Below are 56,137 nucleotides of genomic sequence, written 5' to 3'. Positions count from 1 at the left end.
CGGCGCTCGTCTCGGCGGCCTCGACGATCGCGCGCACCTGCTCGGACGCCGCGATGGCGAGCGACGCCGGGCTGCTGCGCGGGGTCGGGGCGGCGCCGGCCGTGGCGGGGGCGGCCCCGCCACCGGCGGCGAGCTCGGACCGGAGGCTCTCGACCTCGGCCGCGACGCGCTCCAGGTGGGCGTCGACGGCTTCCGGGTCATAGCCCCGGCGGGCGATCGGGAAGTCCTTCTTCTCGATGGATTGGCGATCCAGGGCCACGTGTTTGCTCCTCGTCAGATACCGGGCGGGCTACGACGGCGCCGCGCCTCCCGGGTCAGATCAGCTCGCGGCAACCCTACCGAACGACTGCGCCGGGCTCGCCGTCCGCCAGCGCCACCGTGCTGCCCTCCCGCCGGAGCAACCCGTCCCGCACGAGGCCGTCGACCGCGGTCGCCAGTCGCTCCGGATCGATGTCCTTCGGCAGGTCCTCCCCGGCCGTGAGGGCCGCGACGACGCGCCCCCGGACCCAGCGGTTCGTGTCCTCGAACCGGACGCCGGCGCCGCGGGCGCCGCGCGCCGTCACGACGACCTGCCCGGCCGACCCGCACCACGGCGCCGCCGGGCACGCGTCGCAGGCGGCCCGGCGCGCGCCGCACACGAGCGCCCCGAGCTCCATCGTCGCCTGGTTCCAGGTCGCCGCGTCACCGGCCGGGACGAGCTCGTCGGGCGTCCCGAGCCCGATCCGCCCGGCGACGCGCCGCACGTTCGTGTCGACCGCCGCCACCTGCTCGCCGAAGGCGAAGGACGCGACGGCCGCCGCCGTGTAGGGGCCCACGCCCGGGAGCGCACGCAGCCCCGCCGCCGTCCGGGGCCACCCGTCCCGCGCGACCACCGCGCACGCGTCGCGCAGCCGCAGCGCCCGCGAGTTGTAGCCGAGGCCGACCCACGCGCCGAGGACGTCCGCCACCGACGCCTGCGCCAGCGCGTCCTCCGTCGGCCAGCGCTCGAGCCACGCCTCGTAGCGCGGGACGATCCGCGCCACCTGGGTCTGCTGCGACATGACCTCGCTGACCAGGATCGCGTAGGGGTCCGTCGTCCGGCGCCACGGCAGGTCGCGCCCGGCCTCCGCGTACCAGGCGAGGACGGCGCCCTGCAGCTCCCGCATCAGTCCGAGGTGACGCCCGCGTTCTGCAGGCCCTTGAGCTCTCGGTTGAGGTCGCGGATCTCGTCGCGGAGCCGCGCCGCGTACTCGAAGCGCAGCTCCTCGGCCGCCGCGAGCATCTCCTCCTCGAGCTCGACGATCGCCTTCTCGAGGTCCTGCGGGGCGCCGCTGCCGACGTCCTTGCGCTTGCGCTCGGAGCGTTTGCGGCCCTTCGGCGTCTTGCCCTCCGCCTGGAGGAACTCGGCGATGTCGCTGACGCCCTTGGAGATCGTCGTCGCGGTGATGCCGTGCTCCTCGTTGTAGGCGAGCTGGATCGCGCGGCGGCGGTCGGTCTCCTCGAGGGCCGCCTTCATCGCCGCCGTCTCCTTGTCGGCGTACATGATCACCGCGCCCTCGGAGTTGCGGGCGGCGCGGCCGATCGTCTGGATAAGCGACGTCTCGCCGCGGAGGAAGCCCTCCTTGTCGGCGTCGAGGATCGCGACGAGCGACACCTCGGGCATGTCGAGCCCCTCGCGCAGGAGGTTGACCCCGACGAGCACGTCGTACTCCCCCAGCCGCAGGTCGCGGATGATCTGGATGCGCTCGAGCGTGTCGATCTCCGAGTGCAGGTAGCGCACGCGGAACCCCATCTCGAGGAGGTAGTCCGTGAGGTCCTCGGACATCTTCTTCGTGATCGTCGTGACGAGGACCCGCTCCGAGCGGTCGGTCCGCAGCCGGATCTCGTTCATGAGGTCGTCGATCTGGTTCTTCGTCCGGCGCACCTCGACGGACGGATCCACGATGCCGGTCGGGCGGACGATCTGCTCGACGACCTCGCCGGAGTGCACCCGCTCGTACTTGCCGGGGGTGGCCGACACGAACACGATCTGCGGCGTGATCGAGAGGAACTCGTCGAAGGTCTGCGGCCGGTTGTCCATCGCCGACGGCAGGCGGAAGCCGAAGTCGACGAGGGTGCGCTTGCGCGCCTGGTCCCCCTCGAACATCGCGCCGATCTGCGGCACCGTCTGGTGGGACTCGTCGAGGAAGCAGACGAAGTCGTCGGGGAAGTAGTCGATGAGGCAGTACGGGCGGTCGCCACGGGCGCGGCCGTCGAGGATCGCCGAGTAGTTCTCGATCCCGTTGCAGAAGCCCATCTCCTTGAGCATCTCCATGTCGTACTGCGTGCGCTGGCGCAGGCGGTGGGACTCCAGGAGCTTGCCCTCGGCCTCGAGCTCGGCGCAGCGGTCGTTCAGCTCGCGGCCGATCGCGGCGACGGCGGCGTCGATCGTGCCGTCGCGCACGTTGTAGTGGGACGCCGGCCAGATCGCGACGTGCTCGAGGTCGTCCTGCACGAGCTCGCCGGTGAGCGGGTCGAACTCCTGCAGCCGCTCGATCTCGTCGCCGAACAGCGTCGCGCGGTAGGCGGTCGAGTCGCTGTAGGCGGGGAAGATCTCGAGCGCCTCGCCCCGCACCCGGAACGAGCCGCGGCCGAGCGCGACGTCGTTGCGCGTGTACTGGATCGTCACGAGCTTGCGCAGCAGCTCGTCGCGGTCGATCTCCGCGCCCTTGACGAGGTTCTGCAGGTTGTCGTCGTAGGTCTCCGGCGACCCGAGGCCGTAGATCGCGGACACCGAGGCGACGATGATCACGTCGCGGCGGGCGAAGAGGGCGGCCGTGGCGGCGTGGCGCAGGCGGTCGACCTCCGCGTTGATCGCCGAGTCCTTCTCGATGTACAGGTCCTTCGACGGGACGTACGCCTCGGGCTGGTAGTAGTCGTAGTAGCTGACGAAGTACTCGACGGCGTTGTCCGGGAAGAACGTCCGGAACTCGTTGCAGAGCTGTGCCGCGAGCGTCTTGTTGTGCGCCATGACGAGCGTCGGTTTCTGCAGCCGCTCGATCGACGCCGCCATCGTCATCGTCTTGCCGGTGCCCGTGGCGCCGAGGAGCGTCGTGTAGCGGTCGCCCGCCTCGACGTGCTTGACGATCGCGTCGATCGCCTTCGGCTGGTCGGCGGCGGGGCTGTAGACGCTGTCGAGACGGAACGGAGGCACGGTCCAGGCAGCGTAGCGGTGGGTCGGGACCGTGCCGCCCGGCAGGCCGCGCCTGCGGTCAGGTCGGGTCCGCGATCACCGCGGCAGCGACGCGGGCGGCGCGAGGCCCCCCGGCCCGGCCCGGCCCGGCCCGTGCTCAGCGCAGGCCCAGCTCGGAGGCGTAGTTGGCGCGGTAGTCGTTGCGTGCCTGCAGGACCTTCTCGACGTAGGCCTTCGTCTCCGGGAACGGGATGTCGCTCACCGTGAACGTCCGGTCCTCCGCCTGGGCCTGCCGGAGCCACTTGTCGACGTTGCCCTGGCCCGCGTTGTAGGCGGCGAGCACGAGCGTGTCGTTGCCGCCGTAGCTGCGCTCGAGCCCGCGGAGGTAGTAGGCGCCGTAGCTGATGTTCACCTGCGGGGTGGCGAGATCCTTGACGTCGAAGGCCGACCCGCCGGAGCGGCGCGCGATGTCCTTCGCCGTCTCGGGGGTGAGCTGCATGAGGCCGAGCGCGCCGGCGCTCGACGTCTGCCCGTCGCGGAAGTGGGACTCGGCGTAGATGACGCCCGCGATGAGCGCCGGGTCCAGGCCCTTGTCCTTCGCCTGCTGGCGGATGATGTCCTCGTGGCGCAGCGGGAGGGTGATCTCCTTGAGCTTGTCGCCGAAGTGCGGCAGGACGATCGCGGCGAGGCCGGCGCTCGCGACGATCGTGAGGAGGACGACGAACAGCCGCCGGCGCCGCTGGGGGGCCCGGGACCGTACGCCGGCGCGGCGACGGTCCTCCGCGGAGGGGCGCGGCTTGGCGGGGCGCCGCTGGGCGGCGCGCTGGGAGGCGGATCGGGTGGTCACGGTCGGCGGCGGCGTCGGCGTCGACTCACAGTCTGCCGAGCACGGAGGACAGTGCCTCCTCGAGTTCCTCGACAGTTCCGGAGTTTGCGACGACATACGTCGCCCGGTCGGCTTTCTCCTGCTGGGTGAGCTGCGCCGCGGCCCGTTCGTCGACAGCATGGTGACCACGCGCGGAGGCGCGCTCCGCGCGTACGGCCTCGTCCGCGACGATCGCGATCGTCGCGTCGTAGGCCTGCTCCATCCCGGCCTCGAAGAGCAGCGGCGTCTCGACGACGGCGGCGGGGACGTCGGCGCCGCCCGCCCGCGCGGCGTTCGCGGCGGCCCGGAAGTCGACGACCTTCTGCGCGACACGTGGCCAGATCTGCTGCTCGAGCCACTTGCGCTCGCCGGGGTCGGCGAAGGCGTGCTTGGCGACCTCGCCGCGGTCGATGACGCCGCCGGGCGCGACGCCGTCCCCCCAGCGCTCGACGACGAGCGCGCGGAGCTCCGCGTCGTCCGTGTAGAGCTCGTGGACGACCGCGTCGGTCGAGAGGGTCATCGCGCCGAGGCGCCCGAGGGCGGCGAGCGCGGTGGACTTGCCGGACCCGAGCCCGCCGGTCAGGCCGATGAACGGGACGGTGAGGTCGGCGGGCATGAGGGGTGTCCGGCCCGGCCCCCGTCGCGATGATGCGTCGCGACGGGGTCGGGCGGTGCGGGACGTCCGTCCCGCTTCAGGACTACTCGGCGGCGGGCGCCTCGTCCTCGGTGGACTCGGCGGGCGCCTCGAGGGTCTCCTCGGCGGGGACCTCGTCGGCCGTCTCGGCCGCGGGGGCCTCCTCGGCGGGGGGGGCAGCCTCCTCGGCGGGAGCCTCCTCGACCTCGGTCGCGGCGGCCTCCTCGGCGGGAGCCTCCTCAACCTCGGTCGCGGCGGCCTCCTCGGCGGGAGCCTCCTCAACCTCGGTCGCGGCGGCCTCCTCGGCGGGGGCCTCCAGCGTCTCACCCAGCTCGTCGACCGGCTGCAGCGTCGGGACGTTCGGCGGCGAGGAGAAGACCTCCTCGCTCAGACCGAGGTCCGAGACGTCGTCCAGGTCGGAGTCGAGCAGACCCTCGATCGGGCGCAGCGGCAGCACCTGGCCGTCGACGCGCTTGACCGACAGCGAGAGCCGGCGGCGCTCGGAGTCGATCTCGAGGATGCGGACGCGGACCTCGTCACCGGGCTGCACGACCTCACGCGGGTTCTCCACGTGGTGGTTGGCGAGCTCGGAGATGTGGACCAGGCCCTCGACGCCGTCGAGGATCTCGACGAAGGCGCCGAACGTGACGACCTTCGTGACCTTGCCGGCGAGCTCGTCGTTCACGTTGTACGTGTCGACGACGCGCTGCCACGGATCCTCCTGCGTCTGCTTGAGACCCAGGGAGATGCGCTGGCGGTCCCGGTCGATGTCGAGGACCTTCACGGCGACGGTGTCACCGATGTTGAGGATCTCCGACGGGTGGTTGACGTGCGACCACGACAGCTCGCTGATGTGGATGAGGCCGTCGATGCCGTTGAGGTCCACGAACGCGCCGAAGTCGACGATGTTCGAGATCTGGCCCTCGACGACGAGGCCGGGCTGCAGGCGGTCCAGGATCTCCTGGCGCTGCTCCTTGCGCTCCTCCTCGAGCACCGCACGGCGGCTGAGGACGACGTTGTTGCGCGAGCGGTTGAGCTCGATGACCTTGCACTCGATGGTCTGCGACATGAACTCGTCGAGGTTCGCCACGCGGCGGATGTCGACGAGCGACGCCGGCAGGAAGCCGCGGACGCCGAGGTCGATGATGAGGCCGCCCTTGACGACCTCGATGACGAGGCCCTCGACGGGCTCGCCGCTCTCCGCGGCTGCCTCGATGCGGCGCCAGGCCTTCTCGAAGCGCGCGCGCTTCTTGGAGACGATCAGACGCCCGTCCTGATCCTCCTTGGTGAGCACGAGGACGTCGACTTCCTCGCCCATCGTCACTTCTTCGTTCGGATCCACGTTCTTGCGGATCGAAAGCTCGTTGGAGGGGATGACCCCCTCGCTCTTGTAGCCGATGTCGACGAGGACCTCGTCCTTGTCGATGCGGACGACCTTGCCGCTCACCACTTCACCCTCTTCGAAGAGCGTGAACGTTGCGTCGTAGTTGGGGACGATCTGCCCGTCGATTTCGAGGAGCAGGCCGTCGGAGCCGGGGACGATCTTGGCTTCCGACGGAGTCGTAGGTGTGATGGTCTGGGTCATGAACGTTTCAGGGTAACGGTTTGCGCCACGACGAAGCCGTGCGGTGAGCACCCCGGATAAGGTCCCTGGCGATGCCGGTCAGAGCGACGAAACGAGGCGAGGAGCGCACGCCCCTCGAAGGCGACTACGACGTGCTCGTCTGCGGGGCGAGCTTCGCGGGGCTGACGGTCGCGCGGGAGCTCTCCGGCAGCGGTGCGAAGGTCCTCCTCATCGACCGCTACGACATCGGCGAACGGCAGACCTCGGCCTGCGCCGCGCCCACCGAGTGGCTCGAGAACATGGGCCTCTCCGCGTCCATCGTCCAGACCTTCTCGGACCTCGTCATCCACCGCGGCCAGGAGAAGGGCGGCCGCCGCGCGACGAAGACCTACCGCTGGGCGCTCCCGTGGACGTTCTCGACCTTCGACTACAAGAAGATCTGCGCCCTCCTGAAGGAGCAGTCGCCGGACGTCCCCTTCGAGCACGCGAAGGTCGACGGCATCACCCGCGGCGGCGCGATCCACACCGTCCACACCGACCGCGGCGACCTGCGCGCGCCGCTCGTCGTCGACGCGCTCGGCTGGCGCCGGGTCCTGTCGTCCTCGCCCGACGCGATCCAGCCGCCGAACGCCCGCCTCTCCCGCGGCCTCGAGGTCCACCCCAAGGTCGCCGACGCGCAGGCGCGCGACATGGAGCTGTGGCTCGACTGCGATTACATCCGTCCCGGCTACTCGTGGGCCTTCCCCGCGGGCGACGAGGTCCGCGTCGGCGTCGGCTCCTTCGACCCGGACGTGAAGGTCAAGCGGCCGACCGTCGACCTCGCGAACGACATCGGCGTCCCGCTCGACGGCTACCAGGGCAACTGGATCCCCCACGTCCTGCGCGAGGCGACCGACGACGGCGTCTTCATGGTCGGCGACTCCGCCGGCCACTGCCTGCCGACGACCGCCGAGGGCATCCGCACCGCCCTCTACTTCGGCCTCGCGGCCGGCCGCGAGCTGCGCGCCGTCGTCGACGGCCGGCAGTCCCGCGGGCAGGCCCTGGAGCGGTACTCCTCCTTCTCCGCCGACCACTCCTTCTCGTTCAAGTGGCTGTGGCGCGTGCAGGGCCTCTTCAGCTGGCTGAACAAGTACCCGGTGATGGACACCGCGCTGGACATCATGGACCGCCCGTCCTTCGTGCGCTGGTCGTTCAACCACTACCTCGCGATCGCCCCGCCGTCCTTCGCCCTCGAGTCCTCCTGGCCCGAGTCGCGCCCGCCGGCGAACGCGGAGGCGGAGCCGGTCGCCGCGCCCCGCACGCTCGCGGCGGCCTGACGCACTCCCGTCGCACTTTCGGCGCAACCATGCGGTTGTGCTGTTGCAGGATCAGGCCGCACGATGGGAGTCGTGCCGCACGAAGACCCGGTCATACGCGCACTTTGTGCGGGTCACCCACCCTGGGGCCAGGTCGCTGTCGTCGCGGCCCGGCAGGAGAATGTCGTGCACGTCCGCCAGCTCAGCGACTGCGGACTCACGCGACACGCGATCGACGTCGCGACCGACCGGCGGCTCCTGCGGGTCGTCCACCGCGGCGTGCGGGCCGTCGGACCGGCCGCCCTCTCGCCGCGCGGCCGACACTGGGCCGCCCACCTCGCGGTCGGGCGCGAAAGTGCCTTCACCGACCTCAGCGGGGCTGGTCTCCTCGGGATCCGCCCGTGGAACGGCGAGATCCACCTGGCGGCGCCGACACACCGCCGCGGCCACGACGGGGTCACCGTCCACCACGTCGCGGTGACGCCGTCGATGATCTGCCGGCGGCATGGCCTCCCGGTCCTGCGTGCGGAGCACGTCCTGTTGGATCTCGCTGCTCGCCTCGCGCCCGATCCGCTCGCGATCGCGCTCAACGAGGCGCTCAGCCTCCGGCTCACGACCGTCGAGCGCGTCGCCGGCGCGATCGACCTCCGTTCGGGGCACCGCGGCCGAGGTGCCCTGTCCGCGGCCGTCGACGCCGCCGTCGACGACCCGGGGAGCGGCCGCACCCACGGTGAGTTCGAGGCGCTCGTGCTGCCACTCCTGCGCGCGCTGCCGCTCCCGCCGTACCGGCGCAACGAGCTCGTGGAACTCGCCGACGGACGTCTCGCGAAGGCCGACCTCTTCTTCGCCGAGCTCGGGGTGCTCGTGGAACTCGACTCCCGGACGTGGCACCAGCAGCGCCTGGCCATGGACAGCGACCGCCGACGGGATCAGCAGGCGCTCGCCGTGGGCCTCGTCACCTTCCGCGTCACCTGGCGGCATGCGACGAGGGAGTGGGACCGGGTCAGCGCGGACCTCCTGGCGCTCCTCCGCGCCCGCGGCCACGCACGAACTGCAGGTATGTCGGGGCCTTCGTGAGCCTCCGCCCTACTTCGCGTCCATCCACGACACCCCGTACCCCACGTCGACCGCCAGCGGCGGCTCGTAGGGCCAGGGCTTCGTCATCGTCTCGACGGCGAGGGCGGCGACGGCGTCGGCCTCGGACTCGGGGGCCTCGAAGACGAGCTCGTCGTGGACGGTGAGGATCATGCGGGCGGCGAGACCGGAGGCCGCGAGGGCGCGGAAGGCCTCGATCATCGCGAGCTTCATGACGTCCGCCGCCGTCCCCTGGATGACGGTGTTGACGGCGAGGCGCTCGCCGAGGGTGCGCACCTGGTAGTTGCGGGCCCGGAGCTCCGGGATCTGGCGGCGGCGGCCGTAGAGCGTCGTGACGTGGCCGTCCTCCTTCGCCTGCGCGATCGTGTCCGCCATGAACTGCGCGACCTTCGGGAAGCGCTCGAGGTACGTGTCGATGAAGGCCTTCGCCTCCTCGCGCGGGATGTTCAGGCGGTCGGCGAGGCCGAAGTCCGAGAGGCCGTAGACGATGCCGTAGTTGATCATCTTCGCCTTCGAGCGGTCCATCGGCGTGAGCTGGTCGGCCGGCTTCTGGAACACCGTCGACGCGGTGGCGGTGTGGACGTCGTCGCCCCGGATGAAGATCTCCTTGAGGACCGGCTCGTCGGCGACGTGCGCGAGGATCCGGAGCTCGACCTGGGAGTAGTCGGCGCTCACGAGGACGTGGCCGTCGGCGGCGCGGAAGCAGCCGCGGATCTCGCGGCCCAGCTCGGTCCGCACCGGCACGTTCTGCATGTTCGGGTTCGTCGAGGACAGGCGCCCCGTCTGCGCGACGGCCTGCAGGAACGTCGTGTGGATGCGGTCCTCGGCGTCGGTGAGGTGCGGGAGGACGTCGAGGTAGGTCTTGGAGAGCTGGTTCAGCTCGCGCCAGCGCTCGATCTTCGGGATGACCGGGTGCTCCTCGCGGATCGCCTGCAGGACGCGGGCGTCGGTGGAGAAGCCGGTCTTGCCGCGCCGCTTGCGCGACAGGCCGAGCTTCTCGAAGAGGACGTGGCCGAGCTGCTGCGGCGACCCGAGGACGAACTCCTCCCCCGCGAGCTCCCACACGTCCCGCTCGAGCTGCCCGATCTCCTCGTCGACGCGGCCCTTGATGAGCGCGAGGCGCGCTTTGTCCAGGCGCATGCCCGCCGCCTCCATCGAGGCGAGGACCCCGACGAGCGGCAGCTCGACGTCGTGCAGGAGGGACTCGAGGCCGCGCTCGGTGAGCTGCTCCCGCTGCCAGGCGGCGAGCGCGCTCGTCAGCAGCGACGTGGCCGCCGCGGGGTCCTCGATCTTCGTCGCCAGGCCGCGCTCCTCGCAGAGCTCGGCGAACGGGTACCCGCGCCGGGCCGGCTCCAGCAGGTAGGCGCCGAGGAGCGTGTCGTGGGCGAGGTTCGGCGGGACCGGGCCGACCGCCTTCGCGTCGTGGACGACGACCGGGCGGTCCCCGAGCGCCGCGATGACCTCGGCCGCGTCGGCGCACGGCCCGGTCAGGACCCCGCCGTCCCCGACCGAGACACCGAACCGCGCCTCGGCGTCGATCGCGAAGAGCTCGCCCTCCGGCGCCTCGGGCACCGTGACCGCGAGCGCGACCTCCTGGCCGGGCGGGAGCACCCGCAGATCGGCGATCGTCGCCTCGCGCACCCGCGCGGTGAGCTGCACGTCCCCGGTGAGCGTCCCGCCGGGGATTCCCTCGCCGATGCCGTCGCCGGGGTGGGCGGGGTCGGGTACACCGAGGGCCTCCTCCAGCCGCGACAGCGGCGCCCGCAGCTCGAAGCGGCGGAAGACCTCGCGCAGCTTCGAGCGGTCCGGCTCGCGGGCGGCCTCGTGCGTCGGGTCGATGTCGACCGGGACGTCGCGCTGGATCGTCGCGAGCTGCTTGGAGAGCCGCGCGTCGTCGGCGTGGTTCGTGAGGTTCTCCTTGCGCTTGGCGCCGGAGATGTTCTCGACGTTGGCGAGGACGCCCTCGAGGTCGCCGAACTGCTGCAGGAGCGTCGCGCCGGTCTTGTCGCCGATGCCGGGGACCCCGGGGATGTTGTCGCTCGTGTCGCCCTTGAGCCCGTAGAAGTCGGGGATGAGCTCGGGCGCGAGGCCGTAGCGGTCGATGACCGCCTGCCGGTCGTAGAGCTTCGTGTCCGTGATGCCGCGACCGGTCGCCATGATCGCGACCATCCCGTCGTCGTCGATGATCTGGAAGGCGTCGCGGTCACCGGTGACGACGACCGAGCGGACGGGCGGGTCGGCCTCGCGAGCGCGCTGCGCGATCGACGCGATGACGTCGTCCGCCTCGTAGCCGTCGACGTGGGTGTTGCGGTAGCCGAACGCCTCGACGATCTCGAGCAGGTGGGGCCACTGCTCCTTCAGCAGGTCCGGGCGGGACGTGCGCTGCGCCTTGTAGTCGGCCGAGAGCTCCTTGCGCCCGGACGAGCCGGCGTCCCACACGACGATCGTCGGCTTCACCCCGTACTCGGTGAGGAGCTTCACGAGCATCGACGCGAACCCGAAGATCGCGTTCGTCGGCTGGCCGGTCGACGTCGCGATCGACTCCGGCAGCGCGAAGAACGCCCGGTAGGCGAGCGAGTTGCCGTCGATGAGGAAGAGCTCGTCAGGTCGGTCGGCCATGGCTCCGCCGACCCTAGCGAGGACCGTGGCCGTCCGGCCCGCGGCGCCCGCCCCGCCCCTCCCCTACAGGAACAGGCGCACGAGCGAGAAGAGCAGGATGAGGAAGCACGTCGCGGTCGCCGTCGCCAGCACGCGCAGCGCCCACACGTCGAAGACGCCGAGCGAGCGCTTGTCCTCGCGGCGCCGCAGCCCGGCCGCGCGGGCGGCGGGGACGCTCCGGATCCCGATCGGGCTGTCGTCGTCCTCGTCGCGCACCGCAGGCGTCACGGCCGTGGGCTGCCGCGGCCTCACGGGCGCCGGGCGGGTCGGCGCGGCCTCGTCGCCGACGGCGTCACCGCCGGGGACGGGGCGGAACGCGTCCCGCGCGAGCAGCGCGTCGTCGCGCTGGCCCTGGGCGGCGGCCCGCGCCCTGACGGCCTCGTCGCGCTCGTGCTCGAGCGCGGCGATGCGCTCGTCGCGGTCACGCTCCAGCCGGGCGATGCGCTCGTCGCGCTCGCGCTCGGCGGCGGCGACACGCTCGTCGCGCTCACGGCGCGCGGCCGCGATGCCCTCCTCGCGCTCGCGCTCGGCGCGGGCGCGGGCGGCCTCGACCTCCTCGAGCTGGGTGCTTATCCGGTCGCGGGTGCGGACCGCGGCCTCGCGGTCGCGGACCGCCTCGTCGACGCGCGCCAGCGCGCGGTCGCGCTCCGCGATCGCGCTGCGGGCGGCGCGGGCCTGCTCGTCGCGCTCGCGCTCGGCGTCGCGCAGCGCCCGGCGGGCGGTCTGCACCGCCGGGTCAGGGGTCTCGGCGGGGTCGTACTCGGGCAGGCGGGCGCCGGGCAGCCCCGCGTCGCCGGCGGCGACGGCCGGCGCCTCCACGGCCGGCCGGCCTTCAGCCTTCGCCTGACGCTCCGGCGCGGCGGGCGCCACCGCGGCCGCGGGCGCCACCGTCCGCACCGGCGCCACCGAGGACGTCCGGGACCGCTTCGCCCGCGCCGGGGCACCGGCCGCCGCGGCGATCGCGTCCGGGCCGAGCGGGACGACGACGCTCGGCGCGACCTCCATCGTCGCGGTCGCCAGGGCGTCCTCCCCGTCGGTCCACGGGAACGCGGCCGTCCAGCGGGTCCCCTCGGCGGGGGCCCACGGCTTGTGCTCGAGCGTCGCGAGGACCTGACGGCCCTCGACGACGAGCGTCGGACGGAGGAACCGCATCCCCCGCACCCCGGACCAGCGGCCTTCGACGATCAGGGTCCCCTGGCGCGCGGCGAGGCGATCCACCGCGAAGGCGGCGCCCGCCTCGGGCGCGGGGTCGGGGGTGTTGCGCAGCGCAGAAGGCATACGCGGGCCATACCCCGCACGCGCCACCATCGAACGCCTCGGGGTGCGGGCGAACGACCCCTCGTCAGGCGGGCACGGGCGCTGCGAGGCCGAAGGAGACGCCTGTCAGCTCCTCCGACAGCGCCCACAGCCGGGCGGCGACGGCCTCGTCCCGGGCCTCCGCCGCGGTGCGGACGAGCGTCGGGGGCCCCTGCGACTCCAGCCGCCGGCTCGGGCCCGCGTAGCTGCCCGGCGGCACGTCCGCGGTCGCGGCGAAGAGGGTCGGGAGCGCCCCCGTGGCGGCGCTCTGCGCGAACACGCGGTTGGCGATCTGCATGAGCCCGTCCCGGAAGGACTCGCTGTGGGACTGCAGGTGCGTCGCGGAGTAGCCGGGGTGCGCCGCGGTCGCGATGACGGGCGACCCGCCGGCCGTCAGACGCCGCTGCAGCTCGAAGGTGAAGAGGAGGTTCGCGAGCTTGGACTGCGCGTACGCGGCCCAGCGCCGGTAGCCCCGGTCGAACTGCTGCCGGGCAGCTGCGCCCGTGCCGCCTCCCCCTTGGCCGGGTCGCGCACCGCGAGGATGACGTGCGCCCCCGCCCGCGCGAGCTCGCGGGCGGCCTCCAGGCCGATCCCGCTGTTCGCGCCCGTGACGATCGCGGTGCGTCCCGCCTGGGAGGGGATGTCGGCCGCCGTCCAGCTGCTCATGCGGCCAGCTTACGGTCTGCCTGGCTGACCGGAAGGAGCACAGGTCGGACAGCACGTCCGAGATATGTTTCCGTCACCGTGCCGACCACTCCCTCCGCCCAGTACTCGCTGACGATCCGCGTCGAGATCGACCACAAGCCCGGCATGCTCGGGCAGGTCGCCTCCGCGATCGGCAAGGCCGGCGGCGTCATCGGCGCCGTCGATCTCGTCGAGGTCGGCGACGACACCCTGCTGCGCGACATCACGGTCGACGCGACCGATCAGGGCCACTGGGACGCCATCACCGGCGCGATCGACGCGCTCGAGGGCGCCCGCGTCGTCGACACGACCGACCGCACCTTCCTGCTCCACGTCGGCGGCAAGATCGAGCAGCACAACAAGTCCTCGCTGCGCACGCGCGACGACCTCTCGATGGCCTACACGCCCGGCGTCGCCCGCGTCTGCATGGCGATCCACGAGGACCGCGACAAGGCCTTCCAGTACACGATCAAGCGCAACACGGTCGCGGTCGTCTCCGACGGCACCGCGGTGCTCGGCCTCGGCGACATCGGCCCCGAGGCCTCGATGCCGGTCATGGAGGGCAAGTGCATGCTCTTCAAGGAGTTCGCCGGGGTGGACGCCTTCCCGATCGTCCTGAGCACGAAGGACCCGGACGAGATCGTCGAGACCGTCCGCCGCATCGCCCCCGGCTTCGGCGGCATCAACCTCGAGGACATCAGCGCGCCGCGCTGCTTCGAGATCGAGGACCGGCTGAAGGCCGAGCTCGACATCCCCGTCTTCCACGACGACCAGCATGGCACCGCGATCGTCGTGCTCGCCGCCCTCCTCAACGCCTGCAAGCTCACCGGCCGCGACCTCATGGATCTGAAGGTCCTCGTCACCGGGCTCGGCGCCGCGGGCGTCGCCGTCACGAAGATCCTCCAGGCCGCGGGCGTTCGCGACATCATCGGCGCGGACTCCAAGGGCCTGGTCTCCACCGATCGCTCCGACTACGCCGACGGCTCGATGAACGCCATCAAGCGCTGGTACGCCGAGACGAGCAACCCGCAGAAGATCAGCGGCCCGCCCGTGAACGCCCTCGACGGCTGCGACCTCTTCATCGGCCTGAGCGGCGCGAGGATCTTCCCCGCCGAGGCGCTGCAGGCGATGAACAAGGACGCGATGGTCTTCGCGATGGCGAACCCGAACCCGGAGGTCGCGCCCGAGGAGGCCGCCCCCTACGCGCGCATCATCGCGACCGGCCGCTCGGACTACCCGAACCAGATCAACAACGTCCTCGCCTTCCCCGGCGTCTTCCGCGGCGCGCTCGACGTCCGCGCGCGGCAGATCACCGAGGAGATGAAGATGGCCGCGGCCCGCGCGATCGCCCAGATCGTCAACGACGCCGAGGTGCGCGAGGACTACATCATCCCCTCGGTGTTCAACCGGGACGTCGCGCCCGCCGTCGCGGCGGCCGTCGCCGACGAGGCTCGGGCCTCCGGCGCCGCCGCCGTCATCGACAACACGATCGGCTTCGCCGCCGGCGACCGCGCGACCCTCGCCTGACGGCTCGGGTCGCGGGCGAGTTCTCGCCCGGGGGGCTCGAACGTCGTGGCCGGGGTGCGTCCGGCGAGGCCGTCTGTCAGAAATAACGCCGCCGCGCCTTGATCCCCGAGGCGCCCGCTGGTCGTATCCCCGGCATGAAGATCACCGTGACCGGCGCGACCGGACTCATCGGAGCGCGCCTCGTGGCCGCCCTCAAGGACCGGGGCGACGACGTGACCGTCCTCTCCCGCAACCCGGAGAAGGCCGGTCAGGCCCTCGGCGTGCAGGCGCTCGCCTGGGACGCGCTGAACGAGCCGGCGCCCGTCGCCGCCCTCGCGGGCCGGGACGCGATCGTCCACCTCGCCGGCGAGCCCGTCGCCCAGCGCTGGAACGCCGCCCGCAAGCAGGCCATCAACGACTCGCGCGAGATCGGGAGCCGCAACCTCGTCGCCGGCATCGCGGCCGCCGACCCCCGCCCCGCCGCGCTCATCTCGTCCTCCGCCGTCGGCTACTACGGCAAGCACGGCGACGAGAAGGTCCCCGAGGACACCCCCGCGGGCAGCGACTTCCTCGCGAAGGTCTGCGTCGTGTGGGAGGCCGAGGCCGACAAGGCGCTCACCCTCGGCGTCCGCGTCGCCCACATCCGCACCGGCGTCGTCCTCGACCGCTCCGGCGGCGCCCTGAAGACGATGCTCCCGCCGTTCAGGATGGGCGTCGGCGGCCCGGTCGCCGGCGGCGGCCAGTACATGCCCTGGATCCACCTCGACGACATCGTCGGGCTCTACCTCAAGGCGATCGACGACGGCTCCTGGTCCGGCGCCTACAACGGCTCCGCCCCCGAGCCCGTGACGAACAAGGTGTTCTCGAAGGCCCTCGGCAAGGCCCTTCACCGCCCCGCGTTCGCGCCCGTCCCGGCCTTCGCCATCAAGCTGCTCTACGGCGAGATGAGCGAGATCGTCACCGAAGGCCAGCGCGCCGTGCCGTCACGCGCCCTGGCCGGCGGGTACGCGTTCCGGCACCCGGACCTCGACGAGGCCCTCGCGAGCGCGCTGAGCTGACCGCGGGCCCCGCGCCGCGGCCGCGGCCGCGGCCATCCGGGCCGGCCCCGCGGGGGACCGCGCGCCCGGGACCGCGCGCCCAGGACCCCGCGCCCGCCCGCCCGCCGGCGCTCAGACCTCGGCCGGCTCGCCGAGCGGCGCGGACGGCTTCTGCCCGCTCGTCGGCTGCGAGGAGGCGTTCTCCTCGCGCGGCTCGCGCAGGACGCCCGCCGCGAGGTACGCGTCGGTCTCGTCGAGCGTCTCGACCTTCAGCAGCTCCTGGGTGAGCTGCTCGAGCTGCTCGCGGTGCTCGGTGAGCAGCAGCGTGACGTCGTGGTGCGCCTCGTCGACGATGCGGCGCACCTCCTGGTCGATGAGCTGCTGCGTCGCCTGCGAGACGCCGTCGGTCCCCGGGAGCAGCATGCCGTTCGGGTTCGACGCCTCGACGGCGATCGGCCCGACGACCTCGCTCATGCCCCAGCGCGTCACCATGCCCCGGGCGATGTTCGTCAGCTGCTGGATGTCCGACTCGGCGCCGGTGGTGATCGTCCCGTAGACGACCTCCTCCGCGACGCGTCCGCCGAGCGCGACGAGGATCTTCCCGCGCAGGTACGCCTGGTCGTAGTTGAAGCGGTCGGCCTCCGGGGCCGAGAGCGTCACGCCGAGCGCCTGACCTCGCGGGATGATCGAGATCTTCCGCACGGGGTCGGCGCCCTCGGTGAGCATCCCGACGAGCGCGTGCCCGGCCTCGTGGTAGGCGGTCCGCTCGCGCTCGGAGTCGCTCATCACGACGCGCCGCTCGGCGCCGAGGATGACCTTCTCGAGCCCGTCGGTGAAGTCGGCGAGCTGGACGCGGGTGTGCCCGCGCTTGGCGGCGAGGAGCGCCGCCTCGTTGACGAGGTTCGCGAGGTCGGCGCCGACCATGCCAGGCGTCGACGCGGCGATCGCCGCCAGATCGATGCCCTCCTCGAGCGGCACCGAGCGCGTGTGGACGGCGAGGATCTGCGCGCGGCCGACCTTGTCCGGGGACTGGACGACGACGCGGCGGTCGAACCGGCCCGGGCGCAGCAGCGCGCTGTCGAGGATCTCGGGGCGGTTCGTCGCGGCGAGGACGATGACGCCGAGCGACGGGTCGAAGCCGTCCATCTCGGTGAGCACCTGGTTCAGCGTCTGCTCGCGCTCGTCGTGGCCGCCGAGGCCCCCGCCCCCGCCGCGGGCCCGGCCGATGGCGTCGAGCTCGTCGATGAAGATGATCGCGGGGGCGGCCTTCTTGGCCTCGTCGAAGAGGTCCCGGACGCGCGAGGCGCCGACGCCGACGATCATCTCGATGAACTCGGAGGCGGAGGCGCTGAAGAACGGCACCTCGGCCTCGCCCGCCATGGCGCGGGCCAGGAGCGTCTTGCCCGTGCCGGGCTGGCCGGAGAGCAGCACGCCGCGCGGGATCTTCGCGCCGAGCTTCTTGTACTTGTCGGGGTTGCGGAGGAAGTCGACGACCTCCATCAGCTCCTCCTTCGCCTCCTCGATCCCCGCGACGTCGTTGAACGTCGTCCGGGTGGAGCCGATCTCGACGCGCTTGGCCTTGCTGCGGCCGAACTGCGCGCCGAGGCCGCCGGCGCCCGCGCCGGCTGCGCGGCGCGCAATCCAGACGAACACGCCGATGAGCAGCAGCGTCGGGAGGAGCGAGATGAGCAGCGTCGCCAGCAGCCCGCGGCCCTGGTTCGGCGACTCGGCGTTGACGATGACGTTGTTGTCCTGCAGGAGCTTCGCCAGGCTGCTGCCGTTGACGGCGAAGGTCGGGAACTCGGTCGTGAACTTCGTCGTCGGACCGTGCTTGCCGGGCGGGTCGAACTTCTGGTTGAAGACGCCGGAGACGGTCTCCCCGCGCGAGGAGATCTCCTTGACGTTGCCGGCCTTGACCTGGTTGAGGAAGACCGGCGAGTAGGAGATCCGGGCCGGGCGCTCGCCGCCCGGCAGCAGCGACGTGAGGAAGAAGTTGAGCGTGAAGAGCGCGAGGAGCAGGAGGCCGAACCGCTGCCAGCTCATGCCGGTCGGCGACTTGCCCTTCTTCCCCTTGCCGCCCTGCCTGTCCGGGGCCCCCCGACCGTCGGGCGCCGGCTCGACCCGCCACGGGGTGCGCGAGGGATCGGGCGGGGGCGCCTGACCGGGGCGAGAACCCTGGCTCGTGTCGTCCGCCGACTTTCTCGGCTGGTCCTCGCTCACTGGTCGACCTTCCGGATCGCATCCGGCGTCAACCGAACACGAGCCCCCTGGCCCAGGTTTTCGGCGCTCATGGGCTCAGGGTAGAGGGTGCGACTGACCGCAGGCGAAACGGGGCGGCCCGGCGCGCGGGCCCGCCGGGTCCTCAGGCCTTGCGGCGCTTCGGGATGGGCCCCTCGGTCTTCCACCGGGAGTCGGGCTTGGCGGGGATGAGCAGCCATAGGACCGGGCCGACCGCCGTGAGCAGCAGGCCGGCGCCGAGCCCGGGACGCTCGCCGTAGCCCTTGCGGTCCGAGAGCCAGGATGCGGCGATCGCCGAGGCGAGCCACACCATCAGCAGGACCAGGGCCTTGGAGCCGATCAGTGCGAGGGTCATGTGCCGAGGTACGCCTTCTGGACGTCGGGGTTGGTGCGGAGCTTGGAGGACTCGTCGGTGAGCACGACGGCGCCCGTCTCCAGGACGTAGCCCCGGTTGGAGACGCCGAGGGCGTAGTTCGCGTTCTGCTCGACGAGGAGGATCGTCGTCCCCTGCTTGTTGATCTCGACGACGGTCTCGTAAATCTTCTCGACGAGGATCGGGGCGATGCCCATCGAGGGCTCGTCCAGGAGCAGCAGCCGCGGCCTCGCCATCATCGCGCGGCCGATCGCGAGCATCTGCTGCTCGCCGCCGGACATCGTGCCCGCCTTCTGCTTCTCCCGCTCCTTCAGGCGCGGGAAGAGGTCGAAGATCTGGTCCATGTCGCCGCTGATGTCGGCCTTGCTGTCCTTGCGCAGGTAGGCGCCGAGGTCGAGGTTCTCCCGGACCGTCATGCGCGCGAAGCAGTGCCGGCCCTCCGGCGACTGGGAGATCCCGAGCGTCACGATCTCCTGCGCGGGCCGGGTCGTGATGTCCTTGCCCTCGAAGACGATCTGGCCCTTGCGCGGCGGGTTCAGGCCGCTGATCGACCGCAGCGTCGTCGACTTGCCCGCCCCGTTGGAGCCGATGAGGGTGACGATCTCCCCCTCGTCGACCGTGAGCGAGATGCCCTTCAGCGCCTTGATGTTGCCGTAGTACGTCTCGATCCCGTCGACCGTGAGCATCGGCATCAGCCACCAGCCTCCTCGAGGCCCTGCTTGCCGAGGTAGGCCTCGACCACGCGGGGGTTGTTGCGGACGGACACGGGGTCGCCCTCGGCGATCTTCTCGCCGTGGTCGAGGACGGTGACGTACTCGGAGACGCCCATGACGACCTTCATGTCGTGCTCGATGAGCAGGATCGCGAGGTTAAGCTCGTCACGCAGCTTGCGCATGAACGTGGTGAGGTTCTCGGACTCCTGCGGGTTCATGCCGGCCGTGGGCTCGTCGAGCAGCAGGAGCTTCGGGTCCGACGCGAGCGCGCGGGCGATCTCGACCCGGCGCTGGTCGCCGTAGGAGAGGTTGATCGCGAGGTCGTCGAAGCGCCCCCTGATCCCGACGAAGGAGAGCATCTCGCGACCCTTCTCGCGGACGAGCTGCTCCTCCTTGCGCGTGCGGGGCGTCCGGAAGATCGAGCCGCCGATGCCCGACTTCATCCGGGCGTGCTGGCCGACGAGGACGTTCTCGAGCGCGCTCATCGTCCCGAAGAGGCGGATGTTCTGGAACGTGCGCGCCATCCCGAGCGCCGTGATCTGGTCCGGGCGCGACTGGGTCGTCTCCTTGCCGTCGAAGCTCACCCGCCCGGTCGACGGGGTGTAGAGCCCGGTCAGCATGTTGAAGAACGTCGTCTTGCCGGCGCCGTTCGGCCCGATGATCGAGACGATCGATCGCTGCGGGACCGCGAACGAGACGTCGTTGACCGCGACGAGCCCGCCGAAGCGCTTCGTGACGCGACTGGCCTCCAGCAGCTTCGGGCGCTCGGTGACCGGCAGGGCCGCGACGGCCTCGGGGGTCGTGCTCATGTGGACACCTCGAAGGACGTCTCGGCCGCGCCGATGCCCTCGGTGAGCTCGATCTTCCGCCGTCGCTCGGGCAACAGCCCCTCCGGCCGGATGAGCATGACGAACAGCAGCAGCACCCCGAAGATGCCGATGCTCACGTCCGCGAGGTTGAAGTCGAGCCCGATCTTGTGCGGGACGCTGTTCAGCTGGTCGGGGATGAGCGTGTAGTTGATGTAGCTCAGGAGGATCGACCCGAGCACGACGCCCCAGACCGAGCCGAGGCCGCCGAGGATGATCGTCGCGATGACGAAGATCGAGAACGAGAACGCGAACGAGTCCGCGTTGACGATCTGCAGGTACGGGCCGAGGAACGCACCGGAGACGCCGCCGAGCGCGGCCCCGATCGCGTAGGCCTGGAGCTTCGTCTTGACGAGCGGGATGCCCATCGAGGCCGCCGCCACCTCGTCCTCGCGGATGGCGATCCACGCGCGGCCGAGCCGCGAGTCACGCAGCCGGAGGCTGATGAAGATCGCGATGGCCGCGATCGCGAGGATCGTCCAGTAGTACGGCCTGAGGTTGAGGTACGAGTTGAACTGGCTCAGCCCCGGCAGCTTGATCTGGTCGATCGGCGAGATGCCGTCCCGGCCCTTCGTCAGCGGGTAGCCGACGCCGAACGGGTGGATGCCGTCGCCGTTCACCGCGAAGACGTGCACGATTTCCCCGAAGGCGAGCGTCACGATCGCGATGTAGTCGCCCCGCAGGCGGAGCGTCGGCAGGCCGATGATCACCCCCGCGACCGCGCAGAGCATCGCCGCGATGACGAGCACGAGCAGGAAGTTCACGTGGACGCCCGGCGCCTGGGCCGCCGTCCCCGTGACGAGGATGTGGATGTTCGCGTCGGCGTAGAAGCTCGACATGAGCCAGCCCGAGCAGTAGGCGCCGACCGCGTAGAACGCGACGTACCCGAGGTCGAGCAGCCCGGCGAACCCGACGACGATGTTCAGGCCCAGGCCCATGACGACGTACGCGAGGTACTGCGTCGCGTCCGCCAGCGTGCCCGAGATCGGGTCCATGAGCAGCGGGAAGATGACCGCGAAGATCGCGATCGCCGTGATGAGCACCGCCTGCGGACCGCGCCCGAGCTTCGGGAACCTGTCCTCCAACGCCGCAAGCGGCTTCTTCTTGACCGTGGTGGCCATCAGCCCGCCTCCCGCGTTTCCTCGCCCAGCAGCCCTTGGGGCCGGAAGATCATGATCAGGATCAGGTAGGCGAACACGATCGCCGGCGTCCACTGCGTGCCGATCCGGTCATCCGAGATGAACTGGATGATGCCGATGATCAGGCCGCCGAGGACGGCGCCGCGCAGGTTGCCGATGCCGCCCATGACCGCCGCCGTGAAGGCGATGAGGCCGGCCTGGAAGCCCTGGTTGAACTGCACGGTCGTCTGGTACAGCGCGTAGATGAGACCGGCCGCCCCGGCGAGCATGCCGCCGATGAGGAAGGTCAGCGAGATCGTCACGTCGACGTTGATGCCCATGAGCCGCGCCGCGTCGGGGTCCTGCGCGGTGGCGCGCATCGCCTTGCCGAGCCGGCTGCGGTTGATGAACGTCGTCGCGGCGATGACGAGCGGGATCGTGACGACGATCGCGAGGACGTCGGCGCGCTGGACGGTGATCCCCAGGAAGGTGAAGACGTCCTGCTGCGCGTGGATGAGGTCGTCGACCGAGCGCGGGGAGCCGCCCTGCCAGAGGAGGCCGACGTTCTGCAGGATGAAGGAGAGGCCGACCGCTGTGATGAGCGGCGCGAGCTTCGGCGCGTTGCGGAGCGGCCGGTAGGCGACGCGCTCGATCATGACGTTCAGCAGTCCGCAGATGAGCATGCAGAGCACGAGCGTCAGGATCAGGCCGAAGACGATCGAGCCGGTGCTGCTGACGAGCGTCAGGCCGAGCGTCCCGAACAGCGCGGACGCGGTGAACGAGCCGATCATGAAGACGTCGCCGTGGGCGAAGTTGATGAGCTCGATGATGCCGTAGACGAGCGTGTATCCGACGGCGATCAGGGCCCAGATCGCGCCGTTGGAGAGGCCCTGGAAGATGTTCTGCCCGAGGTGGGCGAGGTTGCCGTCGTTCTTGAGGTCGCTGATCCCGTAGTAGACGGGGAGCGCCAGGAGGACGGCGAAGAGGCCGTAGCCGGAGATGAAGTTGCGGATGGCGTCGCCGGGCCGGGCGCCGAGCGGAGCGGCGGCGGGCGGGTCGACTTGGGCGTCCTGGAGTGCCATGTGAGACGGGGCCCGCCGGCGCGCGCCCGTGCGCGTCATGCGCACGGGGCCCGCCGGCGTCGGCCACCTGTCAACCGGCGGTCGCCTTGATGACCGACTTGAACGTCGGGTTCCCGTCGGGACCGACGTCGTACAGCCCGTAATCGGTGAGGCTCGTGTCGCCGTTCTTGTCGAACGAGTACGTGCCGATGACCGACTTGCGGTCCTTCGTGGCGAAGAGCTTCGTGAGGAAGCTGTCACGCGTGGTGCCACCCGCGGCGATCGTGTCGAGGGTGAGCTTCATGGCCTCGTAGCCGTAGATGGCGTACGGGTCGGGCTTGTCCGTGCCGTACTTGGCCTTGAACGACTTCAGGAACGCCGGGCCACCCGGGATCGACTGCAGGTTCAGCGTCGCGACCGTGCACTCGAAGTTCTTCCCGATCTTCGCCGGGATGCCCTTCTTGCTCGGGTTCGTGAAGCCGGACTCGCAGATGCCGTCCGCGCCGTAGAGCTTCGCGTTCGGCAGCGCCGCCGCGACGTCCTTCGTGATCTGGACCGCACCGTTCGCCGTGACGCCGGAGAAGAAGAAGCAGTCCGCGCCCGCGGCCTTGATCTTCGAGGCGTACGCCCGGAAGTTCGCCGCGTCCTTCTGGATGCCCGTGTCCGACACGAGCTTGATGCCCTTGCTCTTGATGTCGGTGTCGAAGATGCGAGCGAGGCCGGCCCCGTAGGTGTCCTTGTCGTTCGCGACGGCGACCTTCGTGCAGCCGTCCGTCTTCATCTGCGTCGCGAGCGCGGCCGCCTGGACCTTGTCGCGCGGGACGATGCGCACGTAGTTGCGCTTGCCCGTCGGGTAGTAGATGTCGGGCTCGCCCTTCTCGGTGCCCGGCTCGCTCGTCGTGAGGCCCGGGTACGTGTTGGCCGGCGAGATCATCGCGAGGCCGACCGAGTTGAGGACCGGGATCGACACCTTCGAGGCGCCGGAGTTGAACTCGCCGATGTAGGCGACGGCCTTCTTGTCGGACGACGCCTTACGGGCGTTGGCCCCGACCTGCTGAGCGTTCCAGTTGCCCTCGGCGGCCGTCGAGTCGTCGAGCGACTGGTACTTGACCGTCGTGGACCCGGCCTTATTGCCCGCCTCGGAGAGCGCGAGCTGAATGCCCTGGACCATCGCGTTCGTCTGGTCCTTCGAGGCCCCCTGGAGCGGGAGGCTCGAGTAGACGTCGACGGTGCCGCCTGACGCACCGCTGCTCGTCGTCCCGGACGCCGCCGGCGTGGACGACGACGAACTGCTGTTGGAGCTACCGCAGGCGGAAACCCCCAGAGCTGCGGTGCCGAGCAGGCACCCAGCCATCACCTTCGCGCGAGAACGCAAGTGCACTTCCTCCTCTTTGGAATCACTACTTATGGCCATCATAAGCAGACGCACTCCGTCGCCGTCAAAGACTTTTGTCCAGATCCGACCGACCGACGGTCCGGAAAAGGACTGTCTGGCACACCAAACGCGGAAATTCGGCACGAGCAGGACAAACGCTCATCGGCGGGGAGGTGGTCCCCCCGGCGCGGGTGGCGCCTCGCCGCTACGTCGCGGGGACGTGCAGGACGCGCTCGAACGCGAGTCTGCCGTTGTTCACGCCGTAGGCGGCGTAGCTGCGGAGCGTCGTGTCGCCGTTCTTGTCGATCGAGTACGTCCCGAGGATGGAGTGCCGGTTCGAGATCGTGAAGAAGGCCTTCGCGACGGTGCGCTTGTCGTTGCCCTTCGGGCCGGCGAGGCGGATCGACTCGAGGGCGGCGTTCATCGCCTCGTAGCCGTACATCGCATAGCCCTCGGCCGCCGGACCGAACTCCTTGCGATACGCGCGCAGGAACCGGCGGCCGGCCGGCGGGTAGAGCCGCGCGGGCAGCGTCGGGCTCGTGACGTGGGTGGCCGCGGCGATCTCGGGGGCGAGGGCCGCGGCGAACTCGGGGGTCGCGAGCAGGTTCGGCACGAAGAACTGCAGCGTGGGCACGACGGCACGCACGTCGGTGAAGAGCCGCGCCGCGACCGCCGGTGAGGTCCCGCCGAAGAACAGGCAGTCGGCCCCCGCTTTGGCCACCTTCTTCGCCTGGTCGCCGAAGTCCTTCGCATCGATGTCGATGCCGTTGCCGTCGTCGATCTTCTGGCCCTGCTGCGGCCCCATCAGCGCGAGCAGGTCGGTGAGGCTCTTGCCGTAGGCCTCCATGTCGTGCAGGACGTAGGTCGTCTGGCAGCCGTGCGCGCGCTGGAGCTCGAGCTGGGCCGCGGCCTGCACGTCGTCGGGCTGGATGACGCGGCCGAAGGTCCGGGTCCCGGTCGGGTAGTACTTGTCAGGCTCGCCCTTGTCGGCGCCCTGCTCGCGGGTGAGGCCGACGAGCGTCGTGGCGGGTGTGATCTGGAGGATCGACGCCTCGTTGAGCGTCGGCAGCGTGATGGCCGTGGCCCCCGCGTCGAAGTCCCCGAGGAAGGCGATGGCGGTCCGGTCCTGCACGGCGGTGCGGGCGTTCTTCGCCGCCTGGCGGACGTCCCAGCCGCTGCTCGCCGCGGTCGAGTCGTCGAGGCTCACGTACCGGACGGTGAAACCGCCCACGCGGCCGCCGGCCTTCACGAGCGCGAGCTTCTCGCCGTTGATGATCGCCTGGGCGTCCGTCGCGTGCGGGCCCTGGAGCGGCAGGCTCGAGTAGATGGTGAGCGCGGTGCCGACGGGCCCGGACTCGCCCGAGCCGGAGTTCTTGCTGCAGCCGGAGACGCCGATGAGCACCGCAGCGGCGACGGCCAGCTGAGTTGCCACGACACCTGCGCGCACTGCGACCCTCCTCCTCAACGACACCGACGACAGAAAAGGGCTGATCCGAGGACGCGGATGTCGCGTCGCCGACCAGGCCCCGGGCCCGGCTCGTGTGCCGGGCGCCCGCAGCGGCCGCTACGAGGGGCTCTTGCCCGCGTTCCCCGGCAAGAACGGGATGAGCATCTTCACGGTGGCCGCCAGGAGCACGATGACGGTGGTGATCATGAAGCCGTCGAAGGCCTTGGCCCCGAGGGACCACAGCACGATCCAGACGATGAGGCCCACGGTGGAGGCGACGACGATTCCCATGGCCGGGAGATTACAACAGGGTCACGAAAGGCCGTCGGCCAGTCCGGCGACGACCTCACGCACGGCGGCGGCGGGGTCGGCCGCCTCCGCCGCCTCGCGGACGAGGCGGCTGCCGACGATGACGCCGTCGGCGCCGGCGTCGGCCGCCTCCGACGCCTGCTCGGGCGTCGTGATCCCGAAACCGAGCGCCACCGGCACGTCGGTCGCCGCCTTCGCCCGGCCGACGACGGCGGCGACACGGTCCCCGAGCGGGGCCTCGCGCTCCCCCGTCGTCCCGGTCACGGAGACGGTGTAGAGGAAGCCGCGGGCCCGGGAGCCGATCGCGCGCAGGCGGTCGTCCGGGGTCGTCGGCGCGACGAGCGGCACGAGCGCCAGCCCCGCCGCGTCACAGGCCGCGAGGACCGTCGGCGCCTCCTCCATCGGGAGGTCGGGGACGATGAGCCCGCTGGCGCCGGCGTCGCGCAGGCGGGCGGCGAAGTCCTCGGCCCCGCGGGCGAGGACCTGGTTCGCGTAACACATGATCACGACGGGCATCCGCTGAGCAAGGCCGGCGCAGACCTCGAGGACGGAGGCGACCGTCGTGCCCGCACGGAGCGCGGCGGTGCCGGCGGCGGCGATGACCGGGCCGTCGGCGAGCGGGTCGGAGAACGGGATGCCGAGCTCGACGAGGTCCGCCCCGCCGTCGGCGTAGGCGAGCCCGATCTCGAGCGAGAGGGCCGTCGTCGGGAAGCCGCCCATGAGGTACGGCATGAGCGCGGCGCGCTTGCCGCTGTTCGCGAACGCGGCCGCGATGCGCTCGGCGCCGGCGTTGTGCACCGTCGTCTCGGTCATGCCCGCCCTCCGCGGAGCCGAGCCGCAGGCGTGGCTCCGCCGGGGGCGTGCGAGCCCCTCGGCGAGCGTGTCCCGCTCACAGCTCCACCCCGCCGAGCTTCTCGAGGACCTGCGCGAGGTCCTTGTCCCCCCGCCCGGAGAGGCAGATGAGGTCGAGCGTCGAGTCCGACGGCTCCTCGAGGGCGTAGTGGAACGCGTGCGCGGTCTCGAGCGCCGGGATGATGCCCTCCAGACGGGTGACCGCGGCGAACGCACGCAGCGCGTCGTCGTCGGTCACCGCGACGTACCGGGCCCGTCCGCTGTCGCGGAGGAACGCGTGCTCGGGGCCCGAGCCGGGGTAGTCGAGGCCGGCGGAGATCGAGTGCGCCTCGGTGATCTGGCCCTCCTCGTCCTGCATGACCGCCGACATTGAGCCGTGCAGGACGCCCGCGCGCCCGCCGACGGTCAGCGGCGCGCCGTGACGCCCGGAGGCGATGCCCTCCCCCGCGGCCTCGACGCCGATGAGCTGCACGCCCGGGTCGCCGACGAAGGCGGTGAAGATGCCGATGGCGTTCGAGCCGCCGCCGACGCAGGCGATGACGCGGTCGGGCAGGCGGCCCTCGCGCTCGAGGAGCGTCGCGCGCGCCTCGTCGCCGATGCAGCGCTGCAGATCCCGGACGATCGACGGGTACGGGGCCGGGCCGACGGCCGAGCCGATGATGTAGTGGGTGTCCTGGACGTTCGTGACCCAGTCGCGGATGGCCTCGCTCGTCGCGTCCTTCAGCGTGCCGGTCCCGGCCTCGACGGGACGGACGGTCGCGCCGAGGAGCTCCATGCGCTCGACGTTCGGGCGCTGGCGCTTCGTGTCCTCGAGGCCCATGTACACGACGCACTCCAGGCCGAACAGCGCGCAGGCGGTGGCGGTCGCGACGCCGTGCTGACCGGCGCCGGTCTCGGCGATGATCCGCCGCTTGCCCATGCGCATCGCGAGCAGCGCCTGCCCGATGGCGTTGTTGAGCTTGTGCGAGCCGGTGTGGTTGAGGTCCTCCCGCTTGAGGTACAGCGGCCGGCCCGCGTGCTCGGAGAGCCGGCGGGCGCGGTAGAGCCGGGACGGGCGCCCCGCGAAGTCACGCAGCAGCTCCTGCAGCTCGGCCTGGTAGCCGGCGTCGGCGCGGGCGACCTCCCACGCGGCCTCGAGCTCGCCGAGGGCGGGCATGAGGGTCTCCGGGACGTACTGCCCGCCGTACGGGCCGAAGCGATGCTCGACGGTGCTCACGATGCTGCCTCCTCGACGGCGGCGGCCGCCTTCGCGTCCTCGATGGCCTGGTCGGCCGCGTCGACCGCCGCGAAGAACGCGGTGATGAGCTCGGGATCCTTCACGCCGGGGGCCGCCTCGGTGCCGCTCGCGGTGTCCACGGCGAACGGCCGCACGGCGTCGATCGCGGCGCCGACGTTCCCGGGGTGCAGGCCGCCGGAGAGGATGAGCGGCACGTGCTTGTTCATGCGCTCCTTGGTGAGCGCCCAGTCGAACGTCTCCCCCGTCCCGCCCTGCTTGCCGTCGACCCGCGTGTCCATGAGATGCATGTCGGTGCGGTAGCGCTCGAGGTCCTGCACGTCCCAGCGGGCGCCGACCCGGGCGGCCTTGACGACCTTCACACCGGTGCGGCGGGCGACCTCGACGCAGAAGCTCGGGCCCTCGTCGCCGTGGAGCTGGACCATGCTGAGCTGGGCGACGTCGACCGTGCGCACGACGTCGTCGAGCGTCGCGTTGACGAACACGCCGCAGATCTCGGCCGCGCGGCGGTGGACCGCGGCGATCTCCTGCGCCGCCTCGAGCGTGCAGGCTCGCGAGGAGCCCTCCCAGAGGACCAGGCCGAGCGCCCACGCCCCGCCCGCCACCGCGAGGCTCGCGTCGTCGACGGAGGTCAGGCCACAGATCTTCACGCGGGTTCGGCGCACCGCCTCATCGTACGCGCTGCCCTGCCGCGCCCGGCTCCCGCCTCCGGTGCGCCTACCCGACCTCGGTCGCGGCCGGCCGCGAGGCGAGCTTCGTCGTCAGCGTCTGCCGCTTGCCCCCGCGGACGATGCCGAGCTTCACCTCGTCGCCGGGCTTGTGCCCGCTGATGAGCGCCGAGAGGTCGTCGGAGCTCGTGACGGGCTTGCCGTCGACCGCCTCGATGATGTCGCCCCCGAGGACGAGCTCGGTGCCGCCGATCTCCGCGCTCTGGCCGCCCGCGTGGAGTCCGGCCTTCGCCGCGGGGCTCCCCGCCTGGACGGTCTGCACGAGCACCCCGGTCTTCGTCGGGAGGCCGAGCGCGCTGAGCGAGCCGTCGATCGTCAGCGAGGACACACCGAGGTAGGCACGGTGGACGGTCCCGTCCTGCTTGAGCTGCGGCAGGATCTGCTTCGCCGTGTCGATCGGGACGGCGAACCCGATGCCTATCGAGCCGTTGCCGCTGCCCCCGGTCTCGATCTGGGAGTTGATGCCGATGACGCGGCCGGCGGCGTCGATCAGCGGCCCGCCGGAGTTCCCCGGGTTGATCGCGGCGTCGGTCTGGATGACGTTGCTGATGCCCTGCCCGTCCGGCGCGGAGATCCGCCGCTGCAGCGCGCTGACGACGCCGGTGGTGAGGGTCCGGTCGAGCCCGAACGGGTTGCCGATGGCGATGACGGGGTCACCGACCTGCACGTCCTTGGCGGAGCCGAGCTCGAGCGGCCGCAGGTTCAGGCCGTCGGGGTCGATGCGCAGCAGCGCGAGGTCGGACGAGACGTCCTTGCCGACGACCTTCGCGTCGACGACCTGCTTGTCGGCGAGCTGGACCGTGACCTTCACGGCCCCGTCGACGACGTGGGCGTTCGTGAGGATGTTGCCGGCCTTGTCGATGACGAAGCCCGAGCCCGTCGCCGTCCCCTGCTGCGTCTGCGGCATCCCGAAGTCGAAGGGTGAGGGCTGGGCCTGCTGGACGACGTCGGCGCGGACGAAGACGACGCCCGGCGAGTCGCGTTTGTAGAGGTCCCGGGCGGTCATCGCGCCGCCGGTCCGGACGCGCCCGTCGGCCTGCGCGGCGAGCGGCGCCTGCTGGACGACCGTCTTCGTCGTCGTGTGCTCGCCGACGTGCAGCAGCGCGACCGCCGCGGCGGCGAGGAACCCGCCGAGGAGCGCGGAGGCGACCGCGACAGGGACGATCAGGCGTTTCGACATCACATCGATCCAAGCCGCCCGCGCTGAAGGTCCGCCAAACCGGACCGTAAGGCCAGGTAAAGGCGGGGCCGCGGCGGACGTTCAGACGAGGTCGTCGCTCGCCTCGCCGAGGAGGTCGAGCAGCGCCTGCTCGGGCGAGGGCGACCGCATGAGGCGCTCACCGACGAGGACGGCGTCCACGCCGACGCGCTCGAGGTCCTCGAGCTGCTCGCGGTGGTGCAGGCCGGACTCCGAGACGACGGTCTTCCCGGTCGGGACGTCGGCCAGGAGCTCGTATGTCCGCTCGACGTCGACGGTGAAGTCGATGAGGTTGCGGTTGTTGATGCCGATGATGTCGGCGTCGACGACCTCGAGGGCGGTCCTTAGCTCCTCCTCGTCGTGGACCTCGACGAGGACCGCGAGGTCGAGGGCGTACGCCTCGGTGTAGAGCGCCTCGAGCTCCTTCTCGTCGAGCGCGGCGACGATGAGGAGGATCGCGTCGGCGCCGGCGACCGCCGACTCGACGATCTGGTAGCGGTCGACGATGAAGTCCTTGCGGAGGATCGGCAGCCCGCAGGCGGCCTGCGCGGCCTTGAGATCGTCGAGCGAGCCCTGGAAGTGCGGGCCCTCGGTGAGGATCGAGAGGGCGGCGGCGCCTCCGCGCTCGTACGCGGTGACGATCTCCTCGACCGTCGCGCCCTCGCGGATCGTCCCGGCGGACGGGCTCGCCCGCTTGTGCTCGGCGATGACGGAGATGCCGGGCCGCGTCAGCGCCTCGCTGAACGGCCGGTCGTCGTGGTGCCGGCGCTCGGAGAGCAGGCGCTCGAGGTCGGCGACGGGCACCTTCTTGCTCCGGCGCCTGACCTCCTTCTGCGTCGTCTCGACGATGCGCTCGAGGACGGACATCAGGCCGGGTCCGTCCCGCCGGCGAGATCGACGCTGAGGGTCGCGTAGCGCTTCAGCGTCGCGGCGGCGGCACCGGAGTCGACGGCGGCCTCGGCGGCGCGGACGCCGCCCTCGAGGTCGTCCGCGCGGCCGGCGGCGTAGATCGCCGCGCCGGCGTTGAGGACCGCGAGGTCGCGCGGGGCGCCGCGCTCGCCGGCGAAGATCGCCCGGGCGATCGCCGCGTTCTCGGCGGGCCCGCCGCCGACGACGGCCTCGTAGGCGGCGTCGTCGAGACCCACGTCCGCCGGGGACACGTCGTAGCGGGTGATCTGGTCGGCGTTGACTTCCACGACGTGGGAGACGCCGGACGTGCTGAGCTCGTCCAGGCCGTCGGAGGAGGACACTACCAGTGCCCGGTCGCAGCCCAAGCGGGCCAGGGCCCCGGCCATCCGCTCGGTGAGGCCGGGGTCCGAGACGCCGATGAGCTGGCGGCGCGCGCCCGCCGGGTTCGTCAGCGGCCCGAGGACGTTGAAGATCGTGCGGACGGCGAGCGCCTTGCGCACCGGGACGACGAAGCGCGTCGCCGCGTTGTGGGCGGGCGCGAACATGAAGCCGAAGCCGACCTCGTCGACGCAGCGGGCGACCTGGGCCGCCGTGAGGTCGATCCGGGCTCCGAGCGCCTCGAGGACGTCGGCGCTGCCGGAGATGCCCGTCGCGGAGCGGTTGCCGTGCTTCGCCACCGCGCAGCCGGCGCCGGCGGCGATGAGGGCCGCCGTCGTGGAGACGTTGAAGGTCCGGCGGCCCCCGCCGGTGCCCGCGGTGTCGACGAGGTCATGGCGACCGGTCGAGACCGGGGTGGCGAAGGCGCGCATCGTCGAGGCGAGGCCGGCGATCTCCTCCTCGGTCTCCCCCTTCGTGCGCAGCGCGATGAGCACCGCGGCGATCTGCACGTCGGTCGCCTCGCCCTCCATGATGCGGGCGAGGACGGCGGACATCCGTTCTCGGGGCAGGTCCCGGCCCGACGCGAGGTCGTCGATCGCGGCGGTGAGCACGTCGTGGTCCATGGCGACCGGGAGCGTAGCCGTCATCCGGACAGGAACGCCGCGAGCATCGGCATCCCGTGCTCGGTGAGCACCGACTCGGGATGGAACTGGACGCCCTCGACGGGAAGCGCGCGGTGGCGGATGCCCTGGATGACGCCGCCGCCTCGCGCGGAGATCTCGAAGCAGTCCGGCAGGCTCTCCTCCTCGACGACGAGCGAGTGGTAGCGGCCGACGACGAGCTGCTGCGGCAGGCCGGCGAAGAGGCCGCGGCCGTCGTGCTCGATCGCCGTCGTCTTGCCGTGGACGGGCTCGTGGCGGATGACGGTCCCGCCGAAGGCCTGGGCCAGGGACTGGTGGCCGAGGCAGACGCCGAGGGTCGGGATCCCGGCCTCCGGGAAGCGGCGCATGGCCTCCAGCGAGATCCCGGCGTCGGTCGGCGTGCACGGGCCGGGCGAGACGACGACGCGGTCCGGGCGGCCGGCGAGCAGCTCGTCGACGGTCGCGCGGTCGTTGCGCACGACCGTCAGGTTCGCACCGAGCTCTCCGAGATACTGCACGAGGTTGTAGGTGAAGGAGTCGTAGTTGTCGACGACGAGGACGTTCGGGCCGGGCATCGGTCAGCTCCACCCCGGCTGTCTCGCCGCACGGCCGGCAGCCGGAAGGCTCTTCATCGCATCTCGCATCACGACCACCCCGGCTGTCTCGCCGCAAGTTCGATCGCCTGCCGGACGGACCGCGACTTGTTGACCGACTCCTCGTACTCGTAGTCCGGCCGCGCGTCGGCGACGGTGCCGCCGCCGGCCTGGATGTGCGCGCGGCCGTCCTTGACGACGACGGTGCGGATGTGGATGCAGGTGTCGAGGTCGCCGGTGTACCCGAGGTAGCCGATCGCGCCGCCGTAGCCGCCGCGCTTGACCGGCTCGAGCTCGTCGATGATCTCCATCGCGCGGACCTTCGGGGCGCCGGAGAGCGTCCCGGCCGGCAGGACCGAGCGCAGGGCGTCCATCGCGCTCACCTCCGCGCGGAGCGTCCCGGAGACGTTCGAGACGATGTGCATGACCGTCGAGTACATCTCGACGCCCATGAGCTGGTCGACGCGGACCGAGCCGTACTCGCAGACGCGGCCGAGGTCGTTGCGGCCGAGGTCGACGAGCATGACGTGCTCGGCGCGCTCCTTCTCGTCGGCCAGCAGGGACTCCGCGATCTCGGCGTCCTCCGCCGGCGTCGTGCCGCGTGGCCGGGTGCCGGCGATCGGCCGGGTCGACACCTGCCGGCCGGAGACCGTGAGCAGCGGCTCCGGCGAGGCGCCCGCGATCTGGAAGTCGCCGAAGTCGAGGAAGTACATGTACGGCGACGGGTTGACGACGCGCAGCCCGCGGTAGATCGAGAAGGCGTCGATGTCGTGGAGCTCCGCGCTCCAGCGCTGGGACGGGACGACCTGGAAGGCGTCGCCGGCGTGGACGTACTCGATGATGCGGCTCACCATGCCCTCGAACTCGGGGCGGGAGAGGTTCGAGGTGAACTCGGGCGCGACGCGGTCGGGCGCGACCGGGCCGGCGGGCGGCACCGGGCCGTCGAGCACGGCCTTGATCTCGCCGATCGTCGCCTGGGCGCGGGTGTACGCCCCCTCGACGTCACCCTCCTCGTCGTCGGCGTAGACGTTCACGAGGATCGAGACGGTGTGCTTGAGGTGGTCGAACACGACGAGCACGTCGGACAGCATGAGCGCCATGTCCGGCAGCCCGACGACGTCCGGGTTCGGGGGCCCGAGGGTCGTCTCGACCGTGCGGACGAGGTCGTAGCCGAAGAAGCCGACGGCACCGCCCGAGAACGGCGGCCCCTCGTCGAGCGGCGCCTGGCGGTGGCGGCCGACCTCGGCCGCGGCGAGCGCGTACGGGTCGCCCTCGTTTCCGAGCGACCAGCGGACGATCTGCTTCGGCCGCACGCCGATGAACGAGTAGCGCCCGACGCGCTGGCCCTGCTCGGCGCTCTCGAGCAGGAACGCGCCCGTCTCGCCGCCGGCTGCCGCCCGCAGCTTCAGGAACGCGCTAACCGGCGTCTCGCAGTCGTCGATGAACGCGTGGCGGAGCGGGACGAGGTTGTACGTCCGCGCGAGTTCGCGGACCTCGGCGAGCGACGGCGTGACCGCAGGCGCTGCCCCCTCCGCCGCGCTACCGGCTGCGGGCATCGAGGATCGCCTCCACGTCGGCGAGCGTGCGGCCGCGGCCGTGGAGCAGGACGAGCAGGTGGTAGATGACGTCCGCGGCCTCGTTGTCGACGCGGTCGTCGGTCTCCTCCCGGGCGGCGCGGGTAACCTCCTCGGCCTCCTCGCGGACCTTCTCCCCCGTCAGCGCCGGGTCGTCGAGGAGCTGCACGGTGTACGAGCCCTCGGGCCGCTCGGCCTTGCGCGCGGCGAGGGTGCGCTCGAGCGCGGGCAGCACCTCGTGCGGCGCGGGCGGCTCGAGGTCGCCGGTGAAGAAGCACGTGCGCTCGCCCGTGTGGCAGGCCGGGCCGGCGGGCTCGACGAGCGCGAGCAGCGCGTCGCCGTCGCAGTCCAGGCGCAGGGCGCGGACCTTCTGGACGTTGCCGGACGTCGCGCCCTTGTGCCAGAGCTCGTTCCGGGACCGGCTCCACAGGTGCAACTCCCCCGTCTCGCGGGTGAGGCGGACCGCCTCCTCGTTCGTGTAGGCGAGCGTCAGCACCTCGCCGGTGTTCCAGTCCTGGATGACGCACGGGCACAGGCCCTGCTCGTCGAAGGCGATCTTCACGCCCGGATCGTACAAAGGGCGCCCCGCCGGGACGGGGCGGGTCGGCCGGGCGTGGCGCTCAGCTCGCGGCGCGCTGCAGGTGGGCGCGCATCGCGACGGCCGGCCCGGGGCGACCGAGGAGGAAGCCCTGGGCGAGCGGGCAGCCGAGGCGGACGAGCTCCTCGCGCTGGGCGCGGGTCTCCACGCCCTCGGCCACCGCGCGCATCTCGAGGGCGCCGGCCAGCCCGACGACGGCCTGCAGGACGGCGGCCGACGCGGGGTCCGCGGGGACCTTCGCGAGGAACGAGCGGTCGATCTTCAGGACGTGGACCGGGAGGTTCACGAGCCGCGAGAGCGAGGAATGACCGGCTCCGAAGTCGTCGATCGCGATCTGGACGCCGGTCGCGGCGAGGGCGTGGAGCAGCGGGCCGACCCGCGCCGGGTCCTGCATCGCGGCGGACTCGGTGATCTCGATGACGATCGTCGCCGGGTCGACCCCGTGGGCGGTGAGCGTGCGGGAGAGGCGGTCGGCGAACGCCGGGTTGCGGAGCTCGCGCGGCGACACGTTGACGTGCACGGTGGGCTCGAACCCGTCGGCCTGCTGCCAGCGCGCCCGCTGCCGGGCGACGAGCTGCAGGACGAGCGCACCGAGGCGGTCGATGATCCCCGTCTCCTCGGCGAAGGGGACGAAGTCGGCGGGCATGACGAGCCCGCGGACCGGGTCGTGCCAGCGCACGAGCGCCTCCAGCGCTTGGAGGGCCCCGGTGACCGGGTCGACGATCGGCTGCCAGTGGAGGACGAGCTGCTCCTCGGCGATCGCGTGGCGCAGCCGGGTCGTGAGCGACAGCCGCTCGAGCGGGGCACTGCGGTCCGGGTCGAACGTGCGCACCTCGTTGCGGCCGGCGCGCTTGGCCTGGTACATCGCCGCGTCGGCGTGCCGGAGCAGCGCCTCGGCCTCCCCCGCGTCCGCCGGCCAGAGGCTGATCCCGATGCTGGCCCCGACGTGGAACTCGGCCCCGGACACGACGAACGGCGCGGCGAGCGCGCCGAGCAGGCCGTGGGCCGCCTGCTCGGCGTCCTCGGCGGCGGTCGCCGGATCGAGGTCGGACAGGAGCACGAGGAACTCGTCGCCGCCGTGCCGGGCGAGCAGGTCCGCGTCGCGCGAGCGGACCCGCAGGCGCCGGGCGACCTTCACGAGCAGGCGGTCGCCGGCGGTGTGACCGAGCGAGTCGTTGACGAGCTTGAAGTCGTCGAGGTCGAGGTACAGCAGCGCGACGGCCCGGCCGGCACGGCGCGCGCGGGCGAGCGCGAGCCCGAGGTGCTCGTTGAAGAGGCGCCGGTTCGGGAGTCCCGTCACCGCGTCGTGGTTCGCGAGGTGGGTGATCTGGGCGGCGGCGGCGCGGCGCTCGGTGACGTCGCTGCCCGACGCGACGAACCCGGTGACCTCGCCGTGCTCGTCGCGCATGAGGCGGTTCGTCCAGGACACGGTGCGCAGCTCGCCGTCGGGGCGCTGCACGCGACTCTCGCTGAGCGACGGGACCCGGCCGTCGGCGATCGCCGTGGTGAACCAGCGGCGCAGCTCCGGCTCGTCCTCCGGCGCATGGACGGCGCTGTACCAGTCCCCGCCGTCGAGCGACCCCTCGGGCCGTCCGACGAGCTCGTAGCCCGCGCGGTTGAGCAGCTCGACGCGGCCGGCGCGGTCGAGGACGAGGATCGCGGTCCCGGCGACCTCGAGGTAGCGGGCGGCGCTCCGGCGCTCGGCGTCGAGCTCGTCGCGCATCCGGCGGACGTTCGTGACATCGATGAGGACGCCCTGCGTGTGGGTCGGGCGGCCTGAGGCGTCACGGATGATCGCGTCCCGCTCCCAGACCGTGAGCTCGTGGCCGTCCCGGTGACGCATGCGGAACTCGCAGTCGAACGGCAGGACCGCCTCGAAGGTGCGCAGTTCCTCGGCACGGACGCGGTCGACGTCCTCCGGATGCACGCAGGCGTACCAGAGGGCCGGGTCGGCGAGGAACGCCTCGGGCGGATACCCCAGGAGGTCCTCGATCTGCGGCGAGACGTACCGGAGCGTGGCCGACCGGTCGAAGTCGGCGAGGTACGTCACGGCGGGGATCTGCTCGACCAGCCCTCGCCAGAGGGCCCCGGCGGTGGGCCGTGGCTGTGCGGTCGTGACGTTGAGGCCCGCGGGCCCCGGCTGAAGGGAACGCTGCATCGGGGAGGCGACGCTGGCACGCGTCGGCTCCGCCTGTCATCGGCAGCCGGCGCGAGACCTTGAGCGCGGGCGCCCCGGCTTGTCCGGGGACGGGCTGCCCCAGCGGCGGTCAGCCGGGAAGCAGCCCGGCGGCCGCGGCGCGCCCGAGGCCCAGCGGCCCCGGCGTCGTCCGCCGGCCGAGGACGTCGAACTCGATCGCCTCGACGCGGTCGAGGACGCGCTCGTAGACCGCCCGCGCCATGCGGACCCCCGGGCGCACGCCCCGCGGGAGCTGGCCGACGATCGTGTCGGCCTGGCGGAAGAGCGCCCGCGCCCGGAGCACCTCCTCCTCGATCCGGCCGCGCAGCGACGGCGTGGCGACGCCGAGGCGCAGCGTCTCCTCGTCGAGGCCCGGCAGGTAGACCCGGTCGAGCTCCCAGTCCTCCCGCACGTCGCGGATGAAGTTCGTCAGCTGGAACGCGACCCCGAGCTGGGCGAGCGGCTCGACCGCCGCGGGCGTCGCGTCGAGCAGGGGGGCCATGAGCCGGCCGACCGTCGCCGCCGAGCCGTCCATGTAGTGATCGAGCGCCTCCGGGCTCGTGACCCGGACGCGATCGTCGCAGTCCACCCGCATCGACTCCATGTAGCGCTCGAGCAGGTGCAGCGGCAGGTCGTGCGTGCGGCCCGCGTGCACGAGGGCGGCGAGGACGGGGTGGGACGGGCGGCGCCCCTCGAGGCCGTCGCGGAGCGCGCGGGCCCAGGCGTCGAGCTCGGCGCGCCGGAGGGCCGGCGCGGGCGCCCGGTGGCGGCCGTCGACGATCTCGTCCGCGCCGCGCAGGAAGCCGTAGAGGGCGTGCACCGCCGGGCGACGCTCGCGCGGCAGCCGGGCGGTCGCGAGGAAGAACGTCGGGTCGTGCCGGCGCTGCAGGCGGCGGCATCGCCCGTAGGCGGCGGCGATCGCCGGATCGGGCCGGATGTCGGGTCGGTCATCCACGTTGACTCTGACTACGTAGTCTCGACGGTACACGGATGACCGCGACACCTCTCTTCGACCGATCGATGGTGCTCGTGACCGGGAAGGGTGGCGTCGGCAAGTCCACGATCGCCGCCGCCCTCGGTCGCGCAGCAGCCGCCCGCGGCCTGCGGACCATGGTGTGCGAGGTCTCCCAGCAGTCGCGGGTCGCGGCGCTCCTGGGCGCGGAGGCGGGCCCGCTCGGCGAGGAGCGCGAGGTCGAGCCGGGTCTGTGGACGGCGTCCATCGACCCGGATGATGCTCTCAAAGCCTGGCTGGCGCGGCAGCTCGGGTCGCGCCCGCTCGTGAACATCCTCACGCGGTCGGACCTCTTCGGCTACTTCGTCGCCGCGGCGCCCGGCGCCCGGGAGCTCGTGACGATGACGCGGGTCTGGGAGATGAGCCAGCGCGACCGCTGGCGCAAGGGCGACCAGGGCTACGACATCGTCATCGCCGACCTGCCCGCCTCCGGCCACGCGCTCGGGATGATCCGGGCGCCGAAGACCTTCCGCGACATCGCCCGCATCGGACCGATCGCGAGCCAGGCGGGTGCCGTCGTGGAGACGCTCGACGACCCGGCCCGCTCGGCGCTCGTCGCCGTCACGCTGCCCGGCGAGCTGCCGGTGTCCGAGGCGCTCGACCTCGAGGGCCGCGCCGTCGAGACGCTCGGCCGCCCGGTCGACCTCATCGTCGTCAACGACCTCATGACCCGCCGCTGGACGCCCGCCGAGGCGGCCTCGCTGGACGGGCAGGGCGGCGGCCGCGCGAAGGGCGCCGCCGTGCGGGAGGCCGCGCAGACGGCGATGCAGCAGCGTCAGCTGAGGCGCCTGCGCGGTGGCGCCACGGCGCCGGTGCTCACCCTGCCCCGCGTCAGCGGCGTCGTCACCCCCGAGGTCGTCCGCGATCTCGGCGCCAGGCTCGCGTCCGCGCTCGCCGGCCGCGCCGGCTGACGCGCCTACTCGATCCCGAGGCGGTCGAGCAGGCGGTCGTCGCCGCGCCAGCCGCGGCGGACGCGGACGCTGAGGTCGAGGTGGACCTGCGTGCCGAGCTCGCGCTGGAGCTCCTTGCGCGCGGCGGTGCCGATCGCCTTGATCATCTTGCCCTGGGCGCCGATGAGGATGCCCTTCTGCGACTCGGTCTCGACCCAGACGAGCGCCCGCACGCGGGTGAGGTCCTCGTGGACCGCCTCGACGTCGTCGATCATGACCTCGACGGCGTGCGGCACCTCCTGGAAGGTGCGCCGCAGGACCTGCTCGCGGACGAGCTCGGCGAGGAGGACGTTCTCCGACTGGTCGGAGTTGTCCTCGATCGGGAAGAAAAACGGGCTCAGCGGGACGAGCTCGCGGAGGTGCTGGGTGAGGGCGAGGACGCCGTTGCCGGTCTTCGCGCTGATCGGGAAGATGTCGTCGCCGACCTCGAGCGTCGAGGCGTCCATCAGCGCGGTGAGCGTGCCCGCCTTGTCGAGCCGGTCGCACTTGTTCACCGCGATGACGACGGGGACCTTCGCGTGGGCGAGCGCCTGGGCGATGAAGCGGTCGCCGGGCCCGACGCCCTCCTCGGCGTTCACGATCATGAGGGCGGCGTCGGAGTCGCGCAGCTCCGACTCGACGCGGCGCTGCATCCGGGTCGTGAGGGCGTCGCGGGGACGCTGGACCCCGGGGAGGTCGACGAGCACGAGCTGGCACTCGGGCGTCGTGGCCACGCCGCGGATGGCGCGGCGGGTCGTCTGCGGCTTGTCGGAGACGATCGCGACCTTGTGGCCGACGATCGCGTTGACGAGCGTCGACTTGCCGACGTTCGGGCGGCCGGCGAGCGCGACGAAGCCGGCACGGGTGATCGGGAGCGGGCCGCCGCCGGGCGGGTGTGGGGCGAGGTCGCTCACTACCAGCTCAGGATCTCGGCCTGGAGCGCGAGCATCTCGCCGTCGTCGGTCTCGTGGTCCATGCCGGTCAGGTGCAGCGCGCCGTGGACGATCGCCTCGCGGAGATCCTCGGTGTGGGCCGGGCAGATGACGATGTCGCCGAGCTCGCGCGGGCCGTGGGACTCGCCGTCCTCGTCGACGCCGAACGAGAGGACGTCGGTCGGCCCCTCCTTGCCGCGGTACTGCGCGTTGAGCTCCGCGATGCGCCCCTCCTCGACGAACTCGACCGCCAGGTGCCCGTCGTCGACCCCCGCGGACGCGAGGGCGAGCCCGACGAGGCGCTGTACCTCGGCCTCGGGCGGGACGCCGGCGGCGAGCTGCGGATGGATCACTTCGACGTCGATCATGGGCAGACCTCGCCTGCGGCTCGGTCTGCCTTGGGGGTTCCTCGCCTGCGGCTCGGAACCCCGGGCCCTGTGGCTTCGATCGGCGTGGTCACCTATTCAGGGTGACACACGTCAGCCGCGGCGGCCCGTGGCCGCCGGGCGGATGCCGGGCGCGGAGCGCTCGGCGTGGGCCCCGTAGGCCTCGACGATCCGCTGCACGAGCCGGTGGCGGACGACGTCCCCGCCGCCGAAGCGCACGAAGTCGATGTCCTCGACGTCTTTCAGGATGTCGCCGACGACGACGAGGCCCGACTGCTGCTCGCGCGGGAGGTCGACCTGCGTCACGTCGCCGGTGACGACCATGCGCGAGTTGAAGCCGAGGCGGGTGAGGAACATCTTCATCTGCTCCGGCGTCGTGTTCTGCGCCTCGTCGAGGATGATGAAGGAGTCGTTCAGCGTGCGGCCGCGCATGAAGGCGAGCGGTGCGACCTCGATGACGCCCTTCTCGAGGTGGGCGATGACCTTCTCCGGCTCCATCATGTCGTGGAGCGCGTCGAACAGCGGCCGCAGGTACGGGTCGATCTTCGCCATCAGGTCGCCCGGGAGGAAGCCGAGGCGCTCACCGGCCTCGACGGCGGGGCGCGTGAGGATGATGCGGCTGACCTCACGGCGGTTGAGCGCCGCCGCCGCGGCGGCGACGGCGAGGAACGTCTTGCCGGTGCCGGCCGGGCCGACCCCGAACGTGACGGTGTTCTTCCGGATCGAGTCGACGTAGCGCTTCTGCTGGACGCTCTTCGGGACGACCTTCGTCGCGCGGTGACGCCAGACGACGTCGTCGAGGACGTCGTTCGGCGCGGTGTGCTGGGCGAGCGCGCCGGTGACGGTGCGGATGAGCCCCTCGTCCACCGCGTGGCCCTGGGCGACGAGGCTCGCGAGCTCGCGGACGATCACCGACGCCCCGGCGACCGATTCGGCGTCGCCGTCGAGCGTGATGACGTTGCCGCGGACGTACAACGAGCACCCCACGTGCTGTTCGAGGGCTCTGAGCGTCGTGTCCGACGTGCCCGTGAGGGCGGCGGCGACTTCGTTGGAGACCTCGATCTGGCGGCGCACGGTGGGAAGGATCAGCTCCTCAGGGTTTCGTTGACGAGTGCGGAGACGCGCTTGCCGTCGGCGCGCCCCGCGATGCGGGGCATGGCGGCCTTCATGACCGCCCCCATGTCCTTCGGTGACGTCGCCCCGGCCTCGGCGACGGCGGCCCGCACGATCTCGCGCAGCTCGTCGTCCCCCAGCTCGGCCGGCAGGTAGGCCTCGATGATGGTCGCCTCGGCCTCCTCGGCCTCGGCGAGCTCGATCCGTCCGTTGTCGCGGAACGCGGCGGCGGCTTCCACCCGTCGCTTGCGCTCGCGGCGCAGGACCGCCTGCTCGTCGGCTGATCCGTCCTTCGCCGCCTTCTGCAGCTCGGACAGGACCAGGCGGAGCGCGCCGACACGATCCCTGTCCCCTGCCTTCATGGCAGTGGTCAGGTCGGCCTTCACGGTGTCCGCCAGCGTCATCCAGGGCTGACTGTAGCGGGCGTCCCGACGGAATCGCCCGGGGCGGGCACGGCGGGGCCCTCGATCGCCTCGACGGGGCCGGTCGACGGCGCGATCCGGTTCGAGTCCGGGGCGGGCGGGCCGAAGTTCTCGGGGTGGCCCAGCTGTCCGAGCTCCGACGCGTCGCGCCCGAACACGAGGCCGACGTTCCAGTCGACGAGCAGCCGGAGCTTGCGCTTCGTCCCGGGCATCATCGCCAGGTGGTAGGTCCGGGCGAGCCACCAGGCGGGGGCGCCGCGCCAGCGCAGGCCCATCGTCGAGGCGACGGCACGGCCGCGGCCCATGTCGACGAACACGCCCTTCGTCTTGAAGCGGAACGGCCGCACCTTGCCCGTGCCGAGGGTCGCCGCGACGTTCTTCGCGACGAGCCGCCCCTGCCGGATCGCGTGCTGGGCGGTCGGCGGCGTCGGGTGCTTCAGCCCGCGCGCGGGGTCCGGGACGGCGGCGGCGTCGCCGATCGCCCAGACGTTGTCGGTGCCCTTGGCGAGCATCGTCCGGTCGACCTCGATGCGGCCGCCCTTGTCGGTCCGGAGCCCCAGGCGGGCGATGACCGGCTGCGGGCGCACGCCGGCGGTCCACACGACCGTGCGGGTCGGGACGACCTCCCCGCCGGAGAGCGTCGCGGTGTCGGCCGTGACCGCCTCGAGCGTCGTGTTCGTCCGGATCTCGATGCCGCGGGAGCGCAGCTCGCGCTGGGAGAACTCCGCGAGCGGCGCGGGGATCTCCGGCATGACCCGCTCCTGCGCCTCGACGAGGATGAAGCGGACGCCGGAGGTGCGGCAGCGCGGGTAGAGCGAGATGACGTCGGCGGCGCAGTCCTGCAGCTCCGCGAGGCCCTCCAGGCCCGCGTAGCCGGCGCCGACGAAGACGTAGGTGAGCCACGCGGCACGCTCGGCGGCGTCGGTCATCCGCTCGGCGATCTCGAACGTCCGCAGCAGCCGGTTGCGCAGGGCGATCGCCTCGGGCAGCGACTTGAAGCCGACCGCGTGCTCGGCGAGCCCGGGCACCGGGAGCGTCCGCGAGACCGACCCGAGCGCGACGATGAGCTGGTCGTACACGAGCTCCTCGACCGCGTCGCTCTCCGGCGAGCGGACGCTCAGGACGTTGCGCGACGGGTCGCCGCCGACGACGGTGCCGAGGCGCAGGTCGGTCCGGTGCAGCTCCTCGCGGAGCGGGACGACGACGTGGCGCGGCTCGAGCGTCCCGGCCGCGGCCCCCGGCAGCAGCGGCGTGTAGAGCATGAAGTTGCTGTCGGCGACGAGCGTGACCCGCGCCGCCTGCGGGGCGAGGGTCTTCTCGAGGGTGCGAGCGGCGTGGAAGCCGCCGAAGCCGCCACCCGCGATGACGATGTGCCAGGGCATGTGGTCAGTCTCCTCTTTCCGGCGCGAAGAGGCCAACCGCACAAGCGTGTTACAAGGTCTGCCCCGCCGGCTCCCCCGCGAGCTTCTCCGCCGCCGTCCGGACCCCGCCGCCGAGCACGTGCCGGGTGAGGAACTCGACCTGGTCGGCCCGGGCCTCGAGGCTCGTGTAGATCCCGAAGTGGCCGAGCGGGTAGCGCTTGAGCTCACCGCGCGGGGCGCGCTCGGCGGCCTTGATCGCGGCGGCCGGCGGGGTCGTCTCGTCGTGGTCGCACGCGCAGACGAGCAGCGGCATCTGGAGCTTGCCGACGCCCCCCGCCGGGTTCTCGGTCCCGATCCGGAGCATGACCCGCGCGGCCACCTCGTTGCGCCACTTCGACGTCGGGGAGACGATGCCGCGGAAGCCCGGCTCGGCCTCGGGCGCGGTCATCACCGCGTAGGACCCGGGGGCGCCGACGGCGTCGAGCAGGACCGGCGGCCGGCCGAGGAGCGCCCCGGCCTGGTCGCGGATCGCGTCCGCGGTCGAGCGCAGGAGGTTGGCCTTCGGGGCGACCTTGATGATCGAGAGGCCGTCGGTGAACGGGGCCTGCGCGATGACCGCGGCGATGGCCGGGTCCTCCTGGGCCAGCGCCATGACGTGGCCGCCGGAGAACGACGAGCCCCACAGGACGATCCGCTGCGGGTCGATGCCGTCGAGCGCCCGGGCGTACCCGATGGCGGCGCGGTAGTCGGCGCGCTGCTTGCCGATGTCCAGGAGCTGGCGCGGCTCGCCGGTCGAGTCGCCGAAATGGCGGTAGTCGAAGACGAGCGCGGCGAGCCCGGCCGCCTGGAAGGCCTCGGCGTACGGCGCGAGCCCCTCCTCGCGGGTGGCGCTGAAGCCGTGGGCCATGACGACGCACGGGACCGGGCTCTCAGCACCCTCGGGGCGGTAGAGCCAGGCGGCGAGCGTCTCGCCGTGTGAGGGGATCGTCACGTCGGTGCGAGCGGACATCGTCCGAGCCTAACCCCAATGGCCAGCGCCGGGGTGGGCGTTGTGCGCGTGCCGCCCGTACCCGGCGCATGGACCTTCATGGAGCGGTGTGCCTCGTCACGGGCGGGACCCGGGGCATCGGGCGGGCGACGGCCGAGGGGCTGCGGGCGGCGGGCGCGACCGTCGTCGCGGTCGGACGGGCCGATGCCGACCTGAGCGACCCCGGAGAGGCGGCCGGGCTGGCGGAGCGCGTGCTGGCCGAGCACGGGCGGGTCGACGTCCTCGTGAACAACGCCGCCGTCCGCCTCGACGCGCCCGTCGCGGCCGTGACGCTCGAGGCGCTCGACGCCTCCTTCCAGGTCAACTGCCTCTCGCCGATCGTGCTCGCCGGCGCGCTGACCCCCGGGATGGCCGAGCGCGGCGCGGGCGTCGTCGCGAACCTCGTGGCGCCCGCGGTGAGCGGCGGCCGTCGGGGGATGGCGCCGTACGCGGCCTCCAAGGCCGCGCTCTGGTCGTTCACGCAGACGCTGCGCCAGGAGGTGGGCGGGAAGGGCGTCAGCGTCTTCGGCTTCGACCCGGGCTGGGTGCGCACCGACCTCGCCCCGGACGGGACGCGCGCGCCGGAGGAGGCGGCCGCCGCGCTCGTCGCCCGGATCGCGGAGGCGCCGCGCAGCGCCCGCGAGCCGCTGACGTAGCGCGCCGGCTCAGGCGTGGCTGGTCGGCGCGGGCAGCGCCTCGCCGACCTCGACCTCGAGCAGCAGGTGGTCGGTGTCGAGCCCGGGCAGCGCCGAGCGCGTGACGTGCGCCGTGACGCCGACGAGCAGGCCGCAGGCGTGCATGTAGAACGTCTGCACGTCCGCCTCGGCGACCTCCCCGGCCCGGATCGCCCGGGCGAGCTCGCGGTGCTCCCGCATGTTGTCGCTGTCGATGATCGACGGCCAGCCGGCCTGGAGGAGGTCGGACTCCCGGTAGCCGAGGAGCGAGCAGAAGGTGTCGTCGAGGCGCTGGAAGCAGCCGGTCGGGCCGACGACGGCGAACGCCCGCCCGGGGACCGAGGGCAGGGCCGGACGCATGCCGCTCGGCGCGTAGGCGTGGCCGTCCGCGTCGCCGCCGGCCGGCCCGGCCGCCGCGGCCGCCGGGACGACGGGGGTCCGGGCCGCCGGGACGAGCCGCAGCGGCGGGACCGATGGCGGGACGAGCGAGGGCGCGGGCGCGGGCGGCGGGGTGCCGGACCGGCGCAGCGGGCCGTGGCCGGCCGGTGCGGCGGCGGGTGCCGCCGGGGCGGCGGGCGTCCCCGGGGCGGTCGCGTCGGCGGGCGGCGCCCCCGGGAGGTCGAGGCCGAGCTCCGTGCGCATCGAGGAGCCGGCCGCGCGCACGCGATCCATGTCCGCGGCGAGCTCGCGGGCCCGCCGGACGGCGGTGTCCCGCTCGGTGGTCACCGCCCGCAGCTCGTCGACGGCGTCGTCGTGCCGGACGGCGAGGTCGTCCCGGGCCGACGTGGCCGCCGCGAGCTCCGCGCGCGCGTCGCGCAGCGCGGCGAGCGCCTGGTCGCACTCCGCGGCGAGCGCCGTGCGGTCGGCGTCGAGCTCGGTGAGCGCACGCGCGGTCTCCCCCGCCCCGTCCTGGGCGGCGGCGAGGGCGGCGATCGCCTCGGCGGCCTCCCGGCGCGCGGCGTCGCGCGCCGCGGTCATCGCGTCCAGCGCCGCCCGGGCCTCGGCGGCCGCGGTGTGCGCGAGCTGGCCCTCCGCGCGGGCGGCCTCGGTCGCGGCGACGGCGGCGTCCGCCGCGGACCGCGATGCGTCGGCGTCGGCGCGCGCGGCGTCGCGGTCGGCGCGCGCGGCGTCGCGGTCGGCGGCGGCCTGTGCGGCGGCGGTCTCGGCGTGGGTGAGGGCGGTCGCGGCCGCCTCGCGGTCGGCCCGGGCCGCGGCGAGCTCGGCCTGCGTCGCGGCCAGGAGGCCGTGGAGGCGCTCGAGCTCCTCCGTCAGCCGCTCCGCCTCTCCCGAGCCGGAGCGCGCCGCCTCGAGCTGGGCCGTGGCTGCGGCGAGCGCGGTGTCCAGCCGGGTGCGGGCCGTCTCGGCGGCGACGCGCGCGGCCGTCTCGTCGCCGTGCGCGGCCTCGGCCCGCGCGAGCGCCGCCTCGGCGTCCGCGCGGCCGGCGCGCTCGGCCTCGAGCGCGGCGAGACGGCCGGCGTGCTCGGCCTGGAGCGTCGCGTACGCGTCGGCCGCGGCGCTGCCGCCGGCCTCGAGCGCGGCCCGGCGGTGGTCGGCCTCGGCCACCGCGGCGCGTAGCGCCTCGTGTTCGGCGGCCGCGGCCTGCAGCCGGGCCTCCAGGTCCTCCCCGTGGCTTCGCGCCGCGGCGAGGGCCTCCTCGGCCCGCGTGAGCTCCCGCGCGGTCGCGGCGTGCCCGGCGGCGAGGTCCTGTGCGTGGCCGTCCGCCTCCTCGCGGGCGGTGAGGGCCTCCGCAGTCGCGCGGAGCGCACGCTCGAGCGCGGCCGCGGTCGCCGCGTGCTCGCGGTCGGCCTCGTCCCGCGCCGCGATCGCCTCCGCCCGCGCGGCGAGCGCGCGGTCGACCTCGGCGAGCGCGGCGTCCCGTGCCGCGATCGCCTCGGCCGCCTGCGCCTGCGCCTGCGCCGCGGCCACGGCCGCCGTGGAGTCCGCCTCGCTCGGGCCGGAGTCCGCGGGCCGGGCTCGCAGCGCCTCCCGGTCGGCCTCGAGCGCATCCCGCTCGACGATGAGCTCGTTGCGCTCGATGAGCAGCTCGTTGCGCTCGATGAGCAGCTCGTTGCGCTCGTGGATCGCGGCGTCCCGCGCGAGCGTCGCCTCGTGGCGGGCCTCGTCCGCGGCGTCCAGGCGGCGCCGCAGCTCGCGGGCCTGCTCGAGGAGCTCGGTGAGCGCGTCGGCCGTCGGCGTGGCGGCGCGGGCGGCGTCGGCGCTCCCCGCCTCGGCGTCGAGCTCGGCGACGGCCCGCCGGGCCCGGCGCTCGGCGACCTCGGCGCGGTCGAGCGGGTCGCCGGCGCCGTGGCGCTCGACGACGAGGATCCCGGCCAGCCGGACGTCGGGCGCGGTCCCGGCGGGCACGAAGATCGCGTCGAGCGCCGGGCCGTGCTGCGTGCGCAGCGCCGGGACGGTCCACGCGCCCGGGTCGCGGACGCCGAGCTCGCCGAGCAGGGCGGTGACCTCCCAGCCGAGGGTCAGCGGGACGGGGATGACGCGGACCGCGAATCCCCCCGCGGCCGAGATCGCTACGTCGCGCTCGGGCCCGGCGAGGGCCGCGCGGACGGCGGCGTCGAGGTCCGCGACCCCGCGGCCGGGCTCGGCAGCGTGCAGGAGCTCCGCGAGCGGGCGTCCGACGGCCGCCGCCGCGGCCACCCCGACGCGCTCGGCGAGGGCCGGTCCGCACTCGCGGACGACGCCGTCCCCGGCCGCGACGAGGAACCCGCCGGCGGCGACGGCGAGCAGCAACTGCTCCTGTTCCGCGGCAGGGGCGCCGAGCGCCACGGACTGCTCCATGCCCGACCATCGGCACGCCCGCGCGCGACCTTGACGGCGCGCGCCGCGTCTCAGCGGACGAGCAGCAGCGCGGCCCACTCGCCGCCGTGCCGGCGCGCGGCCTCGCGGAGCCCGAGCGACGCGGCGAACGCGGCGGCGACCTCGTCCGCCTCGTGCGCGAGCAGCCCCGACGCGATGAGGACGTCCGGCTGCGGGCCGGTGAAGCCGTCGGCGGCGACGCGCAGGAGCAGCGGCCGCAGGAGGTTCGCGAGGACGACCGGCGCACCCGGGACGGGCCCGTCGTGCACGAGGTCGTGACGAGACGCGGCGACGGTGACGCCGTTGACGGCGGCGTTCGCGATCGTCGCGGCGACCGACTCGCGCTCGTGGTCGACGCCGGCGACGGGCCCGAAGCCGAGCTGCGCCGCGGCGATCGCGAGGACCCCCGAACCGCAGCCGACGTCCATCACGGGGCGCGCCGGATCGGCGTCGACCTCGAGCAGCAGCTCGAGGCACAGCCGCGTCGTGTGGTGCGCGCCGGTGCCGAACGCCTGGCCCGGATCGATGACGAGGTCGAGGACGCCGCCCGCGGACGGGTCGGGCGCCGGGTGCCACGGCGCCCGCACGCGCAGCCGGCCCGCGACCTCGATCGGCTGGTGGAAGTCCTTCCAGCGCTCGGCCCAGTCGTCGGCGACCTCGGTCGTGCGGACCTCGACGAGCGCATCGCCGGCCGCCGCCTCGAGGTCCGGCAGGTCGGGGAGCTCGCCCGGCGCGCCGTAGATCGCGTACTCGACGCGGTCACCGAGGTCGACCTCCTCGACCCCCGAGGGCGCGAGCGCGAGCAGCTCCGCGAGCGCGACCTCGGCGTCCTCGCGGCGGACGCGGACCGCGAGCCGGATCACGCGCGGCTCACGAGTGGAACAGCCGGCGGAGCTTGGAGACCATGCCCTCGTCGCTGCGGAGGTTCTCGTCCGTGATCGTCGCCGCGAACTCCTTGAGGAGCTTGCGCTGGTCCTTCGACAGCTTGCGCGGGATGACGACGTTGACGATGACGCGCAGGTCGCCGGGGCGGCCGGCGCGGCGCAGGCCGGGCATGCCCTGGCCCTTGACGGTGAGGGTGTCCCCGGGCTGCGTGCCCGCCGGGATCTCGACCTGGGTCGTCCCGTCGATCGTGGGGACCTTGCGCCAGTCGCCGAGCGCGGCCGCGGGGGCCGCGACGTCGACCACGGTGATGAGGTCGTCGCCGTCGCGGATGAAGCGCTCGTCCGCCGCGACGTGCACGAGGACGTAGAGGTCCCCGGACGGGCCGCCGGCCTCGCCCGCGTGACCGCGGCCGGAGAGCCGGATGCGCTGACCGTCCGCGATGCCGGCCGGGACGTCGACCTCGAGCGTGCGGCGCCGGACCTCGCGCCCGCGGCCGTCGCAGGTGTGGCACGGCTGCTCGGCGGTCTTGCCGTCCCCGTGGCAGACGTCGCAGGCGACGGTGCGGACGACCTGCCCGAACGGCGTGCGGCTGACGGCCTGCAGGCGCCCGGCGCCGCCGCACCGCTCGCACGTGACGATCGGCGTGCCCGGCTCGGCGCCGTTCCCGTTGCACGTCTCGCACTTCTCGACCGCCTCGAAGCTCACGGGGACCTTCGCGCCGTGCGCGGCCTGCTTGAGCGTCACCTCGACCTGGATGCCGACGTCGTCGCCCTGGCGCGGACCGCCCGCGCCGCCGCGTCCCCCGCCCCCGCCGAAGAAGGCGTCGAAGAGGTCGGTGATCGAGCCGAAGCCGTCGAAGTTCGGGCCCATCCCGCCGGAGCGCAGGCCGTCGTGGCCGTGGCGGTCGTAGATCGCGCGGCGCTCGGCGTCGTTGAGGATCTCGTAGGCCTCGGCGGCCTCCTTGAACTTCTCCTCGGCCTGCGGGTCGTGGGAGTTCACGTCCGGGTGCAGCTCGCGGGCGAGCTTGCGGAACGCCTTCTTGATGGTCGGCTCGTCGGCGTCGCGGGCGACGCCGAGGACCTCGTACGGGTCGCGGGGCACGGTGGAGCTCATTCGGACGGCGGTCTAGGTCTCGTAGATGTCTTCGATGAAGCGCGACAGCTGGAAGGCGGCCTCGCGCACGGACCCGATCACGACGGCGTAGTCCATCCGGACCGGCCCGATGACCGACACGGTACCCAGCTTGCGCGCCGGGAGGCCGTAGCCCGCCGCCACGAGCGCGAGCGAGCGCAGCGCCGGGGCGTGCTCGAGGTTCTCCGAGCCGATGCGGACGAGGACATCCGGCTCCCCGAGCGCGCTCTGGAGGACCCCGAGGAGCGAGACGCGCCGCTCGAGCATCGCCATGATCTCCTCGATCTGGCCGACGTCCTGCAGCCGGTGCTCGGCCAGCAGCCGGCCGGCGCCGTCGACGTAGAGCGAGTCCTCGGCGGTCGAGGCGAGGTCGACGAACGCCGGGGCGAGCGCGTCGAGGAAGGCCCGCTCGCGGGTGCCGAGCGTCGGGTCGGAGAGGCGTGTGCGCAGGGAGCGGGCACCGAGGCCGACGCCGACGAGGCGCCCGTTCAGCTCGTCGCCCGCCCAGGCGACGAGGCCGGGATCGACGGGATGGTCGAAGGTGAAGACGCGCTTCGTCACGCCACCGGTCGAGGTGATGACGACGACCATGAGGACCTGCGGCTGCAGGGCGAGGACCTCGACGTGGCGGATCGTCGCGGTCTCGATCGGCGGCGCGGAGACGATCGCCATGAGGTTCGTCACCTGCGAGAGCGTCTCGGTCGTCACCCGCATCGCCTCGTCGATCTCGCGGCGGACGAGCTGCAGGTCCATCTTCGGCGCCGCCCCCGCCCGGCCCGGGAGGCGGTCCGGGCCGTGGAGCAGGCGGTCGACGTGGTACCGATGTCCCGCGTCGGTCGGGACGCGGCCCGCGGACGTGTGCGGATGCGCGAGCAGCCCCCCGTCCTCCAGGACCGCGAGCTCGTTGCGGATCGTCGAGGGCCCGCAGTCGAGGTCCCCGTCGAGCGCGAGCGCCTTCGAGCCGACCGGCGCACCGGTCGCCGCGTAGGCCTCGACGACCTTCCGGAGGATGAGCTCCTGACGGGGGGTGAGCAGCACTGCGCCTCAGTCTAGGCCGGGCCGCGGGTGGCGTTCCGCGCGCATCACGAACCGGACGGCGACCGGCCGCCGCCGTCAGCCGACCGCAAGCTCCGCCGTCGCGTTGCGGATGATCGCCGCGCCGTTCTGCTCCGCGACGGTGTCGACCGAGGCGATCCCGGCCGAGACCTCGCGGACGGTCGACGTCACGGTCACCTCGGCCTCGGGGACGCCCATCCCGCGGAACTGCACCTCGAGCGCCTTCAGCGCGTGCGGCCCGCCGGCCGCCTCGGTCTGGGCGCGCGCGACCTGCGCCATCGTCCACAGCCCGTGGAGGATCCGGCCCGGCAGCCCGACCTGCTTGGCGAACTCCTCGTCGATGTGGATCGGGTTGAAGTCGCCGGACGCGCCCGCGTACCGGACGGTGAGGAAGCGGTCGGGCGTGACCTTCAGCTCGGGCAGCGCCGCGCCGGGGGTGAAGTCGGTCTCGGACATGTCAGGCGCCTCGCACGATGTTGGTCCAGGTGCCGACGCACACGGTGTCGCCGGCCTGGTTGGTGGACACGGACTCGAAGACGAAGTACCGGCGGCCGCCGTCCTCGGAGATCGACGTCACCGACACCGCGGTCGTGATCTCGTCGCCCGCGACGACGAGCGGCCCCCAGCGGAACTGCTGGCCGCCGTGGACCATCCGCGCGAAGTCGATCCCGACCTCGGGGTCGAAGAGCCCCGGGCCGAGCGCCGGGGCGCAGTAGACGACGCAGAACATCGGCGGGGCGACGAGGTCCGCGTAGCCCGCGGCGCGCGCCGCCTCGACGTCGTGGTGCAGCGGGTTCGTCTCCCCCACCGCCATGGCGTACTCGCGGATCTTCTCGCGGCCGACCGCGTAGACCGTCGGGGGATAGCGCTTGCCGACGGCGGTGGTGCTCACGGACATGTGCCAACCCTAGTATCCGGCGCACCCGTGTCCACGCCCCGGCCCGCCCCCGTCCCGCACCGCATCGAACCGTTCTGGGATGCGCAGCTCGCGATCGCCCTCGTCCTCGTCCTGTACGCGCTGCTGCCCGAGCGCCTCTCGCTCGGTCCGCGCTGGGCGGTGCCCGCGCTCTGCGGTGTCCTGCTCGCCGTCCTCGCGTACTCGACGCCCTGGGCGATGTCGACGCCGCCCGCCCGCAGCGCCCGGCGCCGCCGGCTCGCGATCGCGGTCATCGGCCTCGTCAGCGTCGCGAACTTCGCCGCCCTCGTGCAGCTCGTCGTCGACCTCGTCAGCGCGAACGGGGTCTCGGGTCGCACGCTCCTCGGCGCGGCCGCGACCCTGTGGCTCGCGACGGTCCTCGTGTTCGCCGTCCTGTACTGGGAGGTCGACCGCGGCGGTCCCGCGCTGCGCTCGGACGCCGAGGCGGTGACGCCGGTCGCCCCCGACTTCTTCTTCCCGCAGATGGACGACGGCGCGCACGCCCCGCCCGGCTGGATGCCCGGCTTCGTCGACTACGTCTACCTCTCGTTCACGAACGCGACGGCGTTCTCCCCGACCGACACCATGCCGTTCAGCCACGCCGCGAAGCTCATGATGCTCCTGCAGTCGGTGACCTCGTTCGTCACCGTCGCCCTCGTCGCGGCCCGCGCGGTGAACATCCTGCACTGACCCGCGGGGCGGTCAGACGATGATCGCGACCGCGCCGCCGTCCGCCGACCACGCCGCGCCCGTGACCGTCGAGGCACGGGCGCTGCAGAGGAAGACGATGACGTCCGCGATCTCCCCCGGCGCGGCGAAGCGCCCGAGCGGGACCTTCGCCTGCTGGGCGGCGAGCGCCTCCTCGCGGGTCACGCCGGCGCTCGCCGCGTTCTGGTCGGCGAGGCCGCCGTCCGCCATCCACAGCGGAGTGCTCACCGGGCCGGGCGCGACCGCGTTGACGAGCACGCCGTCGGCGGCGTGGCGGTCGGCGAAGAGGCGCGAGAGCGACAGCTGCGCGGCCTTCGTGACGCTGTAGGCCGCGTTCGTCTGGGACGGGCGCTTGCCCGCGCTGGAGCAGACGTTCACGATGCGCCCGCCGCCGCGCGCCGCCATCTTCGGGGCCGCGAGGCGCATGAGCCGCATGGGCGCCAGGACGTGGAGCGCGTACTGGTCGAGCCAGTCCTCGTCGGTCAGCTCGTCGAGCGGCCGGGCGAACGAGGTCCCCGCGTTGTTGACGAGCACGTCGACGCCGCCGAACGCCGCCTCGCAGGGGCGACGATCCCGGCCTCGGCGCCGGCCGCCGTGACGTCGGCGGCGAACGCGGTGCCGCCGGTCTCCCGGGCGGCGGCCGCGAGGGTGCCCGCGTCCCGGCCGACGAGCAGCACGTGCGCGCCCTCGGCGGCCAGCCGCCGGGCCGTCTCCAGCCCGATCCCGCGGCTCGCGCCGGTGACGATGCAGGCCTTCCCGTGCAGTCCGAGGTCCATGCCCGGGACGCTAGCGCCGAGGGTGGCTGAGGTTCGCCTCGCGCGAACCTCAGCCACACTCGGCGACCCGGGGGCCTACTTGTCCCCGAGCTCGAGCACCGCGAGGAACGCCTCCTGGGGCACCTCGACGCGGCCGACCTGCTTCATCCGCTTCTTGCCCTCCTTCTGGCGCTCGAGGAGCTTGCGCTTGCGGGAGATGTCGCCGCCGTAGCACTTGGCGGTGACGTCCTTGCGGAAGGCCTTCACGGTCTCGCGGGCGACGACGTTCGAGCCGATCGCGGCCTGGATCGGGACGTCGTACTGCTGGCGCGGGATCTTCTTCTGGAGCTTCTCGGCGAGCGTGCGGCCGAAGGCGTAGGCCTTGTCCTTGTGGACGAGCATGCTCAGCGCGTCGACGGCGTCGCCGCCGAGCAGGACGTCGAGGCGGACGAGGTTCGACGCGCGCATGCCGGTGATCTCGTAGTCGAGCGAGGCGTAGCCGCGCGTCCGCGACTTCAGCTGGTCGAAGAAGTCCATGACGATCTCGCTGAGCGGGAGGTCGTACTCGAGGTTCACGCGGTCGGCCGAGAGGTAGTGCATGCCGGCGTGCTCGCCGCGCTTCTCCTGGCAGAGCTCCATGACCGTGCCGACGTACTCCTTCGGCATGAGCATCTGCGCCCGGACGAAGGGCTCGCGGACCTCGGCAACCCGCTGGGGGTCGGGGAAGTCCGACGGGTTGTGGACCTCGAGCTCCTCGCCGTTGGTCAGCGTCACCTCGAAGCCCACCGACGGCATCGTCCCGATGAGCTCGAGGTTGTACTCGCGCTCGAGGCGCTCGCGGACGATGTCCATGTGCAGCAGGCCGAGGAAGCCGACGCGGAAGCCGAAGCCGAGGGCGTCCGACGTCTCCGGCTGCCAGTCGAGCGCCGCGTCGTTGAGGGTGAGCTTCTCGAGCGCGTCGCGGAGGTCCGGGTAGTCGTCCCCGTCGATCGGGAAGAGGCCGCAGAAGACCATCGGCTGGACCTCCTTGTACCCCGGGAGAGCCTCGGTCGCGCCGTGGTGCTTCGTCGTCAGCGTGTCGCCGACGCGCAGGAGCGTGACGTCCTTCAGCCCGGTGATGACGTAGCCGACCTCGCCCGCGGTGAGCTTGTCGGTCGCCGTCATCTTCGGGGTGAAGAAGCCGATCTCGTCGATGTCGGCCTCGGTCTGGGCCGCCATCGCGCGGATCGCGTCGCCCTTCTTCAGCGTGCCGTCGACCATGCGGATGTAGGCGACGACCCCGCGGTACTGGTCGAACTCGGAGTCGAAGATGACCGCCCGCGGCGCGCCGTCCGGGTCGCCCGACGGCGGCGGGACGCGCAGCACGAGCTCCTCGAGGACCTCCTCGACACCCATGCCGGTCTTGCCGGAGATGCGCTTGATCGCGTCGGGGTCCTCACCGAGGAGGTCGGCGACCTCGCCGGCGACCCGCTCGGGCTCCGCGCCCGGGAGGTCGAGCTTGTTCAGGCAGGGAATGATCTCGAGGCCCGCCTCGACCGCGAGGTACGTGTTCGCCAGCGTCTGGGCCTCGACGCCCTGGGAGGCGTCGACGACGAGCAGCGCGCCCTCGCACGCCGCGAGCGAGCGGCTGACCTCGTAGGTGAAGTCGACGTGACCGGGCGTGTCGATGAGGTGCAGCTGGTAGGTGATGCCGTCCTTCGCCGTGTAGGCGACGCGGACGGCCTGCGCCTTGATCGTGATCCCCCGCTCGCGCTCGAGCTCCATCGAGTCGAGCACCTGGTCGCGCATGCCGCGGGCATCGACCGTGTGGGTCATCTCCAGGATGCGGTCGGCCAGGGTCGACTTCCCGTGGTCGATGTGGGCGATGATGGAGAAATTCCGGATCAGGGACTGGTCGCTCATGGAGTCCGCTGAGGATACGGCCCCGCCGCCCCCGTTCGTACGCCGGCGGGACGGTTCAGTCCCGGGTGATCGTCGCGATCGTGTAACGGCTCGTGACCTGCAGGCCCGCCGGGTCCTCGTTGTGGGCGAGCAGGATCTCCACCATCTCGCGGGCCAGGGCGGCGAACCGCTCCTCGCCGAGCCGCTGCCGCGCTCCGAGCCAGACCGGGTGGTGCTCGGCCTGCTCGCGGACCCAGGCATCCGGCGACGGCGCGCGGAAGGCGAGCCCCTCCTCGGAGAGGGTGACCGTCACCGGGTGCCCGGCGAAGAGGCCGGCGACCGTCGGCGCGTCGCTCCAGTCCGTCGCGGTGCGGCCGGGCGGCGGCGGGCCGTCGGGGTCCTCGGGCGACAGCGCGGCCTGGGCGCGGGCGGTGGCGGCCGAGACCTCGGCGAGGGCGCCGCTGCGCACCCAGGCGGTGACGAGCGCACGGCCGCCCGGGGCGAGGACGCGGACGATCTCGGCGGCGGCGCGGCGGGCGTCGGGCGCGAACATGACGCCGAAGACGCTGAGGACGGCGTCGGCGCTCGCGTCCTCCACCGGGAGGTCCTGGGCGTCGCCGACGAGGAAGCGCGCGTCGAGCCCCGCGGCCTGCGCGCGGGCGGCGGCGACGCGGACGAGGCGCTCGGCGAGGTCGACGCCCGTCACCTGCGCGCCGCGCTCGGCGGCCTTCAGCGCGGCGTTGCCGGTGCCGCAGGCGACGTCGAGGACGCGGTCCCCGGGGGCGATGCCGGCGCGCTCGACGACGAGCCGGCTCACGGGCTCGAGCTCGGCGGCGGTGCGCTCGTAGCTGCCGAGCGACCAGTCGGTCATGGGAGCGGGCTCGCGGGCGGGGCCGGGGGCGCCGGCGCGGCGGGCGCGCGGCGGAAGCGGCGGGTGACGAGACGCTGGATCTGGCCGGCCTCGGGGACGTCGAGGGTGAGGACCGCGCCGGCGTAGACGATGAACCCGGTGGTCGCGGCCGTCACGACGGCGAGTATCTGCGCGGCGGTGGAGCGGCCGAGGACGTGGTCGATGCCCCACCACGTCCCGTAGCTCACGATGCCCAGCAGGCCGCTCGCGTTGACGATGCGCAGGAGCGCGTGCGCCATGGCGCCGCCCTCGAGGCTGCCGTGGAGCAGGCGGCGCAGATAGTAGGACTGGCCGATGGTCATGCCGGCGCTGGCGACCGCGGTGCCGATGACGAGGCCCGCGACGCCGAACGGCTTGTAGAGCAGGAGGCTGATGACGACGTTCACGAGGAGGTTCGCCGCGGCCAGGCCGGTCGGGATCCAGGGCCGCTGGAGGCTGAAGAACGTGCGCGTGAGCAGGAGGTTCACGCCGGCGAACGGGAGGCTGAAGGAGAACCAGAAGAGCGCGGTGGACACGAGCGCGGTCGACGTCGCGTCGAAGGCGCCACGCTGGTAGACGAGGCGCACGATCGGCGTGGCGAGGACAGCGCAGAAGGCGCCGGCCGGCACGAGCAGCATGAAGATCTGCCGCGAGCCGGTGGCCATCGTCGCGCGCAGGCCCTCGAGGTCGCGGCGGGCGGCGTAGCGGCTCAGCGTCGGGAAGAGGACGGTCGCGAGCGCCACGGAGAACATGCCCTGCGGGAGCATGTAGATGCGGAACGCGGCGTCGATGGCGCGCGGCGCGGCCTCCGAGACGAGCGTCCCGAGGCTCGAGTTGATGTACAGGTCGAAGTTGATGACCCCGAGGCTGATCGTGATCGGCAGCATCAGGACGAAGACCCGCTTGATGCGCTCGTCCCGGAGGCTGACCGTCGGCGAGAACTTGAAGCCGAGCCGCCCGAGGACGGGCAGCGCCATGACGAGCTGCACGACGGTCCCGATGAGGACGCCGACCGCGTAGCCGTAGAGCTGGTCGTCGCCCTTGAACAGCGGCCGCACGACGATGAGGCAGCCGATGATC

General features: G+C 72.8%; 52 protein-coding genes and 1 pseudogene (2 of these 53 running past the window's edge). 7 read left to right on the top strand and 46 right to left on the bottom strand.

Annotated features, from left to right (window positions below; genetic code table 11):
• From NBH00_RS13945 to rpsA, 6 genes are all read right to left on the bottom strand, one after another.
• On the bottom strand, positions 1–259 hold the 5' end (the start) of the coding sequence (locus NBH00_RS13945) for a DivIVA domain-containing protein (protein ID WP_254569202.1). The gene continues 743 nt to the left of window position 1, outside the view; only the first 259 of its 1,002 coding nucleotides appear in the window; the start codon lies at positions 257–259; its stop codon lies off the left edge, out of view.
• 76 nt (positions 260–335) lie between these two features.
• Positions 336–1,145: an HhH-GPD family protein gene (locus tag NBH00_RS13940; protein ID WP_254569201.1), complete on the bottom strand. Its 810-nt coding sequence runs from the start codon at positions 1,143–1,145 to the stop codon at positions 336–338.
• Positions 1,145–3,172 carry an excinuclease ABC subunit UvrB gene (gene uvrB, locus NBH00_RS13935; RefSeq protein ID WP_254569200.1) on the bottom strand — a complete coding sequence of 676 codons (2,028 nt, stop codon included), beginning with the start codon at positions 3,170–3,172 and terminating at the stop codon, positions 1,145–1,147. The genes NBH00_RS13940 and uvrB overlap by 1 nt, the downstream gene beginning before the upstream one ends.
• Before the next feature lie 136 nt (positions 3,173–3,308).
• Positions 3,309–3,998 (bottom strand): lytic transglycosylase domain-containing protein, encoded by a 690-nt coding sequence (locus NBH00_RS13930; RefSeq protein ID WP_254569199.1) that lies wholly within the window; start codon positions 3,996–3,998, stop codon positions 3,309–3,311.
• A 25-nt stretch (positions 3,999–4,023) separates the two neighbouring features.
• A complete protein-coding gene (gene coaE / locus NBH00_RS13925; protein ID WP_254569198.1) occupies positions 4,024–4,632 on the bottom strand; it encodes a dephospho-CoA kinase in 609 nt (202 codons plus the stop codon).
• Positions 4,633–4,714: 82 nt separating this feature from the next.
• On the bottom strand, positions 4,715–6,235 hold the full coding sequence (rpsA, locus tag NBH00_RS13920; protein WP_254569197.1) for a 30S ribosomal protein S1: 1,521 nt from the start codon (positions 6,233–6,235) through the stop codon (positions 4,715–4,717).
• Between the two features lie 71 nt (positions 6,236–6,306).
• On the opposite strand from rpsA, the gene NBH00_RS13915 reads away from it, so the two are divergent.
• Complete coding sequence (locus tag NBH00_RS13915; RefSeq protein ID WP_254569196.1) at positions 6,307–7,530, top strand: NAD(P)/FAD-dependent oxidoreductase; 1,224 nt, start codon at positions 6,307–6,309, stop codon at positions 7,528–7,530.
• A gap of 165 nt (positions 7,531–7,695) precedes the next feature.
• On the top strand, positions 7,696–8,586 hold the full coding sequence (locus tag NBH00_RS13910; RefSeq protein WP_254569195.1) for a putative endonuclease domain-containing protein: 891 nt from the start codon (positions 7,696–7,698) through the stop codon (positions 8,584–8,586).
• Between the two features lie 9 nt (positions 8,587–8,595).
• Here the strand turns inward: NBH00_RS13910 and polA are convergent, their stop codons facing one another.
• The 3 genes and pseudogenes from polA to NBH00_RS25525 all read right to left on the bottom strand — a co-directional run bounded on the left by polA (position 8,596) and on the right by NBH00_RS25525 (position 13,224).
• The gene (gene polA, locus NBH00_RS13905) at positions 8,596–11,223 is read right to left on the bottom strand and encodes a DNA polymerase I (protein ID WP_254569194.1); all 2,628 of its coding nucleotides are present in this window, start codon (positions 11,221–11,223) and stop codon (positions 8,596–8,598) included.
• A 63-nt stretch (positions 11,224–11,286) separates the two neighbouring features.
• Positions 11,287–12,540 carry a hypothetical protein gene (locus NBH00_RS13900; protein ID WP_254569193.1) on the bottom strand — a complete coding sequence of 418 codons (1,254 nt, stop codon included), beginning with the start codon at positions 12,538–12,540 and terminating at the stop codon, positions 11,287–11,289.
• Between the two features lie 64 nt (positions 12,541–12,604).
• Positions 12,605–13,224: pseudogene (locus NBH00_RS25525) on the bottom strand (SDR family NAD(P)-dependent oxidoreductase).
• Between the two features lie 78 nt (positions 13,225–13,302).
• Here NBH00_RS25525 and NBH00_RS13885 point away from each other — a divergent pair.
• Together NBH00_RS13885 and NBH00_RS13880 are read left to right on the top strand one after the other, a co-directional pair.
• Positions 13,303–14,769, top strand: coding sequence for an NAD-dependent malic enzyme (locus NBH00_RS13885; RefSeq protein ID WP_254569190.1), 1,467 nt, complete (start codon positions 13,303–13,305; stop codon positions 14,767–14,769).
• A 134-nt stretch (positions 14,770–14,903) separates the two neighbouring features.
• A complete protein-coding gene (locus NBH00_RS13880; RefSeq protein ID WP_254569189.1) occupies positions 14,904–15,806 on the top strand; it encodes a TIGR01777 family oxidoreductase in 903 nt (300 codons plus the stop codon).
• Positions 15,807–15,917: 111 nt separating this feature from the next.
• Here the strand turns inward: NBH00_RS13880 and ftsH are convergent, their stop codons facing one another.
• The 20 genes from ftsH to NBH00_RS13780 form a co-directional block, all read right to left on the bottom strand.
• Positions 15,918–18,005: an ATP-dependent zinc metalloprotease FtsH gene (gene ftsH / locus NBH00_RS13875; protein WP_254569188.1), complete on the bottom strand. Its 2,088-nt coding sequence runs from the start codon at positions 18,003–18,005 to the stop codon at positions 15,918–15,920.
• A 142-nt stretch (positions 18,006–18,147) separates the two neighbouring features.
• Positions 18,148–18,378: a hypothetical protein gene (locus tag NBH00_RS13870; RefSeq protein WP_254569187.1), complete on the bottom strand. Its 231-nt coding sequence runs from the start codon at positions 18,376–18,378 to the stop codon at positions 18,148–18,150.
• Entirely contained in the window at positions 18,375–19,088 is a 714-nt protein-coding gene (locus NBH00_RS13865) for an ABC transporter ATP-binding protein (RefSeq protein WP_254569186.1), read from the bottom strand. The genes NBH00_RS13870 and NBH00_RS13865 overlap by 4 nt, the downstream gene beginning before the upstream one ends.
• Entirely contained in the window at positions 19,088–19,918 is an 831-nt protein-coding gene (locus tag NBH00_RS13860; protein WP_254569185.1) for an ABC transporter ATP-binding protein, read from the bottom strand. The genes NBH00_RS13865 and NBH00_RS13860 overlap by 1 nt, the downstream gene beginning before the upstream one ends.
• Positions 19,915–21,096 carry a branched-chain amino acid ABC transporter permease gene (locus tag NBH00_RS13855; protein ID WP_254569184.1) on the bottom strand — a complete coding sequence of 394 codons (1,182 nt, stop codon included), beginning with the start codon at positions 21,094–21,096 and terminating at the stop codon, positions 19,915–19,917. The genes NBH00_RS13860 and NBH00_RS13855 overlap by 4 nt, the downstream gene beginning before the upstream one ends.
• The gene (locus NBH00_RS13850; RefSeq protein ID WP_254569183.1) at positions 21,096–22,175 is read right to left on the bottom strand and encodes a branched-chain amino acid ABC transporter permease; all 1,080 of its coding nucleotides are present in this window, start codon (positions 22,173–22,175) and stop codon (positions 21,096–21,098) included. The genes NBH00_RS13855 and NBH00_RS13850 overlap by 1 nt, the downstream gene beginning before the upstream one ends.
• A 70-nt stretch (positions 22,176–22,245) precedes the next feature.
• On the bottom strand, positions 22,246–23,529 hold the full coding sequence (locus tag NBH00_RS13845) for a branched-chain amino acid ABC transporter substrate-binding protein (RefSeq protein WP_254569182.1): 1,284 nt from the start codon (positions 23,527–23,529) through the stop codon (positions 22,246–22,248).
• A gap of 205 nt (positions 23,530–23,734) precedes the next feature.
• Positions 23,735–24,961 carry a branched-chain amino acid ABC transporter substrate-binding protein gene (locus NBH00_RS13840; RefSeq protein ID WP_254569181.1) on the bottom strand — a complete coding sequence of 409 codons (1,227 nt, stop codon included), beginning with the start codon at positions 24,959–24,961 and terminating at the stop codon, positions 23,735–23,737.
• Between the two features lie 132 nt (positions 24,962–25,093).
• Complete coding sequence (locus NBH00_RS13835) at positions 25,094–25,267, bottom strand: hypothetical protein (protein WP_254569180.1); 174 nt, start codon at positions 25,265–25,267, stop codon at positions 25,094–25,096.
• 21 nt (positions 25,268–25,288) lie between these two features.
• On the bottom strand, positions 25,289–26,098 hold the full coding sequence (gene trpA, locus NBH00_RS13830) for a tryptophan synthase subunit alpha (protein ID WP_254569179.1): 810 nt from the start codon (positions 26,096–26,098) through the stop codon (positions 25,289–25,291).
• A 76-nt stretch (positions 26,099–26,174) separates the two neighbouring features.
• Positions 26,175–27,356, bottom strand: coding sequence for a tryptophan synthase subunit beta (trpB, locus tag NBH00_RS13825; RefSeq protein ID WP_367401330.1), 1,182 nt, complete (start codon positions 27,354–27,356; stop codon positions 26,175–26,177).
• Positions 27,350–28,036 carry a phosphoribosylanthranilate isomerase gene (locus tag NBH00_RS13820; protein WP_254569177.1) on the bottom strand — a complete coding sequence of 229 codons (687 nt, stop codon included), beginning with the start codon at positions 28,034–28,036 and terminating at the stop codon, positions 27,350–27,352. The genes trpB and NBH00_RS13820 overlap by 7 nt, the downstream gene beginning before the upstream one ends.
• Positions 28,037–28,088: 52 nt before the next feature.
• Entirely contained in the window at positions 28,089–29,279 is a 1,191-nt protein-coding gene (locus NBH00_RS13815; RefSeq protein ID WP_254569176.1) for a S1C family serine protease, read from the bottom strand.
• Between the two features lie 81 nt (positions 29,280–29,360).
• Positions 29,361–30,164, bottom strand: a complete 804-nt coding sequence (trpC, locus tag NBH00_RS13810) for an indole-3-glycerol phosphate synthase TrpC (protein WP_254569175.1) — start codon at positions 30,162–30,164, stop codon at positions 29,361–29,363.
• The gene (gene trpD, locus NBH00_RS13805) at positions 30,164–31,207 is read right to left on the bottom strand and encodes an anthranilate phosphoribosyltransferase (protein WP_254569174.1); all 1,044 of its coding nucleotides are present in this window, start codon (positions 31,205–31,207) and stop codon (positions 30,164–30,166) included. Before trpD ends, trpC begins: the two co-directional genes overlap by 1 nt.
• A 20-nt stretch (positions 31,208–31,227) precedes the next feature.
• Positions 31,228–31,800, bottom strand: coding sequence for an anthranilate synthase component II (locus NBH00_RS13800; protein WP_254569173.1), 573 nt, complete (start codon positions 31,798–31,800; stop codon positions 31,228–31,230).
• Positions 31,801–31,868: 68 nt separating this feature from the next.
• The gene (gene trpE / locus NBH00_RS13795; protein ID WP_254569172.1) at positions 31,869–33,374 is read right to left on the bottom strand and encodes an anthranilate synthase component I; all 1,506 of its coding nucleotides are present in this window, start codon (positions 33,372–33,374) and stop codon (positions 31,869–31,871) included.
• Entirely contained in the window at positions 33,358–33,954 is a 597-nt protein-coding gene (hisIE, locus tag NBH00_RS13790; protein WP_254569171.1) for a bifunctional phosphoribosyl-AMP cyclohydrolase/phosphoribosyl-ATP diphosphatase HisIE, read from the bottom strand. Before hisIE ends, trpE begins: the two co-directional genes overlap by 17 nt.
• A gap of 58 nt (positions 33,955–34,012) precedes the next feature.
• Positions 34,013–36,148, bottom strand: a complete 2,136-nt coding sequence (locus NBH00_RS13785) for a putative bifunctional diguanylate cyclase/phosphodiesterase (RefSeq protein WP_254569170.1) — start codon at positions 36,146–36,148, stop codon at positions 34,013–34,015.
• Positions 36,149–36,257: 109 nt separating this feature from the next.
• Positions 36,258–37,121, bottom strand: a complete 864-nt coding sequence (locus NBH00_RS13780; protein ID WP_254569169.1) for a phytoene/squalene synthase family protein — start codon at positions 37,119–37,121, stop codon at positions 36,258–36,260.
• 35 nt (positions 37,122–37,156) lie between these two features.
• Here NBH00_RS13780 and NBH00_RS13775 point away from each other — a divergent pair, with 35 nt between their 5' ends.
• Positions 37,157–38,089, top strand: coding sequence for an ArsA family ATPase (locus NBH00_RS13775; protein ID WP_254569168.1), 933 nt, complete (start codon positions 37,157–37,159; stop codon positions 38,087–38,089).
• 5 nt (positions 38,090–38,094) lie between these two features.
• Here NBH00_RS13775 and era read toward each other — a convergent pair whose 3' ends face one another.
• The 6 genes from era to NBH00_RS13745 form a co-directional block, all read right to left on the bottom strand.
• On the bottom strand, positions 38,095–39,021 hold the full coding sequence (era, locus tag NBH00_RS13770) for a GTPase Era (protein ID WP_254569167.1): 927 nt from the start codon (positions 39,019–39,021) through the stop codon (positions 38,095–38,097).
• Positions 39,021–39,407, bottom strand: a complete 387-nt coding sequence (gene ybeY / locus NBH00_RS13765) for an rRNA maturation RNase YbeY (protein WP_254569166.1) — start codon at positions 39,405–39,407, stop codon at positions 39,021–39,023. Before ybeY ends, era begins: the two co-directional genes overlap by 1 nt.
• A gap of 111 nt (positions 39,408–39,518) precedes the next feature.
• Positions 39,519–40,499, bottom strand: a complete 981-nt coding sequence (locus tag NBH00_RS13760) for a PhoH family protein (protein ID WP_254569165.1) — start codon at positions 40,497–40,499, stop codon at positions 39,519–39,521.
• Positions 40,500–40,510: 11 nt separating this feature from the next.
• The gene (locus tag NBH00_RS13755; RefSeq protein ID WP_254569164.1) at positions 40,511–40,942 is read right to left on the bottom strand and encodes a GatB/YqeY domain-containing protein; all 432 of its coding nucleotides are present in this window, start codon (positions 40,940–40,942) and stop codon (positions 40,511–40,513) included.
• Positions 40,939–42,342 (bottom strand): NAD(P)/FAD-dependent oxidoreductase, encoded by a 1,404-nt coding sequence (locus NBH00_RS13750; RefSeq protein WP_254569163.1) that lies wholly within the window; start codon positions 42,340–42,342, stop codon positions 40,939–40,941. The genes NBH00_RS13755 and NBH00_RS13750 overlap by 4 nt, the downstream gene beginning before the upstream one ends.
• 49 nt (positions 42,343–42,391) lie before the next feature.
• Entirely contained in the window at positions 42,392–43,330 is a 939-nt protein-coding gene (locus NBH00_RS13745) for an alpha/beta hydrolase (RefSeq protein WP_254569162.1), read from the bottom strand.
• 68 nt (positions 43,331–43,398) lie between these two features.
• Here NBH00_RS13745 and NBH00_RS13740 point away from each other — a divergent pair, with 68 nt between their 5' ends.
• Positions 43,399–44,004: an SDR family NAD(P)-dependent oxidoreductase gene (locus NBH00_RS13740; protein ID WP_254569161.1), complete on the top strand. Its 606-nt coding sequence runs from the start codon at positions 43,399–43,401 to the stop codon at positions 44,002–44,004.
• Between the two features lie 9 nt (positions 44,005–44,013).
• Here the strand turns inward: NBH00_RS13740 and NBH00_RS13735 are convergent, their stop codons facing one another.
• The 6 genes from NBH00_RS13735 to NBH00_RS13710 all read right to left on the bottom strand — a co-directional run bounded on the left by NBH00_RS13735 (position 44,014) and on the right by NBH00_RS13710 (position 50,806).
• Complete coding sequence (locus tag NBH00_RS13735; RefSeq protein ID WP_254569160.1) at positions 44,014–46,818, bottom strand: coiled-coil domain-containing protein; 2,805 nt, start codon at positions 46,816–46,818, stop codon at positions 44,014–44,016.
• A gap of 50 nt (positions 46,819–46,868) precedes the next feature.
• Entirely contained in the window at positions 46,869–47,699 is an 831-nt protein-coding gene (locus NBH00_RS13730; RefSeq protein ID WP_254569159.1) for a 50S ribosomal protein L11 methyltransferase, read from the bottom strand.
• Positions 47,700–47,706: 7 nt separating this feature from the next.
• On the bottom strand, positions 47,707–48,834 hold the full coding sequence (gene dnaJ, locus NBH00_RS13725; protein ID WP_254569158.1) for a molecular chaperone DnaJ: 1,128 nt from the start codon (positions 48,832–48,834) through the stop codon (positions 47,707–47,709).
• A 12-nt stretch (positions 48,835–48,846) separates the two neighbouring features.
• Positions 48,847–49,890, bottom strand: a complete 1,044-nt coding sequence (hrcA, locus tag NBH00_RS13720) for a heat-inducible transcriptional repressor HrcA (protein ID WP_254569157.1) — start codon at positions 49,888–49,890, stop codon at positions 48,847–48,849.
• Positions 49,891–49,965: 75 nt separating this feature from the next.
• Positions 49,966–50,364 carry a MaoC/PaaZ C-terminal domain-containing protein gene (locus NBH00_RS13715; RefSeq protein WP_254569156.1) on the bottom strand — a complete coding sequence of 133 codons (399 nt, stop codon included), beginning with the start codon at positions 50,362–50,364 and terminating at the stop codon, positions 49,966–49,968.
• 1 nt (position 50,365) lies between these two features.
• Positions 50,366–50,806 (bottom strand): FAS1-like dehydratase domain-containing protein, encoded by a 441-nt coding sequence (locus NBH00_RS13710; RefSeq protein WP_254569155.1) that lies wholly within the window; start codon positions 50,804–50,806, stop codon positions 50,366–50,368.
• Between the two features lie 27 nt (positions 50,807–50,833).
• Between NBH00_RS13710 and NBH00_RS13705 the strand changes: the two genes are divergently transcribed.
• Complete coding sequence (locus NBH00_RS13705; protein ID WP_254569154.1) at positions 50,834–51,514, top strand: DUF1345 domain-containing protein; 681 nt, start codon at positions 50,834–50,836, stop codon at positions 51,512–51,514.
• Positions 51,515–51,526: 12 nt separating this feature from the next.
• Here the strand turns inward: NBH00_RS13705 and NBH00_RS13700 are convergent, their stop codons facing one another.
• The 5 genes from NBH00_RS13700 to murJ form a co-directional block, all read right to left on the bottom strand.
• Entirely contained in the window at positions 51,527–52,066 is a 540-nt protein-coding gene (locus tag NBH00_RS13700) for an SDR family NAD(P)-dependent oxidoreductase (RefSeq protein ID WP_254569153.1), read from the bottom strand.
• Positions 52,015–52,308 carry an SDR family NAD(P)-dependent oxidoreductase gene (locus NBH00_RS13695; RefSeq protein WP_254569152.1) on the bottom strand — a complete coding sequence of 98 codons (294 nt, stop codon included), beginning with the start codon at positions 52,306–52,308 and terminating at the stop codon, positions 52,015–52,017. Before NBH00_RS13695 ends, NBH00_RS13700 begins: the two co-directional genes overlap by 52 nt.
• A 75-nt stretch (positions 52,309–52,383) precedes the next feature.
• The gene (lepA, locus tag NBH00_RS13690) at positions 52,384–54,189 is read right to left on the bottom strand and encodes a translation elongation factor 4 (protein WP_254569151.1); all 1,806 of its coding nucleotides are present in this window, start codon (positions 54,187–54,189) and stop codon (positions 52,384–52,386) included.
• A 55-nt stretch (positions 54,190–54,244) separates the two neighbouring features.
• Positions 54,245–55,039 (bottom strand): class I SAM-dependent methyltransferase, encoded by a 795-nt coding sequence (locus NBH00_RS13685; RefSeq protein ID WP_254569150.1) that lies wholly within the window; start codon positions 55,037–55,039, stop codon positions 54,245–54,247.
• Positions 55,036–56,137: the 3' portion of a murein biosynthesis integral membrane protein MurJ gene (gene murJ / locus NBH00_RS13680; RefSeq protein ID WP_254569149.1), read on the bottom strand. The gene runs 560 nt beyond the window's last position; 1,102 of the gene's 1,662 nt are visible here — the last part of the coding sequence; its start codon lies off the right edge, out of view; it ends in the stop codon at positions 55,036–55,038. The genes NBH00_RS13685 and murJ overlap by 4 nt, the downstream gene beginning before the upstream one ends.

This window comes from Paraconexibacter antarcticus (genome assembly GCF_024220175.1).
GTDB lineage: Bacteria > Actinomycetota > Thermoleophilia > Solirubrobacterales > Solirubrobacteraceae > Paraconexibacter > Paraconexibacter antarcticus.
The sequence above is the reverse complement of the archived record's forward strand: the minus strand, read 5'-3'. Positions and strand labels throughout refer to the sequence as shown.

What these genes read in the sequence shown, in the direction of transcription:
- NBH00_RS13815 (WP_254569176.1), bottom strand. Translation starts at nt 29,279, where the DNA reads ATGTCGAAACGCCTGATCGTCCCTGTCGCGGTCGCCTCCGCGCTCCTC.
- NBH00_RS13900 (WP_254569193.1), bottom strand. Translation starts at nt 12,540, where the DNA reads ATGCCTTCTGCGCTGCGCAACACCCCCGACCCCGCGCCCGAGGCGGGC.
- NBH00_RS13870 (WP_254569187.1), bottom strand. Translation starts at nt 18,378, where the DNA reads ATGACCCTCGCACTGATCGGCTCCAAGGCCCTGGTCCTGCTGATGGTG.
- NBH00_RS13850 (WP_254569183.1), bottom strand. Translation starts at nt 22,175, where the DNA reads ATGGCACTCCAGGACGCCCAAGTCGACCCGCCCGCCGCCGCTCCGCTC.
- dnaJ (WP_254569158.1), bottom strand. Translation starts at nt 48,834, where the DNA reads ATGAGCTCCACCGTGCCCCGCGACCCGTACGAGGTCCTCGGCGTCGCC.
- trpA (WP_254569179.1), bottom strand. Translation starts at nt 26,098, where the DNA reads ATGACCGAGACGACGGTGCACAACGCCGGCGCCGAGCGCATCGCGGCC.
- NBH00_RS13745 (WP_254569162.1), bottom strand. Translation starts at nt 43,330, where the DNA reads ATGTCCGCTCGCACCGACGTGACGATCCCCTCACACGGCGAGACGCTC.
- rpsA (WP_254569197.1), bottom strand. Translation starts at nt 6,235, where the DNA reads ATGACCCAGACCATCACACCTACGACTCCGTCGGAAGCCAAGATCGTC.
- ybeY (WP_254569166.1), bottom strand. Translation starts at nt 39,407, where the DNA reads ATGATCGACGTCGAAGTGATCCATCCGCAGCTCGCCGCCGGCGTCCCG.
- NBH00_RS13715 (WP_254569156.1), bottom strand. Translation starts at nt 50,364, where the DNA reads ATGTCCGAGACCGACTTCACCCCCGGCGCGGCGCTGCCCGAGCTGAAG.
- NBH00_RS13775 (WP_254569168.1), top strand. Translation starts at nt 37,157, where the DNA reads ATGACCGCGACACCTCTCTTCGACCGATCGATGGTGCTCGTGACCGGG.
- trpC (WP_254569175.1), bottom strand. Translation starts at nt 30,164, where the DNA reads ATGTCCGTCCTCGAGCGCATCGTCGAGACGACGCAGAAGGAGGTCAGG.
- NBH00_RS13880 (WP_254569189.1), top strand. Translation starts at nt 14,904, where the DNA reads ATGAAGATCACCGTGACCGGCGCGACCGGACTCATCGGAGCGCGCCTC.
- NBH00_RS13685 (WP_254569150.1), bottom strand. Translation starts at nt 55,039, where the DNA reads ATGACCGACTGGTCGCTCGGCAGCTACGAGCGCACCGCCGCCGAGCTC.
- lepA (WP_254569151.1), bottom strand. Translation starts at nt 54,189, where the DNA reads ATGAGCGACCAGTCCCTGATCCGGAATTTCTCCATCATCGCCCACATC.
- coaE (WP_254569198.1), bottom strand. Translation starts at nt 4,632, where the DNA reads ATGCCCGCCGACCTCACCGTCCCGTTCATCGGCCTGACCGGCGGGCTC.
- NBH00_RS13750 (WP_254569163.1), bottom strand. Translation starts at nt 42,342, where the DNA reads ATGCCCTGGCACATCGTCATCGCGGGTGGCGGCTTCGGCGGCTTCCAC.
- NBH00_RS13915 (WP_254569196.1), top strand. Translation starts at nt 6,307, where the DNA reads ATGCCGGTCAGAGCGACGAAACGAGGCGAGGAGCGCACGCCCCTCGAA.
- NBH00_RS13860 (WP_254569185.1), bottom strand. Translation starts at nt 19,918, where the DNA reads ATGAGCACGACCCCCGAGGCCGTCGCGGCCCTGCCGGTCACCGAGCGC.
- NBH00_RS13695 (WP_254569152.1), bottom strand. Translation starts at nt 52,308, where the DNA reads ATGGACCTCGGACTGCACGGGAAGGCCTGCATCGTCACCGGCGCGAGC.
- NBH00_RS13710 (WP_254569155.1), bottom strand. Translation starts at nt 50,806, where the DNA reads ATGTCCGTGAGCACCACCGCCGTCGGCAAGCGCTATCCCCCGACGGTC.
- NBH00_RS13740 (WP_254569161.1), top strand. Translation starts at nt 43,399, where the DNA reads ATGGACCTTCATGGAGCGGTGTGCCTCGTCACGGGCGGGACCCGGGGC.
- NBH00_RS13735 (WP_254569160.1), bottom strand. Translation starts at nt 46,818, where the DNA reads ATGGAGCAGTCCGTGGCGCTCGGCGCCCCTGCCGCGGAACAGGAGCAG.
- NBH00_RS13855 (WP_254569184.1), bottom strand. Translation starts at nt 21,096, where the DNA reads ATGGCCACCACGGTCAAGAAGAAGCCGCTTGCGGCGTTGGAGGACAGG.
- trpE (WP_254569172.1), bottom strand. Translation starts at nt 33,374, where the DNA reads ATGCCCGCAGCCGGTAGCGCGGCGGAGGGGGCAGCGCCTGCGGTCACG.
- NBH00_RS13755 (WP_254569164.1), bottom strand. Translation starts at nt 40,942, where the DNA reads ATGACGCTGGCGGACACCGTGAAGGCCGACCTGACCACTGCCATGAAG.
- NBH00_RS13865 (WP_254569186.1), bottom strand. Translation starts at nt 19,088, where the DNA reads ATGCCGATGCTCACGGTCGACGGGATCGAGACGTACTACGGCAACATC.
- NBH00_RS13800 (WP_254569173.1), bottom strand. Translation starts at nt 31,800, where the DNA reads ATGCCCGGCCCGAACGTCCTCGTCGTCGACAACTACGACTCCTTCACC.
- trpD (WP_254569174.1), bottom strand. Translation starts at nt 31,207, where the DNA reads ATGGACCACGACGTGCTCACCGCCGCGATCGACGACCTCGCGTCGGGC.
- polA (WP_254569194.1), bottom strand. Translation starts at nt 11,223, where the DNA reads ATGGCCGACCGACCTGACGAGCTCTTCCTCATCGACGGCAACTCGCTC.
- NBH00_RS13785 (WP_254569170.1), bottom strand. Translation starts at nt 36,148, where the DNA reads ATGCAGCGTTCCCTTCAGCCGGGGCCCGCGGGCCTCAACGTCACGACC.
- NBH00_RS13940 (WP_254569201.1), bottom strand. Translation starts at nt 1,145, where the DNA reads ATGCGGGAGCTGCAGGGCGCCGTCCTCGCCTGGTACGCGGAGGCCGGG.
- NBH00_RS13835 (WP_254569180.1), bottom strand. Translation starts at nt 25,267, where the DNA reads ATGGGAATCGTCGTCGCCTCCACCGTGGGCCTCATCGTCTGGATCGTG.